Annotated in this window: 57 protein-coding genes (2 of these 57 running past the window's edge); 35 read left to right on the top strand and 22 right to left on the bottom strand. The window is 66.0% G+C overall.

All coding sequences use genetic code 11. The annotated features are described in order from the left end of the window. On the bottom strand, window positions 1–864 hold the 5' portion of the coding sequence (locus A9513_RS17495; RefSeq protein ID WP_024763710.1) for a glycosyltransferase family 4 protein. Its footprint begins 309 nt before the window's first position; the window shows 864 of its 1,173 coding nt (coding positions 1–864); its start codon is at window positions 862–864; its stop codon lies beyond the left edge, outside the window. Between the two features lie 217 nt (window positions 865–1,081). Beyond that, window positions 1,082–1,411: a hypothetical protein gene (locus A9513_RS35635; protein WP_141678451.1), complete on the bottom strand. Its 330-nt coding sequence runs from the start codon at window positions 1,409–1,411 to the stop codon at window positions 1,082–1,084. Between the two features lie 239 nt (window positions 1,412–1,650). Here A9513_RS35635 and A9513_RS36335 point away from each other — a divergent pair, with 239 nt between their 5' ends. The 10 genes from A9513_RS36335 to A9513_RS17445 all read left to right on the top strand — a co-directional run bounded on the left by A9513_RS36335 (window position 1,651) and on the right by A9513_RS17445 (window position 11,415). Further along, window positions 1,651–3,909 carry a methyltransferase domain-containing protein gene (locus tag A9513_RS36335; RefSeq protein ID WP_065327714.1) on the top strand — a complete coding sequence of 753 codons (2,259 nt, stop codon included), beginning with the start codon at window positions 1,651–1,653 and terminating at the stop codon, window positions 3,907–3,909. A 33-nt stretch (window positions 3,910–3,942) separates the two neighbouring features. After that, complete coding sequence (locus A9513_RS17485) at window positions 3,943–4,707, top strand: methyltransferase domain-containing protein (protein ID WP_038803463.1); 765 nt, start codon at window positions 3,943–3,945, stop codon at window positions 4,705–4,707. 66 nt (window positions 4,708–4,773) lie between these two features. After that, a complete protein-coding gene (locus tag A9513_RS17480) occupies window positions 4,774–5,559 on the top strand; it encodes an ABC transporter permease (protein ID WP_037006843.1) in 786 nt (261 codons plus the stop codon). Continuing rightward, a complete protein-coding gene (locus A9513_RS17475; RefSeq protein WP_037006841.1) occupies window positions 5,559–6,788 on the top strand; it encodes an ABC transporter ATP-binding protein in 1,230 nt (409 codons plus the stop codon). Before A9513_RS17480 ends, A9513_RS17475 begins: the two co-directional genes overlap by 1 nt. Continuing rightward, window positions 6,785–7,924 (top strand): glycosyltransferase family 1 protein, encoded by a 1,140-nt coding sequence (locus A9513_RS17470; RefSeq protein WP_065327713.1) that lies wholly within the window; start codon window positions 6,785–6,787, stop codon window positions 7,922–7,924. Before A9513_RS17475 ends, A9513_RS17470 begins: the two co-directional genes overlap by 4 nt. A gap of 150 nt (window positions 7,925–8,074) precedes the next feature. Next, window positions 8,075–8,269: a DUF1127 domain-containing protein gene (locus A9513_RS17465; protein ID WP_024763707.1), complete on the top strand. Its 195-nt coding sequence runs from the start codon at window positions 8,075–8,077 to the stop codon at window positions 8,267–8,269. A 92-nt stretch (window positions 8,270–8,361) separates the two neighbouring features. Continuing rightward, window positions 8,362–8,682 carry a DUF2388 domain-containing protein gene (locus tag A9513_RS17460; protein WP_024763706.1) on the top strand — a complete coding sequence of 107 codons (321 nt, stop codon included), beginning with the start codon at window positions 8,362–8,364 and terminating at the stop codon, window positions 8,680–8,682. Between the two features lie 111 nt (window positions 8,683–8,793). After that, on the top strand, window positions 8,794–9,087 hold the full coding sequence (locus A9513_RS17455) for a DUF2388 domain-containing protein (RefSeq protein WP_024763705.1): 294 nt from the start codon (window positions 8,794–8,796) through the stop codon (window positions 9,085–9,087). Window positions 9,088–9,124: 37 nt separating this feature from the next. Continuing rightward, entirely contained in the window at window positions 9,125–9,460 is a 336-nt protein-coding gene (locus A9513_RS17450; RefSeq protein WP_065327712.1) for a DUF2388 domain-containing protein, read from the top strand. Beyond that, window positions 9,457–11,415, top strand: a complete 1,959-nt coding sequence (locus A9513_RS17445; RefSeq protein ID WP_065327711.1) for a DUF4105 domain-containing protein — start codon at window positions 9,457–9,459, stop codon at window positions 11,413–11,415. Before A9513_RS17450 ends, A9513_RS17445 begins: the two co-directional genes overlap by 4 nt. A gap of 48 nt (window positions 11,416–11,463) precedes the next feature. On the opposite strand, the gene A9513_RS17440 is transcribed toward A9513_RS17445, so the two are convergent. The 5 genes from A9513_RS17440 to A9513_RS17420 form a co-directional block, all read right to left on the bottom strand. Further along, the gene (locus A9513_RS17440) at window positions 11,464–11,865 is read right to left on the bottom strand and encodes a GFA family protein (RefSeq protein WP_024763702.1); all 402 of its coding nucleotides are present in this window, start codon (window positions 11,863–11,865) and stop codon (window positions 11,464–11,466) included. Between the two features lie 15 nt (window positions 11,866–11,880). Continuing rightward, window positions 11,881–12,594, bottom strand: coding sequence for a phytanoyl-CoA dioxygenase family protein (locus A9513_RS17435; RefSeq protein ID WP_065327710.1), 714 nt, complete (start codon window positions 12,592–12,594; stop codon window positions 11,881–11,883). Then, complete coding sequence (locus tag A9513_RS17430) at window positions 12,591–13,517, bottom strand: LysR family transcriptional regulator (RefSeq protein ID WP_037011732.1); 927 nt, start codon at window positions 13,515–13,517, stop codon at window positions 12,591–12,593. Before A9513_RS17430 ends, A9513_RS17435 begins: the two co-directional genes overlap by 4 nt. A gap of 75 nt (window positions 13,518–13,592) precedes the next feature. Continuing rightward, window positions 13,593–14,549 carry an agmatinase gene (gene speB / locus A9513_RS17425; RefSeq protein WP_024763699.1) on the bottom strand — a complete coding sequence of 319 codons (957 nt, stop codon included), beginning with the start codon at window positions 14,547–14,549 and terminating at the stop codon, window positions 13,593–13,595. 27 nt (window positions 14,550–14,576) lie between these two features. Next, window positions 14,577–15,962: a sodium:solute symporter gene (locus tag A9513_RS17420; protein ID WP_065327709.1), complete on the bottom strand. Its 1,386-nt coding sequence runs from the start codon at window positions 15,960–15,962 to the stop codon at window positions 14,577–14,579. 240 nt (window positions 15,963–16,202) lie between these two features. Here A9513_RS17420 and A9513_RS17415 point away from each other — a divergent pair, with 240 nt between their 5' ends. Then, window positions 16,203–16,430, top strand: coding sequence for a CopG family ribbon-helix-helix protein (locus tag A9513_RS17415; protein WP_024763698.1), 228 nt, complete (start codon window positions 16,203–16,205; stop codon window positions 16,428–16,430). Beyond that, window positions 16,427–16,708 carry a type II toxin-antitoxin system RelE/ParE family toxin gene (locus A9513_RS17410; RefSeq protein WP_024763697.1) on the top strand — a complete coding sequence of 94 codons (282 nt, stop codon included), beginning with the start codon at window positions 16,427–16,429 and terminating at the stop codon, window positions 16,706–16,708. The genes A9513_RS17415 and A9513_RS17410 overlap by 4 nt, the downstream gene beginning before the upstream one ends. 243 nt (window positions 16,709–16,951) lie before the next feature. Here the strand turns inward: A9513_RS17410 and A9513_RS17405 are convergent, their stop codons facing one another. Next, complete coding sequence (locus A9513_RS17405) at window positions 16,952–17,239, bottom strand: DUF2218 domain-containing protein (protein ID WP_024763696.1); 288 nt, start codon at window positions 17,237–17,239, stop codon at window positions 16,952–16,954. 97 nt (window positions 17,240–17,336) lie between these two features. On the opposite strand from A9513_RS17405, the gene A9513_RS17400 reads away from it, so the two are divergent. Both A9513_RS17400 and A9513_RS17395 read left to right on the top strand, forming a co-directional pair. Beyond that, window positions 17,337–18,254, top strand: coding sequence for a LysR family transcriptional regulator (locus A9513_RS17400; RefSeq protein ID WP_024763695.1), 918 nt, complete (start codon window positions 17,337–17,339; stop codon window positions 18,252–18,254). 43 nt (window positions 18,255–18,297) lie between these two features. Continuing rightward, complete coding sequence (locus A9513_RS17395) at window positions 18,298–18,753, top strand: GNAT family N-acetyltransferase (RefSeq protein WP_024763694.1); 456 nt, start codon at window positions 18,298–18,300, stop codon at window positions 18,751–18,753. 1 nt (window position 18,754) lies between these two features. On the opposite strand, the gene A9513_RS17390 is transcribed toward A9513_RS17395, so the two are convergent. Both A9513_RS17390 and A9513_RS17385 read right to left on the bottom strand, forming a co-directional pair. Next, complete coding sequence (locus A9513_RS17390) at window positions 18,755–19,783, bottom strand: AraC family transcriptional regulator (RefSeq protein ID WP_065327708.1); 1,029 nt, start codon at window positions 19,781–19,783, stop codon at window positions 18,755–18,757. A 73-nt stretch (window positions 19,784–19,856) separates the two neighbouring features. Beyond that, window positions 19,857–20,807: an alpha/beta fold hydrolase gene (locus A9513_RS17385; protein ID WP_065327707.1), complete on the bottom strand. Its 951-nt coding sequence runs from the start codon at window positions 20,805–20,807 to the stop codon at window positions 19,857–19,859. Between the two features lie 213 nt (window positions 20,808–21,020). Here A9513_RS17385 and A9513_RS17380 point away from each other — a divergent pair, with 213 nt between their 5' ends. Both A9513_RS17380 and A9513_RS17375 read left to right on the top strand, forming a co-directional pair. After that, window positions 21,021–21,947 (top strand): LysR family transcriptional regulator, encoded by a 927-nt coding sequence (locus tag A9513_RS17380; protein ID WP_065327706.1) that lies wholly within the window; start codon window positions 21,021–21,023, stop codon window positions 21,945–21,947. 71 nt (window positions 21,948–22,018) lie between these two features. Then, the gene (locus A9513_RS17375) at window positions 22,019–22,303 is read left to right on the top strand and encodes a hypothetical protein (RefSeq protein WP_065327705.1); all 285 of its coding nucleotides are present in this window, start codon (window positions 22,019–22,021) and stop codon (window positions 22,301–22,303) included. 33 nt (window positions 22,304–22,336) lie between these two features. On the opposite strand, the gene A9513_RS17370 is transcribed toward A9513_RS17375, so the two are convergent. Beyond that, window positions 22,337–23,266, bottom strand: a complete 930-nt coding sequence (locus tag A9513_RS17370; RefSeq protein WP_255302872.1) for a LysR family transcriptional regulator — start codon at window positions 23,264–23,266, stop codon at window positions 22,337–22,339. Window positions 23,267–23,359: 93 nt separating this feature from the next. Here A9513_RS17370 and A9513_RS17365 point away from each other — a divergent pair, with 93 nt between their 5' ends. The 6 genes from A9513_RS17365 (at window position 23,360) to A9513_RS17340 (ending at window position 32,362) form a co-directional block, all read left to right on the top strand. Further along, complete coding sequence (locus A9513_RS17365) at window positions 23,360–24,208, top strand: AraC family transcriptional regulator (protein ID WP_065327703.1); 849 nt, start codon at window positions 23,360–23,362, stop codon at window positions 24,206–24,208. Between the two features lie 84 nt (window positions 24,209–24,292). Continuing rightward, window positions 24,293–26,122, top strand: a complete 1,830-nt coding sequence (locus A9513_RS17360) for a DUF1302 domain-containing protein (RefSeq protein WP_065327702.1) — start codon at window positions 24,293–24,295, stop codon at window positions 26,120–26,122. A gap of 11 nt (window positions 26,123–26,133) precedes the next feature. Further along, on the top strand, window positions 26,134–27,471 hold the full coding sequence (locus tag A9513_RS17355; protein WP_083196156.1) for a DUF1329 domain-containing protein: 1,338 nt from the start codon (window positions 26,134–26,136) through the stop codon (window positions 27,469–27,471). A 456-nt stretch (window positions 27,472–27,927) separates the two neighbouring features. Then, window positions 27,928–30,021, top strand: coding sequence for a 3-hydroxyacyl-CoA dehydrogenase NAD-binding domain-containing protein (locus A9513_RS17350; RefSeq protein WP_065327701.1), 2,094 nt, complete (start codon window positions 27,928–27,930; stop codon window positions 30,019–30,021). A gap of 9 nt (window positions 30,022–30,030) precedes the next feature. Then, window positions 30,031–31,221 (top strand): acyl-CoA dehydrogenase family protein, encoded by a 1,191-nt coding sequence (locus A9513_RS17345; protein WP_065327700.1) that lies wholly within the window; start codon window positions 30,031–30,033, stop codon window positions 31,219–31,221. 10 nt (window positions 31,222–31,231) lie between these two features. Continuing rightward, complete coding sequence (locus A9513_RS17340; protein ID WP_065327699.1) at window positions 31,232–32,362, top strand: acyl-CoA dehydrogenase family protein; 1,131 nt, start codon at window positions 31,232–31,234, stop codon at window positions 32,360–32,362. Between the two features lie 211 nt (window positions 32,363–32,573). On the opposite strand, the gene A9513_RS17335 is transcribed toward A9513_RS17340, so the two are convergent. After that, window positions 32,574–33,359: an IclR family transcriptional regulator gene (locus tag A9513_RS17335; RefSeq protein ID WP_024763684.1), complete on the bottom strand. Its 786-nt coding sequence runs from the start codon at window positions 33,357–33,359 to the stop codon at window positions 32,574–32,576. Between the two features lie 198 nt (window positions 33,360–33,557). Here A9513_RS17335 and A9513_RS17330 point away from each other — a divergent pair, with 198 nt between their 5' ends. The 4 genes from A9513_RS17330 to A9513_RS17315 all read left to right on the top strand — a co-directional run bounded on the left by A9513_RS17330 (window position 33,558) and on the right by A9513_RS17315 (window position 39,677). Then, entirely contained in the window at window positions 33,558–35,189 is a 1,632-nt protein-coding gene (locus tag A9513_RS17330; protein WP_065327698.1) for an AMP-binding protein, read from the top strand. Window positions 35,190–35,236: 47 nt separating this feature from the next. Next, on the top strand, window positions 35,237–36,760 hold the full coding sequence (locus tag A9513_RS17325; protein WP_065327727.1) for a 3-hydroxyacyl-CoA dehydrogenase: 1,524 nt from the start codon (window positions 35,237–35,239) through the stop codon (window positions 36,758–36,760). Between the two features lie 137 nt (window positions 36,761–36,897). Further along, a complete protein-coding gene (locus tag A9513_RS17320) occupies window positions 36,898–38,259 on the top strand; it encodes a DUF1254 domain-containing protein (RefSeq protein ID WP_065327697.1) in 1,362 nt (453 codons plus the stop codon). Window positions 38,260–38,261: 2 nt separating this feature from the next. Then, on the top strand, window positions 38,262–39,677 hold the full coding sequence (locus A9513_RS17315) for a DUF1254 domain-containing protein (RefSeq protein WP_065327696.1): 1,416 nt from the start codon (window positions 38,262–38,264) through the stop codon (window positions 39,675–39,677). 126 nt (window positions 39,678–39,803) lie between these two features. On the opposite strand, the gene A9513_RS17310 is transcribed toward A9513_RS17315, so the two are convergent. Next, window positions 39,804–40,895, bottom strand: a complete 1,092-nt coding sequence (locus A9513_RS17310; RefSeq protein ID WP_065327695.1) for an aminopeptidase — start codon at window positions 40,893–40,895, stop codon at window positions 39,804–39,806. Window positions 40,896–40,960: 65 nt separating this feature from the next. On the opposite strand from A9513_RS17310, the gene A9513_RS17305 reads away from it, so the two are divergent. After that, window positions 40,961–41,377: a hypothetical protein gene (locus A9513_RS17305; RefSeq protein WP_065327694.1), complete on the top strand. Its 417-nt coding sequence runs from the start codon at window positions 40,961–40,963 to the stop codon at window positions 41,375–41,377. A 43-nt stretch (window positions 41,378–41,420) separates the two neighbouring features. Then, window positions 41,421–41,861 carry a hypothetical protein gene (locus tag A9513_RS17300; RefSeq protein WP_037017738.1) on the top strand — a complete coding sequence of 147 codons (441 nt, stop codon included), beginning with the start codon at window positions 41,421–41,423 and terminating at the stop codon, window positions 41,859–41,861. A 92-nt stretch (window positions 41,862–41,953) separates the two neighbouring features. Here A9513_RS17300 and A9513_RS17295 read toward each other — a convergent pair whose 3' ends face one another. From A9513_RS17295 to A9513_RS17275, 5 genes are all read right to left on the bottom strand, one after another. Beyond that, entirely contained in the window at window positions 41,954–42,319 is a 366-nt protein-coding gene (locus A9513_RS17295; protein WP_065327693.1) for a hypothetical protein, read from the bottom strand. Between the two features lie 115 nt (window positions 42,320–42,434). Continuing rightward, complete coding sequence (locus A9513_RS17290; RefSeq protein ID WP_054907539.1) at window positions 42,435–42,671, bottom strand: DUF1161 domain-containing protein; 237 nt, start codon at window positions 42,669–42,671, stop codon at window positions 42,435–42,437. 91 nt (window positions 42,672–42,762) lie between these two features. Next, window positions 42,763–43,185: an OsmC family protein gene (locus A9513_RS17285; protein ID WP_065327692.1), complete on the bottom strand. Its 423-nt coding sequence runs from the start codon at window positions 43,183–43,185 to the stop codon at window positions 42,763–42,765. A gap of 161 nt (window positions 43,186–43,346) precedes the next feature. Further along, window positions 43,347–43,568, bottom strand: a complete 222-nt coding sequence (locus tag A9513_RS17280) for a DUF1161 domain-containing protein (protein WP_024763675.1) — start codon at window positions 43,566–43,568, stop codon at window positions 43,347–43,349. 134 nt (window positions 43,569–43,702) lie between these two features. Then, window positions 43,703–43,918, bottom strand: coding sequence for a dodecin (locus A9513_RS17275; RefSeq protein ID WP_017518905.1), 216 nt, complete (start codon window positions 43,916–43,918; stop codon window positions 43,703–43,705). 166 nt (window positions 43,919–44,084) lie between these two features. On the opposite strand from A9513_RS17275, the gene A9513_RS17270 reads away from it, so the two are divergent. The 3 genes from A9513_RS17270 (at window position 44,085) to A9513_RS17260 (ending at window position 48,038) form a co-directional block, all read left to right on the top strand. After that, the gene (locus tag A9513_RS17270) at window positions 44,085–44,591 is read left to right on the top strand and encodes a sigma-70 family RNA polymerase sigma factor (RefSeq protein WP_255302871.1); all 507 of its coding nucleotides are present in this window, start codon (window positions 44,085–44,087) and stop codon (window positions 44,589–44,591) included. Continuing rightward, window positions 44,588–45,538, top strand: coding sequence for a FecR family protein (locus A9513_RS17265; protein ID WP_065327690.1), 951 nt, complete (start codon window positions 44,588–44,590; stop codon window positions 45,536–45,538). Before A9513_RS17270 ends, A9513_RS17265 begins: the two co-directional genes overlap by 4 nt. Window positions 45,539–45,635: 97 nt before the next feature. Beyond that, window positions 45,636–48,038 carry a TonB-dependent siderophore receptor gene (locus tag A9513_RS17260; protein WP_065327689.1) on the top strand — a complete coding sequence of 801 codons (2,403 nt, stop codon included), beginning with the start codon at window positions 45,636–45,638 and terminating at the stop codon, window positions 48,036–48,038. A 7-nt stretch (window positions 48,039–48,045) separates the two neighbouring features. On the opposite strand, the gene A9513_RS17255 is transcribed toward A9513_RS17260, so the two are convergent. Beyond that, complete coding sequence (locus A9513_RS17255; protein ID WP_065327688.1) at window positions 48,046–48,933, bottom strand: LysR family transcriptional regulator; 888 nt, start codon at window positions 48,931–48,933, stop codon at window positions 48,046–48,048. A 158-nt stretch (window positions 48,934–49,091) separates the two neighbouring features. Here A9513_RS17255 and trpB point away from each other — a divergent pair, with 158 nt between their 5' ends. Together trpB and trpA are read left to right on the top strand one after the other, a co-directional pair. Beyond that, window positions 49,092–50,300 (top strand): tryptophan synthase subunit beta, encoded by a 1,209-nt coding sequence (gene trpB, locus A9513_RS17250; RefSeq protein WP_065327687.1) that lies wholly within the window; start codon window positions 49,092–49,094, stop codon window positions 50,298–50,300. Beyond that, window positions 50,297–51,103, top strand: coding sequence for a tryptophan synthase subunit alpha (gene trpA / locus A9513_RS17245; RefSeq protein ID WP_024763672.1), 807 nt, complete (start codon window positions 50,297–50,299; stop codon window positions 51,101–51,103). Before trpB ends, trpA begins: the two co-directional genes overlap by 4 nt. 67 nt (window positions 51,104–51,170) lie before the next feature. On the opposite strand, the gene A9513_RS17240 is transcribed toward trpA, so the two are convergent. Beyond that, window positions 51,171–52,679 (bottom strand): YdgA family protein, encoded by a 1,509-nt coding sequence (locus A9513_RS17240; protein ID WP_065327686.1) that lies wholly within the window; start codon window positions 52,677–52,679, stop codon window positions 51,171–51,173. A 191-nt stretch (window positions 52,680–52,870) separates the two neighbouring features. Between A9513_RS17240 and A9513_RS17235 the strand changes: the two genes are divergently transcribed. Next, on the top strand, window positions 52,871–53,257 hold the full coding sequence (locus A9513_RS17235; RefSeq protein WP_065327685.1) for a VOC family protein: 387 nt from the start codon (window positions 52,871–52,873) through the stop codon (window positions 53,255–53,257). 116 nt (window positions 53,258–53,373) lie between these two features. On the opposite strand, the gene A9513_RS17230 is transcribed toward A9513_RS17235, so the two are convergent. Beyond that, complete coding sequence (locus tag A9513_RS17230) at window positions 53,374–54,315, bottom strand: AraC family transcriptional regulator (protein ID WP_024763669.1); 942 nt, start codon at window positions 54,313–54,315, stop codon at window positions 53,374–53,376. A gap of 311 nt (window positions 54,316–54,626) precedes the next feature. On the opposite strand from A9513_RS17230, the gene A9513_RS17225 reads away from it, so the two are divergent. Then, window positions 54,627–54,944, top strand: coding sequence for a putative quinol monooxygenase (locus tag A9513_RS17225; RefSeq protein WP_054907546.1), 318 nt, complete (start codon window positions 54,627–54,629; stop codon window positions 54,942–54,944). Between the two features lie 31 nt (window positions 54,945–54,975). On the opposite strand, the gene A9513_RS17220 is transcribed toward A9513_RS17225, so the two are convergent. Continuing rightward, window positions 54,976–55,630: the 3' end of a TonB-dependent receptor gene (locus tag A9513_RS17220; RefSeq protein ID WP_065327684.1), read on the bottom strand. Its footprint extends 1,730 nt past the window's final position; 655 of the gene's 2,385 nt are visible here — the last part of the coding sequence; the start codon falls outside the window, past its right edge; its stop codon occupies window positions 54,976–54,978.

The following is a 55,630-nucleotide window of genomic DNA, read 5'->3' as shown; positions in this document are numbered from 1 at the left end:
GGCGCCCTCGAGCAGGGAAATGCCGAAGGCTTCGGAGCGAAGATGGGAGGGAAAAACGACGCCGTAGCAGAGTTCGAGCAGCGCGATCTTGTCGTCTTCTTCCACGCGGCCGAGGAACACAAGGTTCTGATCGACACACAAGGCTTCCGCCTGTCGGCGCAACTCCCGCTCCAACGGTCCGGCACCAACGATCACGACTTTCAGCGATGTCCCCTGCAATGCTTTCAGAAGAATATGCAGACCTTTGTAATACCGCATAACCCCTATGAAGAGGAAGAAGCGTTCGTCGCCCAGTCGTTCGGTCCAGCGGCTCAACGTTTCCTTGTTTGCACCCGGATACGAAGCCCGGTCCAGCCCGATCGGGATCACCGAAACCTTATCCTTGAAATCGCCAAGTATCGAGCTTGTAGCGAAGTAATTCGGCGAGGTGACAATTATCCGATTCGTCTGCCCCAGGAATCGGCGCATGAGCGGACGATATACGCGCAACAGGTGCTTTTGCCGAATGATATCCGAATGGTAGGTAACGACATTCGGCTTGCGAATACCTGCCAGATAATGCGCCACATCCATGAACGGCCAAGGAAAGTGATAGTGGATCACATCGGCCTGCTCAGCGAGCTCGCGCAGCTTGCCGATGGCCTGCCAGGACACTCCCGTGGAGGCGAGACTGAAATTGCGACGCACCTGGTGTACAAGGTGCCCACCCACGCGCTGCGGCTGCTCGACGGTACTTGAGGACAAGGCCAGCACCTCGCCCTCGACACCAAACCGCCCGCTACTTTCGCACAGCTGATAGATGACCTGCTCCACACCGCCGACCGACTCGGGCAGATATACCTTGAAGAAGTGCAGAACCTTCAGTCTGGCAGGCATGATTTCCATGGCAGTGATAGTTTCAGAAGTTGGCCTTTTCCCTGGAGCCGGCAACTTCCTTACAGCAATTTCATCCGCATCCTGAGCACTCATATTATTATAAGCCCTACATGCTGCTTGGCCGTCGCCCCTATATTACGAGACGCACCGGAATATATACGACAAGGACAACATCCATTTTCAACAGCGTAATCCCCGACCTATCCTATTCCAGATACCCAGGCAAACTTCCTGACAATAAAACTTGCACCGCGAAGCGAACTCCAGCGGGACGCTCCAGCGCCACCGAGGCAACTGTCGACTGGAACGACATCGCGGCATGTTCATCGGAGGCAGGCCACAGCAACGCCACCACTTCGCCACCACCCACCGTCAAATCGGGTTTCTCAGACGCCTGGCGCGACCAGGCCACCACAGGCGGATTGCGAAGATGGGCAGCGTGAGCAGCGGTAACCTCAAGGCGACGACTGTTCCCCGAAACACGAAAGGAACAAGGTGATTGGCATGCACAAGGCATGGCGGCATGCGCCGTCATGACTACCTCCTGAGCTCGCAGATCCGTGTCCACGAATATTGTTATGTGCCGTCCTCTGCAAATTTTCTTTGCGGCGGTGCGTTTGGATCAGGTAAAAACTATCTCAGAAAAAAGCTATTTTCTAGCGGAAGATGGAGAAATAGCTCGGGCCGGCACAGTGACCGACCAGTCATTCAGATGGAATACCGAATACCCTTCGGTAAGTGCCTAATAACAAATAATAAGCAGGACCGTCTTAGATGCTTTTCCTGATCTACTCTGCGACCGACTCCAGCAGTATCGAGAGCAGCCTTGGCCTTCCCGAATACAGCTACTATTTCGTCCTGAAGGAATTCCGCCCGATGCTCGAGAAGCTCGGCCGGGTGCAGGTCGTCAAATCGCCGGAGACAGAGGTCGACGCGATCTACGACAGCTGCCTCGCCAGCGGCGAGGATTGCGTCTTTCTCTCCTTCTCTCCCCCCAACAAGACTCTGACCACCCTGCGCTGCCCCACCATTCCGGTGTTCGCCTGGGAGTTCGACACGCTGCCGGACGAGGCTTGGGATAACGATCCCAACAACGATTGGACCCATGTACTAGCTCGCTTGGGTAAGGCGATCACCCACTCGGAGCACACCGCCGCGACCATTCGCAAGGCAATGGGTGACGACTTCCCGGTCATTTCGCTTCCATCCCCACTCTGGGATCGCTTTGAAAAGCTGCGAGTAAAGTACCCACCGACCGCCATCCGCAATCCGGTGACCCTGAGCGTGCGGGGGAGCATTCTCGATAGCGCCCAACTGTCCCTGGCTGCGCCAGCCAGCCCGGATACAGAGCTACCAGTTTTTCGAAAGTCCATGCGCTATCGCCTCGGGGCAACCAAGCGCCATGCCATCGAATGGTATCGCGATGCTGTTCGCGATCTGCTTCCTGGGCGCGTGGCCAATCTGCTCTCGCAGTTTCTGCGTCAGGCCAACTGGCGCCGCCAGCAACGGGCCCAGGCCCGTTTAGACGCCCAGGCGCCGCAAGTGCAATCGATCACACTGGATGGCGTCATTTACACCACAGTGCTGAACCCCTGCGATGGCCGCAAGAACTGGGGTGACATGGTGACAGCCTTCTGTGAGGCATTTGCCGAGGTGCCCGAGGCAACCCTGGTTTTCAAATTCACCTACCTGAACAGCGATTGGGCCTTCTCGATGCTCAGCGATGCCTTGCGTCGCGTCCCTTCGTTCAAATGTCGAGTCGTAGGCATCCATGGCTACCTCGAGGACGACTCCTACGAGCAGTTGATCGCCACTTCGACCTACACCGTAAACAGCTCGGTAGGCGAAGGGCAATGCCTGCCTCTGATGGAATTCATGTCCTGCGGAAAACCCGCTATTGCTCCGCGGCACACTGCGATGATTGATTACATCGACGAACAGGTTGCCTTCCTGGTCAACTCCAGCGAAGAGCCGTCCTGTTGGCCACATGACCCGCGCATCATCTTCCGCGCCCATAAGCATCGAGTCGACTGGGCCTCGCTGCGCGATGCATTCCTGTCCAGCTACAAGGTCGCGACGGAGCAACCGCAGCGCTATATAGAAATGGCGAACAATTCGATCGCCCGCCTGTTCCTGCATGCATCCCATGCCAGCGCAACGCAGAACCTCGGTGAGTTCCTCGGACTCCGCCAAAGCATGGTCCCCGCCGCTCCCCGCCAGGAAATGGTCGAGCTTCCTGACCTTTCTCGCCTGACCGGCCTCCACGATGCAAACCTAAGCGGCTGGTTCAATTCGGAGACGGGGGAACTGGTCCCCGGATTCGCCATCGCCCCTGATGATGTAGTGATTGATGTCGGTTGCGGGACGGGCGGTGCCAGCCTGTTCTGCGCACGGCAGGGCGCAACCGTGCACTTCCTAGATCTCGATGCGGAAAAGGTCGCTGAAGCCGAGGAGCGGCTATCGCAGGTCGGCAGCGGCAGTTGCATCGGCATAGTCAGCGACTGCGCACCGCTGCCGCTCGAGGATGGCTTGGCCAGCAAGGTTATCGCCATGGAGATGCTCGAACACGTACAAGATCCCGCTGGCGTGATGAAAGAACTAGTTCGGGTGGGGCGACCAGGCGCCCTCTACCTCATCAGTGTGCCGGATGCGAAAGGAGAACTGCTGCAGAAGAAATTCGCCGATCCTGCGCACTTCGAAGAGCCGAACCATGTCCGAATCTTCACCAGTTCCGAATTGGAACAATTAGTTGTGGAGGCAGGCCTGGTCGTCGAGGGCCGGCAGACGACTGGCTTCTACTGGGTCATCTGGATGTGCTTCTTCTGGGTTTGCCAAAAGGCAAGCGGGGAACCTTACGACGGTGCAACGCTCGACAAGATCACGCCGCCCTATCCGCCGGTATTGAATAGTTGGGCCGATACCTGGCTGAAGTTCCTGCAGCTGCCGGATGCAGTCCCCATCAAGCAAGAGCTTGATAGCTTCCTACCGAAATCCCGCATCATCGTGGCGCGCAAACCGACAGAGCAGGCGTAGCCCCTTCTTTCTATGTGAACAAGCGATCGGACAATGACGACACAGAATAATTACAAGTACAACGCCAACGATGACGCCATCAGCTTGTGGCAGAAGAACTTCACAAGTCGAATCGGTGATGGCTCGGGCGACCCAGAGGAAGAGTTTCTGACGCACGTCAAGCTGGTCGCTCAGTTGAAGCCGACAACCCCATGGTTGGAAATCGGCTGTGGCCTGGGACGGATGATCGAACTGCTGGACACCGAGCGCAACGCGATAATCGGACTAGAGCCGGACCAGGATCGTTTTTCTGACTGCAAGAAGCGATATCGGGGCAAGGGCAACATCGAGATCTTCAACATCACCAGCAGAGAGTTGCGGAAAACTCAACCTGCTGCTCGATTCGACCTGATTCTGAACTCCATGGTGCTACAGCACGTCTCTACCGGCATTTGCGATGAAATTCTCCAGGACATTCGCGAACTGCTATCTCCTGACGGCGTCGCTCTCGTCTCAACGACTCAGAATTGCAAGGAGCTGTTCACCTTCCAGAGCAGCCCCAAACACCAGACACGCCAGGAGTTCGACGACTATGCCGCCAACCCAGGCCAACAGTCCTTCGGTATTCCCGTGCGCAAATTCAGCAAGGATTCTTTCCTCTCCGCCCTCGACTCCAATGGACTGGCCGTACTCCACTGGGGACAGTTCAGCTACATCCGCCCAGAGAAAGTCGATTGGTTTGCCAATCAGTATCAGGTGAGCAGCAGCGACATCAGGGACGTTGGCGACAGCCAGTACGCCCTGCTCAGGCGAAAGTGAGTACGCGAGATCAGCTCGCCTCGATCCAATCCGCACACCCGCTATTTCCACACTTCGGGGATTCAGATGCTAGGCAGTCTCTGGGCCTTTCGAGGCTTCGTCATCAGCAGCATCCGCCGCGAGTTCCAGGCGCGCTACCGCAACTCCCTGCTGGGGGCGCTGTGGACCGTGCTCAACCCGCTGGCGATGATCCTGGTCTACACGCTGGTGTTCTCGCAGCTGATGCGCTCGCGCCTGCCAGGCGTGGACAATCACCTGGCCTACGGCTTCTACCTGTGCGCCGGTTTCCTGGTATGGGGCCTGTTCACCGAGATCACCGGGCGCAGCCAGTCGATGTTTCTCGACAACGCCAATCTGATCAAGAAGCTGAGCTTCCCGCGGATCTGCCTGCCAACCGTGGTCATCGGTACCGCGCTGGTCAACTTCGCCATCACCTTCGTCCTGTTCCTGCTGATCATCAGCGCAGCCGGGGCTTTCCCCGGACCCGCGCTGCTCGCTCTGCTACCCCTGCTGGCGATCATGCTCGCCTTCGCGGCAGGCCTGGGCATGCTGCTGGGGGTGCTGAACGTGTTCTTCCGCGATGTCGGCCAGCTGTTTGGCATCGTGGTGCAGTTCTGGTTCTGGCTGACCCCTATCGTCTACCCGATCGCGATCCTGCCCTCCTACATCCGGCCGCTGGTGGAAATCAACCCGATGACACCGCTGGTGGGGGCGTTCCAGACGGTGCTGGTGTACCAGCGCTGGCCGGACTGGGCCTCCCTGTGGTCACCGCTGCTGATTTCGATCCTGCTCTGCGGGGTGGGCCTGCTGCTGTTCCGCGCTCGCTCGGGTGAAATGGTGGACGAACTCTGATGGGCACGATCGTCGTAGAGAAACTGGGCAAGGCCTACCGCCAGTATCCCAGCAAGTGGGCACGACTGGCCGAGTGGATCACTCCCGGCCGGCAGCTCCGCCATCAGTTGCACTGGGTCCTTCGAGACGTGAGTTTCCGCATCGAACCCGGCGAAGCGGTGGGCATAATCGGCGTCAATGGCGCCGGCAAGAGCACCCTGCTGAAGATGATCACCGGCACTAGCCAGCCCAGCGAAGGGAACATCCACATGCAGGGCCGGGTCGCCGCCCTGCTGGAACTGGGCATGGGCTTCCACCCGGATTTCAGTGGCCGGCAGAACGTCTACATGGCAGGTCAGCTACTGGGCATGAGCATCGGCGAGATAGACCGGCTCATGCCCGAGATCGAAGCCTTCGCCGAAATCGGCGAGGCCATCGAACAACCGGTGCGCACTTACTCCAGCGGCATGCAGATGCGCCTGGCGTTCAGCGTCGCCACGGCCCAGCGCCCTGACATCCTGATCGTCGACGAAGCCCTGTCGGTCGGCGACGCCTACTTCCAGCACAAGAGCTTCGAGCGCATACGCCAGTTCCGCAAAGCGGGCACCACGCTGCTGCTGGTCTCCCACGACCGCCATGCCATTCAGTCGATCTGCGACCGCGCGCTGTTGCTGGAGGCCGGGCGGCTTGCGCTGGAAGGAAAGCCCGAAACGGTATTCGACTACTACAACGCGGCACTGGCGAACCGCGAGGAAGCCCTGATCCGGCAGGAGACACTGGCCGACGGCCGCGTACAGACCTCATCGGGCACGGGCGAGGCTCGAATTGTCTCGGTGATGTTGCGCGACACCAAAGGCAGCGCCGTGGAAGCAATCGCCATTGGCCAGGCCGTGACCCTTGAAGTGGAAGTCTCGGTGGAGAAGGCAATTCCTCGGCTGATCCTCGGCTTCATGATCAAGGACCAGCATGGCCAGCCCATCTACGGCATCAACACGCACCGCCTCGACATGGCGCTGGAGGACCTCCAGGCCGGTGAGCGGGCGCGCTTCCGCTTTGCCTTCGAAGCCACGCTGGGCAAGGGCCACTACTCCGTGGCCATCGCCCTCTCCGCCTACGACTCGCACCTGGACAAGAATTATGAATGGCGCGATCACAGCCTCATTTTCCACGTCCTCAACCAGGGCAAGGAAGACTTCGTCGGCTCGACCTGGCTGGGCGCCCGAGCGCAAGTAGAGAAGGTCGGTGCATGAGGTCCGTGCCGCGGGTCGTGCTCAATGCCAGCATCCTGCTTGCCCCGCAAGCCGGCATCGGCCGGTATGTCGGTGAGCTGAGCCGCGCCCTGCAGCAGCGAACCGACGTTCACCTCTCGTTCACCTACGGTCTGCGCCATGGTCCGCAGTTGCCTGCCCAGGGGCTGAGCCACTACTCGCTGCTGCGCGATCTGGCGAAACGCCTGCTGCCGTCGCCTTACCAGGCCAAGCGCTGGGTGGAGCGCCGCACCCTCAGGCGCGCCCTTGACGAGCAGAATGCCGACCTGTACCACGAGCCTTCGCTGTGGCCGCAGCGTGTCGATCGCCCGATGGTGTTCACCCTGCATGACCTGACCCACGTTCATTATCCGCAGACACAGCCAGCGGATCGCCTGCGCGCCATCGAAAAAAGCCTGGACCACGCCCTGGGCAATGCGCGCAGAATTCTCTGCGTCTCCGAGTCCACTGCCCAGCAAGCCATGCAGCACTACAGCCTGAACCGTGAGCGCCTGTGTGTCACACCCCTGGGCGTCTCAGCGCATTTCCGGCCATGCAGCGCGGATCAATCCTTGCCGACACTGCAGCCCCTCGGCCTGCGCCATCGTAAATTCCTGCTCTGCGTTGGCACCCTCGAACCACGCAAGAACCTCGAACTGGTGTTCCAGGCCGTTCAGCACCTGCCCTCCTCCTTCCTCGAGCACTGCCCGCTGGTGCTTGCCGGCGCTCGCGGCTGGGGAGAAATCCCACTCTCACTGGCGCAACTGGAGCGCAAAGGACACCTGATCCGCACCGGCTATCTGGAGCGCGAGCCATTGCATCTGCTGATGGGCTCGGCACGCACGCTGCTGTTCCCTTCCCTGTATGAGGGTTTCGGCCTGCCCATTCTCGAGGCGATGGCCAGCGGTACCCCGGTGATCACCTCCAACTGTTCCTCCATGCCGGAGGTCGGCGGAGAAGCCGCGGTATATATCGATCCGACACAGCCGGAACAGCTGGCCGAGGCAATCCTGCGGCTTCATGAAGACGACGCCTTGTGGGCAACCTTGCAGCTGGCGGGACTCAAGCGCGCAGGCGAATTCTCCTGGGAGCGAACCGCGGAACTGACGATGAGCGCCTACCGCGCAGCGCTGAGCTAGCCCGCAGCAGAACAATCGTGCGTCCTTCGCAGCGATACAGTTGCCGGCAGACCTGGACTGCTCTAATACAATTTCGCCTCCCTGTGCCTGCCCGCGCGCCCTCACCGAGCCCATCCTAATTCCACAGGAACGGACCGGGAGGAACCCGCCATGCAAAGTTTCGTCTCCACTGCTCATCCCAAACCCGACACACCGCGTCCGGGCTTGCGCCACCTGCTGCGCCAATGGCACCAGAACGCCCGCACCCGCCGCCAGCTCGCCGAGCTGAGCAGCCTGCAACTGGCCGACCTGGGCATCAGCCCCAGCGAGCGCGTGAGAGAAATCTCGAAACCGTTCTGGCGCTGAATGCTGGTGACGCCGATCAGTCTTGGCTAGTCTGACCACAGTTAGAGTGGCCGCCCCGGCCACCTCTGTTTGGTCTTATCCGGAGCCACTCCATGAAGAACAGCCTTCGCCTGATTGCCGCCGCCGCCCTGATCGGTTGCACCACCGGCGCCTTCGCCACCAGTTTCGTCTACACCACCGACCTGTCGGTACGTGCCACTGGCGCCACTTCCGACGGCACCTCGGATATCAGCAACTCCTTCAAGGACGACAAGATCGTCCTGGAAGCCCGTGACGACGCCGCCACCTTCGTCGCCAGCCAGGGGCAGATTCGCGGTGCGCACCTGGAAGCCGCCCTCGCCCACATCCGCAGCAAGCTGCCGACCCTGGCCGCCAACGACCAGCAGCTGGCCCAGGCCATCCTGACCATCTGATCCACCGCTCGCCCCCTGCCGCGCCGGGCGCTCCGCCCGGCGCTCTGCGCTGGCTCTCCACAGCGCATTCCGTTAGCCTTGTCGGCCGTGCTTTTCCGATCGTCCGAGCCCATGCGTACCCTGTTCTTCCTGCTGCCGCTGCTTGCCTGTTCCCTGCCTGCCCAGGCATTCGACCAGACGACCCAGTTTCCGGTGGGGACCAGTTACGCCACCAGCCAGGTCACCAGCGCGCCCTTCGACAACAAGCTGCTGCGCGGCGCCCGCGATGACGCGGCGCTGTTCGTTGCCTCCGACGGCGCCCTGCGCGGTGCGCGCCTGGAAGCGGCCCTGCACTGGCTGCGACGGGAACACCCCGGGCTGGCGGCGAATGATCGGGAACTGGCCGAAGCCATTCTTGCCAAATAAGTTGTGAGCAGCCCTCGCTGCCCTTTCGGAGACATCCATGCGCCTCAGTTCGCTGTCCAAGAGCCCTCTGATCCTCGGTCTGCTGTTCGCCGCCTGCGCGTCCACCGCCCAGGCCCAGTCGGTGATCCGCGTGTTCAACATCACCACCAACGCCTTCGCCCGCAGCATCGATTTCACCTCGGACACCACCACGTCCGTGCGCGACATGAAGGTCGTCCGCGAAGCCCGCGACGATGCCGCCAGCTATGTCGGCAGCGATGGCGCGATCCGTGGCGCCCAGCTCGAAGCCGCCTTCAAGGTTCTGCGCGAGCAGGTGCCGCAGGCGCGCGAAGCCTCCGACCAGGACCTGGCTGAAGCCATCCTCGCTCTGTGAGACTCCGGGCTGGCCGCTGGCTGGCGGCCCTGGCACTCACCGTCGCCGCCAGCAGCCACGCCGCGCTCCGCCTGGAGCTGGATGAGGAAGGCCTGAACGCTGCGCAGCGCCAGGCCAGCCAGCAGCTGCTCGACGAGGCCCTGCACACCCTGCCGGACAGCTTCGTCGCACGCCTGGATCGCAAGGTCCAGGTGCAGTGGCGCGACGACCTGCCCAGCAACGGCATGGGTCGCACCTTGCGCCCCGGCGCCATCGCCCTGAATACCCGCTACCTTGGCCCGCTCACCGACGGCACCGCCGCCACCGAGCAGACCGGCCGCACCCATGGCACCCTGCGCCGGGAACTGCTGGCCACGCTGCTCCATGAGCTGACCCACCTCTACGACCGCGCCCGCCTCTGGGAAACCGACGAAGGCCGGGTGATCCGCCGCTGCACGATGCGCGACAAGAGCCTCGGCCGCGTTGGCGCGCCGGATGAATGCCGTGGCCAGACCGGCCGCCGCTTCACCCTCTCAGACGACCCGCGCCTGCTCGACCTTGCCGGTTGGCCGCAGTACGCCGGCAAACATGGCGAGCGCGAACAGCACAATCGCTTCCTGCTGCGCAGCCCGGACAAATACGAGCTGACCAACCCGCGCGAGTACGTCGCGGTGAACATGGAGTACTTCCTCCTCGACCGCAGCTTCGCCTGCCGCCGCCCGACGCTCTATCGTTACTACGCAGAGCGCTTCGGCGAGCGCCCGCATGACGAGTGCTCGACCCAGTACGCCTACCTGAACGCCGGCCGCGACTTCGGCCGCCAGCCGCTGGGCTATCTCGACCCGGAACGGGTCTACGAGGTCGACTACCTGATCGCCGAGGCCAACAACGAGATTGCCAGCCGCTGGGGCCACACCATGCTGCGCCTGGTGGTCTGTGCGCCGGGCCGCCCGCGCGGCCCGGCGTGCCGCCTGGACCTGGACCAGCACCTGGTGCTGTCCTACCGGGCCTTCGTCGGCGACCTGCAGCTGTCCAGCTGGGACGGCCTGACCGGCGCCTACCCCTCGCGCCTGTTCGTGTTGCCACTGTCGCAAGTGATCGAGGAGTACACCAAGGTCGAGCTGCGCAGCCTCGCCTCGATCCCGCTCAGGCTCAGCCGCGACGAGGTCAACAGCCTGGTGGAGCGCTCCGCGCAGAGCCACTGGAGCTACGACGGCAACTATTACTTCCTGTCCAACAACTGCGCGGTGGAGACGCTGAAGCTATTGCGCAGCGGCATCCAGCGCCAGAGCCTGCAGACCATGGACAGCATCACGCCCTATGGCGTCCTCGGCCTGCTGGAGAACAAGGGCATCGCCGACGCCAGCGTGCTGGACAACCCCAAGGAAGCGCTGCGCCTGGGCTATCGCTTCGACTCCTTCCGCGATCGCTACCAGGCCATGTTCGATGTGCTGAAGACGCGCATGAAGGTGCCACAGGACAAGGTCGAAGACTGGCTCGCCCTCCCCGCTGTCGAGCGCCGCCCGTGGTTCGACAAAGCCGACTTGCGCTCCAGCGCCGCCCTGCTGCTGCTCGAACAGGCGTCACTGCGCCGCCAGCTGCTGCTGGCCCAGGACGAGTTGAAGCGCTTGTACCTGAGCAACCCGGAGGCCATGAAGAGCAAGCCCGACCTCGCCGCCGCCGGCAAGACGCTGCAGCAGATCCTCGACGACAGCGGCTTCCTCAGCCGCCCTGCCGAACTCCTCGACGGCGGCTACGGCCTGCCCCAGGCGCCGGAAACGGCGACCCTGGAGAAGCAGACCCAGCAGCGCCAGCAACGCCTGCGCCAGCTCAGCGACAACCTCGATCGCGAAGTGCGCGCCCTGCTCACCCCGGAGCGCCGCGACGAGCTCGCGGCGCTGGAAGCCAACGCCAAGCAGATCGGCGCGCACCTGCGCGAACTGCACAAGGCAGCGGGCGGGCTGGAGTTGCCCTGAGACTCCGCCCATCCTACGAAGGCTTCACCTTGACGCCATCTCCGAGCACTAAAGCTTCTCCTCCCACTCCTCCTCCAGCTGCTCGTCCAGATGAATCCACGGCAGCCGGCTGTTCACCCAGATATGTCGATCCGGCACCACGGTGGCAACCTCCTCCAGCGTCGCCGTGGTGATATCCAGCGTATCCGGCGCCTGGTCGGTGAACAGGGCCAGCTGGGCACCACAGTTGCGGCAGAAGTAGCGCACGCACGGCGGCGAAGAGCGGTATTCGGCAGGCTTGCCGTGGGTCCAGCGAAAGCTCTTCAACGGCACCGTGACCCAGGTGGTGACGATGCCGCCGGTGGTGCGCCGGCAGATCGAGCAATGGCAGTGAGCGACGTCCTTCAGCTCGGCGTCGCACTCGTAGCGCAGCTGGCCGCAATGGCAGCCGCCGGCATGTACAGCACTCATCGTTGATCCTCCCAGTCAGTCGTACTCGGCCGCGTCGTGGTCGCCCAGCAGCCGGCGTTGCCGCGGTGTGCAGGCGGCGAGCACCTCAGGGTTGAAGGTCCAGTCCAGGTAGGGCGAGAACTTCTGCGCGACCATGCGCCGGCCGTAGTGCACCTGCAAAAGGTAGCGCGTGCGCTGACTCGTGTTGCGGCTGCCGGCGTGCCACAGGTCGCTGCGAAGCAGCAGGCAGTCACCGGCGCGGCACAGCACCGGTTCGGCGGCCCTGCCCTGCCACGCGCGCTCGTCCGGGCCCGGCGCGCGGCCGGTACGGTGGCTGCCGGGAATCACCCAGGTCGGGCACAGCACCTCGTCGATGTCGTCGAGGTAGATCTGCGCGGTACAGATGAACATCGGCACGTCGAAGGCGGGCAGCGCGACAGGCAGGTAATCCTGGTGCATTTCCGCACCGATGAACCCCGGATGGCAACGCCAGGCGGTCTGGCCGATGACATGGCAGTCACCGCCCAGCGCCGCCTCGGCCAGCTCGATCAGCCCGGGCGGATCGAGGTACGGCAGCCAGCGCGGCGACCGGTTGAACACACACTTGTAGTGGTCCACCAGCCCTTCGTAATCCCAGTGCAGCGGCCGCAGGCCGTCGATCAGCGTGCGCACCTCGGCGACCTGTGCCGCGTCCAGCAGGCCGCGCAACAGGACGAAGCCGTCCTCGTGCAGGGCACGCAGCGCGTTCACACCGGCGCCACGCCGCTGCCCAGCCGCGCCTGGGCACGCTCCAGCGCATCAAGGAAGGCCGCCAGCGATTCGCCGGGCTCCGCGCCCTGACGCGTGACGCAGTGGAATTCCGAGACGTAGGCCAGCTGCGCCGGACGGATCGCGCGCAACCGGCCATCGGCCACCCACTCGCCGGCATAGTGGCTCGGCAGGTAGCCGATGAAGGTGCCGCTGAACACCAGGTTGGCGATGGCCTCCATGCTGTAGGCGTTGGTCGCGCGGCTGAACACCAGGCCGTGGGGCCGCCGGCTCTCGGCCATGTAGCCGCGCCCGACATACTCGGCAGCGCAGATCTGCTCCAGCGTCGGCTCGTCGTCCTGGCGGGCGAAGAATGGATGTTCGCGGGCGCAGTAGAGGTTCTGCTCCTCGCGGAACAGGGGCTGATAGCGCAGGCCGGACAAGCGATGGTGAAAAGCGCCAATGGCCAGTTGCAGGCGCTCTTCCAGAACCGCGTTCTCCAGCTCGTCCGGGCGCTGCGTATGCAGGTTCAGGCGCACTCGCGGGTTGTCCCGGCGGAACAGCTGGATCGCCAGCGGCAGCGGCCAGCAGTGCTGGCCAAGCACGCCATCCACGCAACCCAATTGAAGGATCTCGCGGTTGCGCCCACCCAGGCCGGTGACCTGCTCACGGAAGCGCTCGATGTCGGTGAACAGGCCGAGCGCCGCGTCGTAGAGCTCCTGGCCCTCATCGGTGAGCTGGAAGCCGCTGCTGCCGCGCCGGCAGAGCGAATAGCCCAGACGCAGCTCCAGATCCCGCACCAGCACGCTCAGGCGCGACAGGCTGGTATTCAGGCGCACCTGGGCGGAGGTGAAGCCGCCTGCCTCGACAATGGTGCAGAAGGTGCGCAGCAGACGCAGGTCGATATCGGAAAGATTGCCCAGCATGGGAGTTCTCGCGGCGGCGGGCGCAGGCCTTTCGTTATAGCGCCGAGGACGCCGCCGCGTGAACCCCCACGACGCTCAGCGGCGAGCGGCCAGTGAATCGGCGAGCACGCAGAGCAGCTCGAACATCATGGTCGCGCCCACGAGCGCGGTCGCCCCGCCCTGGTCGAACGGTGGCGACACCTCCACCACGTCCGCGCCGATCAGGTTCAGGCCCTGCAGGCCGCGGATCAGGTGCTGCGCCTGCAGCGTGGTCATGCCGCCGATCTCCGGCGTGCCGGTGCCGGGCGCGAAGGCCGGGTCGAGCACATCGACGTCGAAGGTCACGTAGGTCGGCTCCTGCCCCACCACGCGACGCACCTCCGCCAGCGTCGCCTCGACGCCGAGGTCGGCGAACTCTTCCATGTGGATCACCCGGATGCCGCACTCCTGGGCAAAGGCTTCATCGTCTGCGTCGTAGATCGAGCCGCGGATACCGATCTGTACCGTACGCTTCGGATCGAGCAGCCCTTCTTCGATGGCGCGGCGGAACGGCGTGCCATGGGTGTACGGGTTGTCGCCAAAGTAACGGTCGTTGGTGTCGGAATGGGCGTCGAAGTGGACCATGCCGACGGGCCGCTCCGCGGCCAGCGCGCGGAAGATAGGCAACGTCACCAGGTGGTCGCCGCCCACCGACAACGGGATGGCGCCAGCGGCGTGAATGCGCCGGTAGAAGCCCTCGATGCGCTTGAGCGAATCGAGCAGGTCGATGGGGTTCACCGGCGCATCGCCGATGTCACCGACGCGCACCAGATCGTAGGGGGCGATGTGGCTGACGTGGTGCACCTTGCGCATCAGGCTGGACTGGTTGCGCACCTCGCGCGGGCCGTGGCGGGCGCCGGCGCGGTTGGTGGTGCCGCCGTCCCAGGGCACGCCGAGCAGCGCGATGTCCACCTGCGCCGGGTCTTCGAAGATGGGCAGGCGCATGAAACTGGGAATGCCGGCGAAGCGGGGAATTTCGGCGGCGTCCAACGGTTGGGGGAAGTCGTGGGTCACGGTTCGTCTCCTGGCTGCGAAAGGGATTCAGTCGGCCTGCGGCTGCAGGCCGATGGCAGGCTTGCCGGCGAGGCTGACCACCACGAAGGTGACCAGGCTGGCGAGCAGGCCGTAGGCGATGGGGGTATTGGCGAGGATGCCGTCGATGGCTATGAACAGGACCACCACCAGGCTGCCGACGACGATGCTGGCGATCGCCCCGCGGGCCGATGCGCGGCGCCACAGCAGCGCGCCGAGGATCGGCACCAGCAGGCCGCCCACCAGCAGGTTGTAGGCAATGCTCAGGGCGCCGATGACGTCGTTTACCAGGCATGCCAGGACCAGCATCACCACGCCCATCAGCAGGGTGAACAGGCGACTCTCGCGCAGGCCGTTGGGCGCACCGGGGCGCAGGAAGCGCGCATAGACATCCTCCTGCAGCACAGTGGCGGCGGCGAGCAGGCAGCCGGAGGCGGTGGACATGATGGCCGACAGCGCTGCCGCTACCACCAGCCCGCGCACGCCCGGCTCCAGTACCTGCCGGGTAAGCTCGGCGTAGGCGTTCTCCGGCACCGCCAGGTTGGGGATCAACACGTGGGCGGCGGCGCCGATCAGCGCGCAGGCCAGGCCGTAGAGCATGCAGTAGATACCGGCGCCGAGGCCGGCGTAGCGCACCACCTTCTCGCTGCGCGCGGTGAACACACGCTGCCAGATGTCCTGGCCGATCAGCGCGCCGAAGAAGTACAGCAGGAAGTAGGTGAGGATGGTGTCGAGGCCGATGTGGCCAAGGTCGAAGAAGCCCGCCGGCAGCACCTCCTGCATCCGCGACAGGCCGCCCGCCTCGTGGATCGACATGGGCAGCAGCACGGCGAAGATGCCGAGGGTCTTGATCACGAACTGGATGATATCGGTGAGGGTCAGCGACCACATGCCGCCGATCACCGAATAGAAGATGACGATGCCGCCGCCGCAGAGGATCGCCGGGATGCGCGGCACATCGAAGACCACCTCGGTCACCGAGCCGATGGCGATGGTCGCGGTGACCGCCACCATCAGGTCGTAGGCGACCATCACGATGCCGCCGATCAGCCGCGACGACGCCTGATAGCGCTGCTCGAGGATCTGCGTGACGGTGTAGACCTTGAGCCTGGCGATCTGCCGCGAGAACACCAGGCTGAGGACGATGATCCCCAGGCCCAGCATGAACACCAGCCACAGGCCGGACAGCCCGTAGAGATAGCCGAGCTTCACCGTACCAATGGTGGACGCGCCGCCAAGCACCACGGCAGCCATGGTGCCCAGGTACAGGCCCGGGCCGAGCCGGCGCCCGGCGACGAGGAAGTCGTTCTGGTTGCGCGCCTTGCGCATTCCGTACCAGCCCAGGGCAAGCATGCCCAGGGCGTAGACCAGCATGATCAGGTAATCGAGCAGCATCGCGGGGCTCCTGTTGTTGTTGTGTGGGCCGCCCGGCAAGCCTGATGCGCCCCGCCTCGCCAACAAATCCCCAATGCCGGAAGCCAACTTTCGCCGGCGCGAAAGTGGCGGCCTGTCCCGCGCCTGGCGCGCCCTGGCCGCGTCTGCCGAAGAAAAACCTGCTCAAGCCAAGTGCTTGATTCGTATACGTATGTTATCGTTGTAAACACTGTATACAGCGTAAACGGAGCTGTTCAAAAAGTGACCACCGTTGTTTCGTTCCGCGCCGATGACAGCCTCGTGGCGGCGCTGGACCAACTGGCCCGCGCCACCCACCGGGACCGGCCGTATCACCTGCGCCAGGCCCTGGCGCAGTACCTGGAGCGCCAGAGCTGGCACGTGGCGGCCATCGATGAAGGCGTGGCGGACGCCGATGCCGGCCACCTGCTGGAGCACGCCGCCATCGAAGGCAAGTGGGGGCTGGCATGAGCCTGCAGTGGACGCACAAGGCCGCAGCCGACCTGGACGCCATCTATGACCACTACGTCGTGCTGATCGGCCCGGAGAAGGCATTAAGGGCGATCCAGGACATCGTCGAGCAGGTCAGCCCGCTGGCGAACCTGGACCTGAGCAGCAGCGGCGTGCCGAGCGAAGTCCCCGGCGTGCGCGAACTGAGTGTCGAGCGCTGGCCGTACCAGGCCGCTTTCCGGGTAAAGGGCCGTTCTGTACAGATTTTGCGCATCGACCGTGTGGATAACCCGGGGTAAAAGTGGCCACACGGTTACAAGATGTTTCAAGGCATTGACTTTTCTTATTGATCATAAATCGATCAATAGAGCAAAGGCGTATTACTTGGTCAATCAGCAGCATTCAGGGATAAGAACGAATATTTTGTGACCAATCGGTAGTGTTCAGTCAAAATTCCTGAGCGACGTCTGGCGTTTTCCAGGCAACAAAAAACCCGGCCTTGGCCGGGTTTTTCAGTTTTTGCGCTTTTCCGCCGGGTGATTTCAGGCGGCTTGCCAGTTCACCGGCAGTTGGCCTTCTTTCCAGGCGAAACGGTCGAGGTGGCTGACTACCACGTTCTGCAGGCGCTCAAGGCCTTCGGCATCAGCGGACTCGGCTTCCATCAGCAGGGCTTGCGCGGTGGCGTGCAGGCGGCAGGTGCCGAAATCGAAGGTCAGGACGCCCCGGTCTTCGGTCAGTTCGACCGGCAGCTTGTGGGCGAAGTGGTTGCACAGGCGCTTGAGGTAGCGCGCGGCATCGGGGGTAGGGACGGTGGCACGGCTCGAAGGCATCGTTTCTCTTCTCCATTTTGGGAGATGACATCCTAGGCGCCGGCAATCAAGGGAAAAACCCGCTATTTTGCCTTTCACTCTTTAGCGGAGCTTCACAATGGACAATCTTCGCGGCATGGCGGTGTTCGCCACCGTGGTTTCGCGCGGCTCCATGGCCGCCGCGGCCGAGGCCCTCGGCATGACGCCCTCGGCGGTCAGCCAGCAGATTCGCAAGCTCGAAGCCCACGCCCAGGTCACGCTGCTGCACCGCACCACCCGCAAGCTGACGCTGACCGAAGCCGGCGAGGCCTTCTACCGCAGCTGCGCGCAGATGCTGGCGATTGCCGAGGAAGCCGAGCAGCGCCTGGGCGAGTGGCGTGAAGCGCCGGTGGGCGAGCTGCGGCTGGCGGCACCGGTGGGCTTTTCCGGCAAGTTGATCACCGAAGCGCTGCGACCGCTGCTGGAGAACCACCGGCAACTGCGCTTGCAGCTGTTCTTCCATGACGAGCAGATCGACCTGATCGAACAGCGCATCGACCTCGCCATCCGTGTCGGCAGCCTCTCCGATTCCAGCCTGGTGGCGCGCCATCTGGCGGAATGGAACAACGTCATCTGCGCAGCACCCACCTACCTTCGGCGCATCGCCGCCATCGACCATCCCCAGCAATTGCAGAACGTGGACTGGCTGGCGCTGAACACCGTGGCGCACCAGGCCTACCTGACCTTCAGCGGGCCGGGCGGAGAAACCTGCAAGCTGCGCCTGGAGGCGCGCGTCGCCGCCAACAGCATGATCGCCCTGCGCCAGTTCACCCTCGATGGCCTCGGCGTGTCCTGCCAACCGGAACCCGAAGTGCGCGAGGCACTGGAGGAGGGCAGGCTAGTGCGCCTGCTGCCGGAGTGGTCATTGCCGCCGTTCGGCATCTACGCCGTCACTCCGCGCCGCGACGCCCAGCCGGCCAAGGTCAAGGTCGCCATCGAAGCGCTGCGCCGGCACCTGGGCGGGTCCGCGACACTGCGCTTCCACGCGCCGGTGTGAGCCGCGTTACCATGGCCTTCTCGATGACCGGAGTGAACAGAACATGGCCCTGAACTGGACCTGCAAGCACCACCGCGACCTGACCAAGGAAGAGCTCTACGCCATCCTGCAACTGCGCACCGAAGTCTTCGTGGTGGAGCAGAAATGCCCGTACCAGGAAGTCGACGGCCTCGATCTGGTCGGCGACACCTGCCACCTGATGGTGGAGCAGGATGGCCAACTGATCGGCTACCTGCGCCTGCTCGATCCGCAACGCCATGACGGCGACGTGGTGATCGGGCGCGTGGTGATTGCGCCGGCCGGGCGCGGCAGCGGTCTTGGCCACCAGCTGATGGAGCAGGCGCTGCAAGCCATTGCCCAGCGCTGGGCCGGCCTGCCGATCTACCTCTCGGCCCAGGCGCACTTGCAGGGCTACTACGGTCGCTACGGCTTCGCGCCGGTGACCGAGGTCTATCTGGAAGACGACATCCCGCACATCGGCATGCGCCGCACCGCCTGACTCAGCGGGGCAGGCCGTCGCGCCAGGCACCGGGGCTGGTGCCGTACCAACGGCTGAAGGCGCGGGAAAAGCTCTGCAAGTCACCGTAGCCGAGTTGGTCGGTGATCTGTGCCAGAGACAGCTGCGGATCCTCCAGCAAGTCCAGCGCGCGGAAGCGCCGTTGCTCGTCCAGCAGTTCGCTGTAGCGCCAGCCGTGGCTGAGCAATCGCCGCGCGGCGGTGCGCTCGGTCAGATGGCGGAGCTCGCAGAATGCCTGGAAGCTCGCGCCCTGGGGCAGTTCGCGGGCAATGTAGTCGGCGGCCTCGTCCAGCAGGGTACGCTGGGTCTGGCTGCGCGCCTGGTCGAGCAGGCCGACCAGGGTGGCCTCCAGCTCGGCGTTGGGCGGCGACAGAGGGCGGCGGTACAGCTCCGGCCACAGGTGCAGCACCACCGCCTCCGAGCGCCAGCGCAGAGGCACGCGCAGCGCCTGCTGGTAGACATGCGGACTGGCCGGTTCGACGCCGGGCAAGTCGATGGCCAGCAGGGGATCGAGTGGAATGCCGCTGGCCGACAGCTTGCGCCGCAACAGGCTGCAGATACCCACCACGGTGTATTCGCTGCTCTGCCGCCCCGACAGCAGCGCACCCTGTTCGCTGAGTACCAGGGCGATCTGCCCGCGGTCCTCGCGCAACTCGGCGCGCAACGAACCGTTGAAATACGGGAAGTACTCGCAGAAGTAGGCGCAGGCCGACTCCAGGGTCGGCGCCACGTCGAACAGGTAGGTCAGGCCGTTGGTCAGGGTCGAGGCGAAGCGCTTGCCCGCCAGCAGGCCGATGGCCGATTCGCCGCTGGCCGCTTCGGCCTGGTCCCAGAAGCGCCGCGAGAGGAACAGCGGCACCCGCACCAGCGGCGTGCGCAGCTCCAGCAGCGTGCGGCGGAAGCTCGCTTCCAGCTCATCGCCCGGCACACCGCGCGCCAACAGCTCCTCGATGGCCGGCAGCAGGGTCGGCGCGTAGAAGGCGTTGGACAGGTCGGCGGGACGGGGGCTCATGGGCTCGGCAGCTCGGGATGGCGGCGCGACCGACCTTACGCATTGCGCCCGATGCCCACAAGCGCCAACGAATTCAGGCCGGGTAATGGCGCGTAAAGAAGTCCAGCAGGTAGGCATTCACCTTTTGCGGCTGCTGGTTCTGGATCCAGTGCCCGCAGTCCCCCAGCACATGCTGCTCGAGGTTCGGCACATGCTCGGGCATGCGCTGCAGGGTGTACGCCTCGAAGCGCCCGACCGGGTCGCGGTCGCCGATCAGGAACAGCGTCGGCTGCTGTACCTGGCGCCCGACCAGCGACTCGGTGCGCTGCCAGCTGCGCTCGAAGTTGCGGTACCAGTTCAACGCGCCGTGGAAGCCGCGGCCCTGGAAGGTTCGCACGTAGTACTGGAAGTCCTCGGCGCTGCACCAGCTCGGGTGCTGCGGCGGGGTCGGCAGGCCGTCGAACAGGCGGCCATCGGGGGACTGGTCGGGCGCCAGGCGCACGTTGTCACCGAGGAAGTGCCGCAGGCTGATGGCGACGTCCGCGTCCAGCTCGGCCTCGGCGCACCCCGGCTGCTGGAAGTAGAGGATGTAGAAGAATTTGCCGGCGAACACCTCGCGCATGATCTCCACGGCGGGGCGCTTGGCGCGGCCGGCGAAGGGAACCGACAGCGTGGCCAGCACCTCGACGCGCTGCGGCTCCAGCAGCGCCAGGTGCCAGGCCACCGGGGCGCCCCAGTCGTGGCCGACCATCGCTACGCGCTCGTGGCCCAGGGCATCCATCGCTCCCTGGATATCCGCGCACAGGGTCAGCACGTCATAGGCATCCACCGCGTCGGGCGCGCTAGTCTGGCCGTAGCCGCGCATCTCCGGCACGAACACGCGGTAGCCGGCGGCAGCGAGCGCGTGCATCTGGTGCTGCCAGGAATGCCAGCACTCGGGGAAGCCGTGCAGCAGCCAGACCGGCTTGCCACTCGGCGGGCCGCAGCTGTAGAGGCTGAGCTGGATGCCGTTGACCGCCAGCAGCTGGTGATCAAACTCGTTCATGGCCGGGGCTCCCGCGAAAGGTGATGACACAGGGAGAACCACTATGCCAAGTCCCGCGCACATCGCCGAAGCGCATTCATCAGCCGAATGCCGGCACCGCGTTCATCGGCGCAGCACACGGATGATCGGAAATTGTCCTGTAGCGCTGGCGGCGCGGGGCAGGGCGCTCACTAGCATCCACCGCTCGCTTTCGCGCCCAACGCGGTACCCGCCATGCTCGACCTACGCCAACTGGACCTCAACCTGCTGCTGGCCTTCGACGCCATCTACCACCAGCGCAGCATCACCCGCGCCGCCGAGGTGATGAGCCTCACCCAGCCGGCGATGAGCAACGCGCTGCGCCGCCTGCGCCTGCTCTGCGCGGACCCGCTGTTCGTCAAGACGCACCTGGGCGTGGCGCCGACGCTGGTGGCGCACCGGCTCTCCGGGCACGTCCGCGACGCCCTCGACAGCCTGCGTGACGCCCTGCACCACACACCCGCAGCACTGGCCACGACGCCCACGCGCAGCCTGCGCCTGAGCTGCCCGGACACTTTCCAGCCGCTGCTGCTCGATGCGCTGTGCGAGCAGCCGGAGCAGCACTGGCAGGTGCGCTACTACCAGAGCCGCCGCCGCGAAGCGTTGCACGAGTTGGCCACCGGCAAACTCGACCTGCTGATCGACGTCGACCAGCCGATTTCCCAGCAGAGCGGCCTGCGCAAGCTGCCTCTGCTCAGCGACCACTATGTGTTCGCCCATGGCGCGGCCTTGCAGCAGGCGCCGCGTACGCTGGAGGAATACCTGCGGGTACCGCAGATCCAGGTGTCGCAGCGCCGCGATGGGCTTGCGCCGGTGGACCTGGAGCTGGGCCTGCGTGGCCAGCGCCGGAGCATCGCGGTGAGCGTGCAGAGCGCACTGGCCGCACGCCTGATCGCCGACCGCCAGCCCTTCGGCCTGACCCTGCCCAGCCGCGTCGCCGAGCTGTTGGGGCTGCAGCAGAGCCCGCTGCCGCTGGAGCAGCCGCTGTGCCTGGAGTTGTGTCTCTATGTGGAAAGCCGCTACCGCTTCGAGCACGCGATGCAGCGGGCCCTGACCGGTATCCAGCAGGCGTTCGCCGGCCTGCGGAAACCGCCACGGCAACGCATCGCCCTGGAGCGCTAGGCGAGCGTTCCCAGGCATGCGACCGGTGGCTAAGCTTGTGGCCAACGGATGCCATCGACAGCGGGAACCCCATGAAGCGAATCCCTACCGCCAGCCTGTGCCCCGAACTCGACGCGATCCTTCGCGCGGAGCTGAGTGCCGGCAACCAATTGGGCGAAGGGCCGGTGCGCACCGACTGGCCGCAGCCCGGTTCGATCTACGCCGCATTGCGCGACAGCCTCCGCGTTCCACTGGGCGAGTTGACCGGCCCGGTGAAGCATTCGATCTGCCACGATCCACATTACGGCTGGCATGACGAGTGTTTCTGCGAGCAGCATGGCGACCTGCTGGTGGCCGGCAGCACGCAACATCCCTGAGGTTTCAGCAGAGGCCGGCGCCGCTGCGCCCCATCAACCCGCATGACTTCCGCGCGGCAAGCGCCGATCGGCCGCGAAGATCGCCTCGATCATCGCCTGCGCCGCCGGCGACAAGCCGTAGCCCGCGCGGCTGACGATGCCGTAGTGCAGGCGCAGCTCGGGGCGGTCCTGGGGCACGTCGACGATCTGCAGGATCGCCACCTCGCCGCGCTGCACCGGATCGTGCAGGGCCTCCACCGCGGCGAGGCCCACCGCATCGGAACGCGCGACGATATGCAGGATCGCGGCGAACTGCGCGCACTCGACGTTCATGTGGAAGTCACGCTCGCCGAGCACCTCGGCCAACACCTTGCGCAGCGGCGGCGGGATACGCGTACCGACGCGCGGGTAATCGAGCAGGGCGGCCAGGCGCAGCGTGCCCTGCCCGGTCAGCGGGTGCCCCGGCCGGCAGAAGAAGCGCCCCGGGCGCAGGTCCATCCAGCGCACCTGGTAGTCGGGGTCGCCGGCGAAATTGCGCGCATCGCCGATGAAGAATTCCACCTGCTCTTCCTTGAGCAACTGGGCCATCTGCTCCCAGTCGCCCATCAGGAAGCCGACATCGATGGCCGGGTGTGCGCGGATGAAATCCGCCATCGCCTCCGGCACCAGCAACTGGGCGGGGTAGGGACCGCAGCCGAAGCGCAGTTCGCCGGCATTGAGGCCGTTGTACTGCTCCAGTTCGTTGCGCAGCGAACGGGTGCCACTGAGCAGGCGACGGGCGTGCTGCAGCACCAGCTGACCCTGGCCGGTGAGGCGGAAGTCGCGACTCTGGCGGTCCACCAGCTCGCAGTCGAGATCACGCTCCAGGGTCTGGATGCTGCGGCTCAGCGCCGACTGGCTGAGGCCGATGGCATCGGCGGCGCGCTGGAAGTTCTGGAAGTCGGCGAGGGCGGCCAGGTGGCGAAGCTGTCGGAGTTCCATCATGCATCCTGCGCATCAAAGTGTTGAGTCGAATGAATTTGATGGATAACAGAGCGAGCTGATCTAGTAAACCGGTCGCTGAACCGGTAACCCGCCATGTCGCCCCTGCTCTTCGCTTCCAGTGCCTTCGCCAGCACCATCCTGCTGCACGCCGCCCGCCTCGGGCTCAGCGCCGTCGACCTGCGTCTGCGCGCCGGCATCGCCGAGGCGCTGCTGGAGGATCACCGCGGGCGCATTCCAGCGCTGCAGGTGGAACAGCTGTGGCGCGAGTGCGAGCGCGCCAGCGGCAATCCGCACTTCGGCTGCGAGCTGGTCAACGGCATGGCGACCCATTGCCTGCAGGGGCTGAATATCCTGCTGGATTCCGCGCCGGACCTGGGCACCAGCCTGCGCGCGTTCTGCGAGCACGTGCCGTCGGTGACCAATTGCGTGGACGCACGGTTGGAGTTCGATGGCGAGAACACTCGCCTGGTCCTCGATCCGGTCACCCAGAACCTGCACCACTTCGGCCTCGACGCCGCCGTGCTCACCTTGATCCGCAATATCTCGCGGCGGATCGGCCGCTCGCCACAGGGCGTGTTCAACGCCGTGGGGATCGGCCCGCGGCAGCGCTGCGAGGAAATGCTGACGCTCTGGAATGTGCCGTGGCAGGTCACGCCGACGCCATTCCTGCAACTGCCCACTGCGCTGCTGGACACGCCGCTGCCGGGCGCCAACGAGTTCCTCTACCAGAGCCTGCGCCGCCAATGGTGCGGCACCGCGCAGACCGGGGAGGGCGATGGCCTGAGCCTGGCGCGCATTTGGCTGCGTTCGTCCGACCAGCCCATCGAACGCATCGCCGAACGCATCGGCTACCGCCAGAGCGGCAACTTCATCCGCGCCTTCCGCAAGCGCTTCGGCATCACGCCCAAGCAGTTCCGTCTGGGCCAGTCGATCGGCGCATGATCGAAATTTGTCGCTCCCGGCTTGTGGCGGAAAGGGCCGCCGCCGTCATGGTGCTCCCGCGGTACCTCATACCCGGAGCCCATAATGACAAGAATCCATCCGGCCGCCGTTCCCCCCGTCTGCCGGGGGCGGCGCCCACGCAGCTTTGCCCAACCTCTCCTGCTGAGCCTCGCGGTGACCGGCGCCAGCCACGCGCAGGCCACCACCTTCGAGCTGAACGACGACTGGAGCCTGTCCACCAAGACCACCCTGAGCCTGGGCGCCAGCTGGTCGGCGCAGGCCCCGGACCGGCACCTGATGACCCACGCCAACGCGGTGCAGGCGCAGCACATCAATAACGCCGACGGCACCAGCGTCAGCGCCGACGACAACCGCCTGAACTTCAAGAAGGGCGACCCGATCTCGCAGATGTTCAAGGGCCTCACCGACTTCAGCCTGGATGGCCAGGGGCAGGGCGCGTTCATCCGCTTCAAGTACTGGTACGACAACGCCTACGAAACCGGCGACGGGCGCTTCAAGGACTTCGACGACAGCGGCTGGCCGACCCTGGCGCGCTACCACGGCTTCGATACCCTCGATGCCTACGTGTGGAAGGACTTCGACGTCGACGAGCATCCGCTGAACCTCAAGCTCGGCAAGCAGGTGCTGTCCTGGGGCGAGGCGATCCTGATCCAGAACGGCATCAACGTGATCAACCCGCTGGACTACAGCGCCTTCAACAAGCCCGGCGTGGACATCAAGGAAGGCCAGCTGCCGGTGGAGATGCTCTCGTTCAACCTCGGCCTGACCGACAAGGTCAACCTAGAAGGCTTCTACCAGTACAACTGGCGACCCAGCGTGCTGGACGGTTGCGGCACCTTCTTCGCCACCAGCGACGCCATCCAGCCCGGCTGCGGGCCGCTGTACCTGAGCCAGACGCAGACCGACGCGCAGATGCAGGCCGCCGGCCTGTACGCCGCCCACGGCGACGACCAGGACCCTTCCGACCAGGGCCAGTGGGGTGTCGCGCTGCGCACGCTGATCAGCTCACTGAACGACGCCGAGGCAGCCTTCTACTACGTCAACTACCACGCCCGCCTGCCGTACCTGGAACTGACCGCACGCGACGCCAGCAAGCCCGGCAACTTCCCCATCGGCCGCGTGCAGGGCCCGGTGTACGCCGCTGCGTTCCCGGAGAACATCCATCTCTATGGCCTGAGCATCAACGGCGCGCTGCCCGGCTGGGGCACCTCGCTGGGCGCGGAACTGAGCTATCGGCCGAACATGCCGGTGGCCATGAACGGCCCGGACATGAACGTGGCGATGATCACCGGGCCATCCGGCAGTTCGGCCATCGAAGGTATTCCGGCCAGCGCCACCACCACCGGCCAGAGCCTGGACGGCTGGGTGCGCAAGCCGGTGTGGCAGATGACGGCCTCGGCCACCCAGATCATCGACAACGTGCTCGGCGCCACGCGCCTGACCCTGCTGGGCGAGGCCGGCGTGGTGCATGTCGGCGACCTGGGCGACGAACGCCTGGGGCGCAACGCCGCCTTCGGCCGCAGCGCGCGCCTGGACGGCGCCGCCTGCAACGCGCCGAGCACCGGCGTGACCAACCGCTACTGCACCGACGACGGCTTCACCACGCCCTGGTCCTGGGGCTATCGCCTGCGCGCCGGCCTGGAATACAGCGATGTGCTGCCGGGCGTGAACATGCTGCCCAGCCTGAACTTCCGCCATGACGTGGAGGGCTACTCCTACGATCCGGGCGGCCCGTTCCAGGAAGGGCAGATGGCGGCCGGCCTCTCCCTGGCCTTCAACTACCTCAACGATTACAGCCTGGAGTTCGGCTACAACGCCTTCTTCGGCAACAACCAGTACAGCACGCTCGACGACCGCGACTTCTACAGCGTCAGCGCCAAGGTCGACTTCTGAGGAACCTGCCGATGCAACTCATGCGAATCACCGCCCTGGCGCTGGCCATGGGCCTGGCCGTTGGCGCCCACGCCGACACCGTTGCCGACCTGGGCGGCAAACTCACCCCGGTGGGCGCCGAGAAGGCCGCCAACGCCGACGGCAGCATCCCCGCCTGGGACGGCGGCCTGGCGCCCAACGCCGGGCAGGTCGACGCCAAGGGCGGCTACGCCAACCCCTACGCTGCCGAGAAGCCGCTGTTCACCATCACTCCGGCCAACGCCGCGCAGTACAGCCAGTGGCTCAGCCCCGGCGAGCAGGCGATGCTCAAGCGCTACCCCAACACCTACAGGATCAACGTCTACCCGAGCCACCGCAGCGCCCGGCTGCCTGACGAGATCAACGCCGAAACCCGCAGGAACGCCGAGCAGAGCAAGCTCGCCGATGGCGGCAACGGCGTGCTGAATTACCACCGGGGCGTCCCGTTCCCGCTGCCCAGGGAGGGCGTCGAGGCGATCTGGAACCACATCACCCGCTACCGCGGCGGCAGCATCGAGCGCACCTTCAGCTCGGCCAACGTGAAGGAGAACGGCGTCTACAGCCTGGTGCGCTCGCAGACCGAGATGAACTACGCCCAGACGATTTCCGACCTGCCGGCCGACGCCAACATCCTCTACCTGTTCAAGACCCGCGTGCTGGAACCGGCGCGGTTGTCCGGCGAAGCCGTGCTGTCCCACGAGCCGATGGACCAGGTCGCCGAACCGCGCGCCGCCTGGCAGTACATTCCCGGCCAGCGCCGCGTGCGTCGCGCCCCGCTGATCGCCTACGACAACAGCGCGCGCTACAGCGACGGCATGATCACCGCCGACAGCCTCGACGGCTTCAACGGCGCACCGGATCGCTACGACTGGAAGCTGGTGGGCAAGCAGGAACTGTTCGTGCCCTACAACAGCTTCCGCCTGTACGACCGCTCGGTGAAGTACGCCGACATCCTCAAGACCAACCACCTCAACCCGGACCTGGCGCGCTTCGAGAAACACCGTGTGTGGGTCGTCGAAGCCACCCTCAAGCCCGGCGCGCGGCACATCTACAGCAAGCGCCGCTATTACCTCGACGAGGACAGCTGGAACATCGTCCTCGGCGAGTTCTACGACAGCCGTGGCGAGCTGTGGCGCAACTACCAGTCCCATGCCATGCCGTACTACGACCAGCAGTTCACCTACGAGGCGCTGGCGGGAGCCTTCGACCTGATCAGCGGGCGCTACTTCGTCAATGGCCTGATGAACGAGGAGAACAGCGGGCTGAAGACCGGGCAGACGGCGAAGATGAGCGACTACACGCCGTCCGACCTGAGGCGCTGGGCGAAGTAAGAATTCCGCTCCTTTGTCCCGGCTGGGCGTAGCCGGGGCGGTTGCGCCCTCTCCGTATTACGGAGAGGGCGTTTTTGCTTTTCGGCGGGATGCTGCTGGGCTGCCCGGCGCAAGTGCATTCCCTCACCCTAACCCTCTCCCAGGGGAGAGGGGACTGTCCTGCGCAAGCTGGAAGTCCCGCGCTCGCCGGCTGACTCAGCAACATCCCCAAAGCGCCGAACGGCCCCCTCTCCCGGGGGAGAGGGCTGGGGTGAGGGCGCTTCTGGCCTTCCTACAGCACCAACCCGAAGCGAACCTCACTGGGCACCCTTGGCACAGGCAGTTCGCGAGCAAGCGCCAGGCGCCCTCGCTCCTACAAGCGAACCGGACTCCCTCCCTATCGACAAGTAAAAATCAGCATCGTATTCTGCACAGCGAAACATGATTCCGTAAAACAAAAGAAAGACGGAGCACAGCATGTCAGAAGCGGTACAGCTCGAACGCCGGGGTGACATCGCCCTGGTGACGGTCGACAACCCACCGGTGAACGCCCTCGGACACGCCGTCCGCGCCGGGCTGCTCGCCGCCTTCCAGCAGGCCGAGGCCGATCCGCAGGTGCGCGCGGTGGTGCTGGTCTGTTCCGGGCGCACCTTCATGGCCGGCGCCGATATCCGCGAGTTCGGCAAACCGCCGCAGGCGCCTTCGCTGCCGGAAGTGGTCGAGGTCATCGAAGGCTCGACCAAGCCCAGCGTCGCCGTGATCCACGGCACAGCCCTGGGCGGCGGCCTGGAAGTGGCGCTGTCCTGCCATTACCGCATCGCCCGCCGCGATGCCCAGGTCGGCCTGCCGGAAGTGAAGCTCGGCCTGCTCCCCGGCGCCGGCGGCACCCAGCGCCTGCCGCGCCTGGCCGGCGTGGAAAAGGCCCTCGACATGATCGTCAGCGGCGCGCCGATCCGCGCGCCGGAAGCCCTCGAATTCAACGTCGTCGACGAACTGTTCGACGCTGACCTGAGCGAAGCCGGCCTCGTCTTCGCCCAGCGCCTGCTGGCGGACGGCAAGGGCCCGCGCCGCACCGGCGAGCGCAACGAGCGCGTGCAGGAAAGCGGCCTCGCCGAGCTGATCGCCCACAAGCGCGGCGAGGTGCAGAAGCGCCTGCCCGGCCAGTTTTCCCCGCAGCGCTGCATCGACGCCGTCGAAGCCGCCACCCAATTACCGCTGCGCGAAGGTCTCGCCCGCGAGCGCGCGCTGTTCCAGCAATGCATGGAGTCGCCACAGCGCGCCGCGCAGATCCATGCCTTCTTCGCCGAGCGCGAAGCGGCCAAGGTCGAGGGCCTGGGCGCCGACGTCCAGCCGCGCGAGGTGCGCCGCGCCGCCGTGATCGGCGGCGGCACCATGGGCGTGGGCATCGTCCTGTGCTTCGCCAACGCCGGCATCCCGGTGCAGCTGCTGGAAGTGAACGACGTAGCCCTGCAACGCGGCCTCGACCGCGCCCGCAGCCTGTACGCCGCCAGCGTGGCGCGCGGCAGCCTGGGCGCCGAGGAGATGGAGCGGCGCATGGGCCTGATCAGTGGCGTACTCGATTACGCCGCGCTGGGTGACGTGGACCTGGTGGTCGAAGCCGTGTTCGAAAGCCTGGACGTGAAGCGCCAGGTCTTCGAGCAACTGGACACCGTGTGCAAACCCGGCGCGATCCTCGCCAGCAATACCTCCTCGCTGGACCTCGACGAAATCGCCGCCTTCACCAAGCGGCCGCAGGACGTGGTCGGCCTGCACTTCTTCAGCCCGGCCAACGTCATGCGCCTGCTCGAAGTGGTACGCGGCAAGGCGACGTCGGACGCCGTGCTGGCCACCGCCATGCAGCTGGGCAAGCGCCTGAAGAAGGTCTCGGTGGTGGTCGGCGTGTGCGACGGCTTCGTCGGCAACCGCATGATCTTCCAGTACGGCCGCCAGGCCGAGTTCCTGCTGGAGGAGGGCGCCACACCCGCGCAGGTGGACCGTGCGCTGCGCACCTTCGGCATGGCCATGGGGCCGCTGGCGGTGCGCGATCTGTCCGGCCTGGACATCAGCCATGCGATCCGCTCGCGCCAGCGACCGAACCTGAAACCCGGCCAGACCCTGCCCACCGTACTCGACCACCTGATCGCCGCCGGCATGCTCGGGCAGAAGACCGGCACCGGCTTCTACCAGTACGGCGAGGGCGGCCGCCCCCCACAGGACAACCCGGCGTTGCCGGCCATGCTGGAGCAGGCCGCGGCCGACCGTGGCATCAGCCGTGGGCCGGTGAGCGACGAGGAAATCGTCGAGCGCTGCCTCTACGCGCTGATCAACGAGGCGGCGAACATCCTCGACGAAGGCATCGCCCAGCGCGCCAGCGACGTCGACGTGATCTTCCTCAACGGCTACGGCTTCCCCGCCTGGCGTGGCGGCCCGCTGTTCCATGCCGACAGCGTCGGCCTTGCCCACGTGCTCGAACGAATCCGCGAGTTCCACCAGCGCCTTGGCGCCTGGTGGCAACCCGCGCCGCTACTCGAACGCCTGGTGGCCGAAGGCCGCCGCTTCGCCGATCTCTGAGGACCCGCCATGGACATCCATTTCACCCCCGACGAACTGGCCTTCCGCGACGAAGTCCGCGCCTTCCTCGAAACCAAATTGCCCCAGGACATCGCCACCAAGGTGCGCCTGGGCAAGCACCTGAACAAGGGCGACCACCAGCGCTGGCAGCGCGTGCTGACCGAGCAGGGCTGGTACGCCACGCACTGGCCCGAGGAGTACGGCGGCACCGGCTGGAACGCCGTGCAGAAGCACATCTTCGAAGAAGAATGCGCCGCGTTCGGCGCACCGCGCACCGTGCCGTTCGGCGTCAACATGGTCGCCCCGGTGATCATCAGGTTCGGCACGCCCGAGCAGCAGGCGCACTACCTGCCGCGCATCCTCGACGGCACCGACTGGTGGTGCCAGGGCTACTCCGAACCGGGCGCCGGCTCCGACCTCGCCTCGCTGAAGACCCGCGCGGTGCGCGACGGCGATCACTACGTGGTGAACGGCCAGAAGACCTGGACCACCCTCGGCCAGCACGCCGACTGGATCTTCTGCCTGGTGCGCACCGACCCGGAGGCGCAGCAGCAGCGCGGCATCAGCTTCCTGCTGATCGACATGCAGACACCGGGCATCACCGTGCGGCCGATCATCACCCTGGACGGCGAGCACGAGGTCAACGAGGTCTTCTTCGACAACGTGCGCGTGCCGGTGGAAAACCTCGTCGGTCGCGAGAACGAAGGCTGGACCTGCGCCAAGTACCTGCTCACCTACGAGCGCACCGGGCTCGCCGGTATCGGCGCGTCCAAGGCGGTGCTCGCACACCTCAAGCGCGTGGCCAGCCGCGAGCTGTGCGACGGCAAGCCGATGCTCGAAGACCCGCTGTTCCGCGCCCAGGTGGCGGAGGTGGAAATGCAGCTGATGGCCATCGAGATGAGCACCCTGCGCATCCTCGCCGCCGCCCGCGAAGGCGGCGTACCGGGGGCGGAAAGCTCGATCCTGAAAGTGAAGGGCACCGAGATCCGCCAGGCGATCAGCCACCTGCTGCGCAAGGTGCTCGGCCCCTACGCGCTGCCCTTCATCGAAGACGAATTCGAGCTGGGCGCAGAGCCGCTGCACGCGGACTATTCGGCCGCGCCCGCCAGCCAGTACTTCAACCTGCGCAAGCTGTCGATCTTCGGCGGCTCCAACGAAATCCAGAAGAACATCGTCTCCAAGATGATTCTCGAACTGTGAGGCACCGAGCATGGACTTCAAACTGAGCGAAGAGCAGCAGATGCTGCAGGACACCGCGGCGCGCCTGGTGCGCGACGCCTATCCGTTCGACAAGCGCGAGGGTTTCAGCCGGAGCGAGCGGGGCTACAGCGTCGAGTTCTGGCGCCAGCTCGGCGAGCTGGGGCTGACCTCGGTGTCGCTGCCGGAAAGCCACGGCGGCTTCGGCGGCGGTGTGGGGAGCATGCTGGTGCTCACCGAACTGGGGCGCGGCCTGTGCCTGGAGCCGTACCTGCAATCGGTGGTGCATGCCGGCGGCCTGATCGCCCAGTTGGGCAATGACGCGCAGAAGGACCATTGGTTGCCGCGCATCGCCAGCGCAGAGGCGCAATTGGCCGTCGCGCTGGAAGAGCCGCAAAGCCATTACCAGCTGCACGACGTGCAGACCCGCGCGGAACAGGCCGACGATAGCTGGAAACTGAGCGGCCGCAAGGCGGTGGTGGTCGGCGGGCAGAGCGCCACGGCGATCCTCGTGTCGGCGCGGGTGTCCGGCAATGCGCGGGACGAGGCGGGCATCGGCCTGTTCCTGGTCGACCCGCAGCAGGCCGGCGTCAGCCGCCGCGAGTACCCAACCGTGGATGGCCAGCGCGCCTGCGAGCTGTTCCTCGATGGCGCCCTCGGCGAAGCCCTCGGCACGCCGGGTGACGCGCTAGCGGCGCTGCGTTACCAGCAGGGCCGCGCCATCGCCGGGCAATGCGCCGAAGCCCTCGGCAGCCTGCAGGAAGCCTGCGCGCTGACCCTGGACTACCTGAAGACGCGCAAGCAGTTCGGCATCCCCATCGGCAAGTTCCAAGTGCTGCAGCACCGCATGGTGGACATGCGCAGCGAGCTGGAACAGGCCACCAGCATGGCCATCCTCGCCGCCTGCGTGGCCGATCAACCCGACAGCGCCGAGCGCAGCCGCACCCTGGCGGCGGCCAAGTTCATCGTCACCCGCGCCGCGCGCTACGTCGCCGAGCAGGCGATCCAGCTGCACGGTGGCATCGGCATGACCTGGGAATACGTCCTCGCGCACCACGCCAAGCGGCTGGTGATGCTCAGCCACCAGTTGGGTGACGATGATCATCACCTGAAGGTGTATGCGGGGTTGATGGAGGTGGCGTGAGAATATGGGGTGATCCGATCCGGCTTCGGCACGGGGATTACCCCTCACCCTAACCCTCTCCCAAAGGGAGAGGGGACAGGCCGGAGCACGCGGAAAGTCAGGCGCTCGCCGGCAGGCTCCATTGCTTCCACCGGCACCGGACGTCTCCCTCTCCTCGGGGAGAGGGCTGGGGTGAGGGGACGGAATGGCAGAGGAACTGAACGGAAGAGAATCAGGCCCCGAGGCTCTCGATATCCCGCGCCAGAATCTCCAGCTCATGGGCCAGCGACCCGCGCAGCGTCTCCTCGCTGAGCTGGAACGACGGCGCCCCGCAGGTCAGCGCCATCAGCCCGCCGTCGGCCAGGCGCAGCGGTACGCCGGCAGCGCGCACGTTGCGGTCCCAGTCGCCCAGCGAGAGGCAGAAGCCATGCTCGTAATACTCCTCGAAGGACGCATCGAGCGAGGCCCGCATCACCGACCAGTCGCCTTCGTGGCGCTCCTGCAGCGCCGACAGCAGATGCTCGCGCTCCTGCTGCGGCGTGGCGGCGAGGTAGGCGCGGCCGGCGGCGGTGGTGGCCAGCGGCAGGCGCACGCCGGCGTCCATGCGCAGGGACGTCGCTTCCGGCGGGCGGCAGTTTTCCACGTAGATCATCGACAGCCAGTCACGGCAGGTCAGGCCCACCGTGGTGTTGGTGCGGCGGGCGAAGGCGTCCATGTACGGCTTGGCCAACTGGCGCACGCGCAGGTTGGAGACGTAGGCGTAACCCAGCGCCAGCACGCCTGAATCGAGCTGGTACTTCTCGTGCTGCTGCGAGTAGCAGAGGTAGCCCAGCTGGGTCAGGGTGTAGGTCATGCGCGACACCGTGGCCTTGGGCAGGCCGGTGATTCGCGAGATTTCCTGGTTGCCGAGCACCACCGAGCCGTGGGTGAAGGCGCGCAGCACGTCCAGTCCGCGGGCGAGCGCCTCGACGTACTTGCGATCCTTGGGGTTGCTGCTGTCTTCGACGTCGTCGCTCATGGGGCCTCGGCGGGGTATTCGGGTGGACGAGCGCCGCGCGCGGCGCGGGCGAACGATAGCAGATCGGCCCCATTCCCCGCAGCGGTCCGGGCCTGCTCGTTGCGCCAGGCAAGCCTATCGCATACCATAAATTTCGACACGCTGTTTCACTGTGCAGAACAACAATTCGAAGCTCAGAGAAAAAGTACGGAGAAGTCGATGCCTGCCATTGCGACCGGATACGTGGCCAGCGAGATCGCCCGCCACGGTTACCAGAACCTGTACGACCTGCTGCAACGCGCCTCCCGCGAGTTCCCCGAACGCCACGCGTTCTCCTGCGGCGACAGCCATCTCACCTTCGCCGAACTGGACCGCCAGGCCGACGCCTTCGCCCGCTACCTGCGCCACCACGCCGGCCTGCAACCCGGCGACCGCCTGGCGCTGATGCTGCCCAACTCCCTGCAGTACCCCATCGCCACCTTCGGCGCGCTGAAGGCTGGCGTGGTGCTGGTGAACACCAACCCGCAATACACCGCCAGCGAGTTGCGCCACCAGCTGGCCGACTCCGGCGCCAACGCCGTATTGCTGCTCGACCGCCTGCTGCCATTGCTGCGCAGCGTGCAGGCGCACAGCGAGGTGCGGCACATCCTGCTGACCTCGATCGACGACATGGAGAGCCCCCGGCTCGACAGCGACGAAGCCGACTGCACGCGCTTCCAGCAGGCCATGAGCCTGGGCGCCGAGGCGCCGCCGGTGCCCATCGAGCCGGGGCTGGATCGCCTCGCGCTGCTGCAATACACCGGCGGCACCACGGGTGTCTCCAAGGGCGCGATGCTCAGCCACCGCAGCCTGGTCGCCAACGTCGTGCAGACCCTGGAACTGTTCCTGCGCCCCGGCCTGCTGGACCCCGCCACCGACGTGCGCATCGCGCCGCTGCCGCTGTACCACATCATGGCGTTCTCGACGAACCTGCTGAGCTCGGTGGGCATGGGCCTGCACACGGTGTTCATCCGCGACGGCCGCAATCTCGACGAGATCATCGGCGCCATGCGCCGCTATCCCTTCACCCTGATGAGCGGGATCAACACCCTGTTCGTCGGCCTGATGAACCACCCGGATTTCCCCGCCGTCGACTTCAGCCACCTGAAGTGGGTGACCTCCGGCGGGGCACCGCTGAACCGCGAAGTGGGCCGGCGCTGGGAGGCCGCCACCGGCGCTCCGGTGCGCGAAGGCTTCGGGCTCACCGAGGCGTCGCCCGTGGTCTCGACCGGCACGCTGCACAGCCCGTATCGCGAGGGCTACGTCGGCCAGGCGCTGGTGGATACCGAGCTGCGCACCGTGGACGAGGAGGGCAACGACACCGGCCCCGACCAGCCCGGCGAGCTGTGGCTGCGTGGCCCGCAGGTGATGCAGGGCTACTGGCAGCGCCTGGAGGAAAGCGCCCAGGTGCTGACCGCGGACGGTTGGCTGAAGACCGGCGACATCGCCGAACTGGACGCCAACGGCATGCTGAAGATCGTCGACCGCAAGAAGGACATGATCCTGGTCTCCGGCTTCAACGTGTTCCCCAACGAGGTGGAAGACGCCGTGATGCGCCACCCCGGCGTGCGCGAGTGCGTGGCCATCGGCGTGCCGGACGAACGCAAGGGCGAGTCGGTGAAGCTGTTCGTCAGCCTCAAGGATGAGTCGCTGGCGCCGGCGCAGATCATCGCCCACTGCCGCGAGCACCTCACCGGCTACAAGGTGCCGAGCTTCGTCGAGGTGCTCGACGAGCTGCCCAAGACCAGCGTCGGCAAGTTGCTGCGCCGTCAGTTGCGCGACCTGGAGCTGGCGAAAAGGACCACCGCGTGAGCGCAGCGTCTATGGTTGAAGCAGGTTCGCACGACGAGACCCGCCGCATGACCGAGTCCTTCCACCGTATCGGCGTCATCGGCGCCGGCGCCATGGGCCGAGGCATCGCCCAGCTGTTCGCCAGCGCCGGCCTGCCGGTGCGCCTGTACGACAGCAACCCGCAGACCGTGGAGCAGGCGCTGGCCTTCAATCGCGAGCTGCTGGAACGCGCGGTGGCCAAGGGCAAGCTCAGCCCGGAAGCGCTGGCGGCGACGATGCAGCGCCTGTTGCCAACCCACAGCCTCGACGAGCTGGCCGACTGCGACCTGCTGATCGAGGCGATCATCGAGGACCTCGGCGCCAAGCAGGCGTTGCTCGCCGAGCTGGAAAAACGCTTGGCGCCGGACGCCGTGCTCGCCAGCAACACCTCGTCGCTGTCGGTCACCCGCATCGCCGCGCGCTGCCGGCACCCGGAGCGGGTCGCGGGCTTCCATTTCTTCAACCCGGTGACGCTGATGCGCATCGTCGAAGTGGTGCGCGGCCAGCGCACCGACGCGTCGGTAGTGCGCCGCCTGAGTCGGCTGGCGGAGCAGGCCGGGCACTTCCCGGCGGTGTCGCCGGACAGCCCCGGCTTCATCGTCAATCACGCCGGCCGCGCCTTCAGCACCGAAGCGTTGCGCATCCTCGGCGAAGGCATCGCCAGCCCGGCGCAGATCGACCGCATCCTGCGCGACGGCGTGGGCTTCCGCATGGGGCCGTTCGAACTGCTCGACCTGACCGGCCTGGACGTCTCCCACGCAGTCATGGAATCGCTCTACCAGCAGTTCTATCAGGACCCGCGCTACACCCCGTCGCCGCTGGCCGCGCAACGTGTCGCCGGCGGCCTGCTCGGGCGCAAGAGCGGCGAAGGCTTCTATCGCTACCGCGACGGCCAGCCCGTGCGTGAAGCCGAAGAACAGCACGACAGCGTACTGCTCAATCGCCCGTACTGGCTCGACAGCCAGGACCCCGAACTGCGCCACCGGGTCGCCGCGATCCTCACCCTCGGCGGCGTGGTGCTGGAGACCGGCGAGGGGCCGTCGTCCCGCGCCATCTGCCTGGTCACGCCACTGGGCGTGGATGCCAGCACCCGCATCGACGCCCTCGGCCTGCCGCCTGATCGCAGCCTGGCGCTGGAAACCTTCACCGAACTGGACCGCCGCCGCGTGCTGATGCGCCAGCCGGCGCTCGACCCGGCGCTGGAGGCTCAGGCCCGCCAGGCCCTGGGCAGCGACGGCGTGCCGGTGGAAGTGATCAACGACTCGCCCGGCTTCATCTGCCAGCGGGTGATCGCCGGCATCGTCAACCTCGGCTGCGAGATCGCCCAGCGCGGCATCGCCACGCCGGTGACGCTGGACCGCGCAGTGCAATTGGCGCTGGGTTATCCGTTCGGCCCGCTGGCCTTCGGCGAACACTATGGCGCGGCACGTATCCTCACCATCCTCCAGGGCCTGCAGGCCTGCTACGGCGAGGCGCGCTACCGGCCCAGCCCCTGGCTGCGCCGCCGCGTGCAACTAGACTTGCCGCTGCACAGCCCGGATCGGGCGGAGTAGTTCCACCGCCAGCGATGATCGTTTTCTGTCCGCTGGCGCTTACGGCCGGCGGCTCGGCGTGGCGCACTCTGCGGCGATGCCTGGCGCCGGCGCGCGCGGCGGGGCCGGGCGAGAACAATAACAACGAGGAACACGTCATGCGCCAATGGCTGCCCGCACTCGCCGCCCTTCTGCCCCTGCTCGCCGGCCACGCCTGGGCCGCCGGGCCAACGCCACCGGAGGCCCGCGAACTGGCCTCGCAGGCCTATCTGTTCGCCTTCGCCACCGCCGAGCACGGCAAGACCCTGCAGGCCATCGCCGCCAAGCTGCCGGTCAATTACCTGTACAACAAGACCGCGCTGCTCGGCCCGGAAGACCGCACCGTGGTCTCGCCGAACAACGACACGCTCTACTCCTATGCACTGCTCGACCTGCGCGAGCACCCGGTGGTCCTCGACGTGCCGGCCGTGCCGCAGCGCTACTACAGCTTCCAGCTGATCGACATGCGCACCAACAACCTCGACTACATCGGCACCCGCGCCACCGGGCGCGCGGCGGGCAGTTTCCTGATCGCCGGCCCCGACTGGGATGGCCAGGCGCCCGAGGACTTCAAGGGCCAGGTGATCCGCTCACCCAGCCGCATCGTCTTCCTGCTCGGCCGCACCGCGGTCGATGGCGAAGCCGACCTCGACGCCGCCAAGGCCGTGATGGACGGCTACAAGCTGCGCAGCACCAAGCCGACGCTGCTGCCGCACAAGATGGACGTGCCGGAATACCTGCCGACCAAGGAAGGCCCGGCGGAAAACGCCTTCATCGACTTCAACGGCCTGTCGGCCTGGCACGCCTGGACGCCGGAAGAACAGGCGCGGCTGAAACAGTTCGCGCCGATCGGCGTAGGCACCGGCAAGCCCTTCGACGCCAAGCAGCTACCGGCAGACATCGCCCAGGCGGTGGAGCAGGGCGCCGAGGACGGCCGCGAGAAGATCCGTGCCGCCACCGAGCGCTTCGCCGCGCCGGTGAACGGCTGGCAGAATTCGCCGATCAATATCGGCCACTACGGCAACGACGACCTGACACGCGCGGCGGTCGCCTGGAAGTACATCTACGCCAACGACCCGGCCGAGGCGATGTACCCGCTCACCCGCGTCGACGCTGCCGGGCAGGCACTGGACGGCAGCCGCGCCTACACCCTGCACTTCGCCCCTGGCCAGCTGCCGCCGGTGGATGCCTTCTGGTCCGTCACGCTCTACGACGGCAAGACCCAGATGCTCGCGGCGAACCCGCTCAACCGCTACGCCATCAACAGCGCCAGCGACCTGAAGAAGGACGCCGATGGCGGCCTGACCCTGACCATCCAGCATGCCCGGCCGGCCGGCACCGACAACTGGCTGCCGGCGCCGCCGGGGCCGTTCAACCTGATCCTGCGCATGTACCTGCCGCAGGCAAAGGCGCTCAAGGGCGAATACCTGCCGCCAGCCGTCCAGCCCATCACCAGCAACGCGATCACCAGCAAGGAGTAGCCATGAACCCGATCCTGACCCGCCGCCGTCTCATCGGCGCCAGCGGTGCGCTCGGCTTCGGCCTGGCGCTTCCCGACTGGCTGCTCGCGGCCTCTTCCCAGACGAGTGATCCGGCCATGCCCGAGACATCCACTGACCAGGAAACCGTCCGCCAGGCGTGGCTCTATGCCTACCCGATGCTGATGCACTACCAGACGATGCAGAAGCAGGCGCTCGATGCGAAATCGCCGGAGTACGTCGGCGGCTTCGGCGTGTTCCGCCACTACAGCGAACTGTTCACGCCGAACAACCGCGACATCGTCACGCCGAACAACGACACGCCCTACTCCTGGGCCTGGCTCGACCTGCGCGCCGAGCCCTGGGTGCTCAGCGTGCCGGCGGTGGCCGAGGACCGCTACTACGTGCACCAGCTGGTGGACCAGTACACCTTCAACTTCGGCTATGTGGGCGTGCTCAGCACCGGCCGCGAAGCCGGTGACTACCTGATCGCCGGGCCGGACTGGAAAGGCGAGACGCCCAGCGGCATCCGCCAGGTGCTGCGCAGCGAAACGCAGATCGCCATGGTCCTGGGCCGCACCGGCCTGCGCGATGCCAACGACTTGCCGGCCGTGCGCGCATTGCAGCAGCAGTACCGTCTGCGACCGCTGCACGAGTTTGCCGGCAGCGCGGCGCCAGCGACCCCTCCGGCGGTGAACTGGCTGCCGTGGGAATTTCCCCGCGACCTGGGGCCGGGCTTCATCCCGCACCTGAACCAGATCCTCGCCTTCTGCCCGGTGGACCCGAGCGAAGTCGAACTGCGCAAGCGCTTTGCCCAGGTCGGCATCGGCGCCGGGCTGGCCTTCAATCCAGCCGACCTCTCGCCCGCGCAGCGCACGGCGCTGGGCGCCGGCATCCAGCAGGGCGTGGCGGAACTGAAGGCGAAGGTGGCGACGCTGCGTTCCTCCGCTGGTCTGTTCGGCACCCGCTCGGCGATGCACAACGACTACCTCAGCCGCGCCGCCGCGGCGGCCAGCGGCATCTACGGCAACAGCGTGGAAGAGGCGATCTACTTCGGCACGCGCAGCGACAGCAGCCAGCAACCGCTGGTGGGCGGCCAGCGCTACCGGCTGCACTTCCCGGTCGACGCGCTGCCGCCGGCGAAGGAGTTCTGGTCGATCACCCTCTACGACCTGCCGGACCGGCAACTGGTAGCCAACCCGATCCAGCGCTACTGCCTGAGCAGCCGCGATCACCTCGTGCGCGACGCGGACGGCGGAGTGACGCTGTATCTCCAGGCGGATTCGCCCGGCCATGCCCTGGAGGCGAACTGGTTGCCGTCGACCCGGCAGGGGCCGTTCAACGTCATCCTGCGCATCTACGGGCCGGAGCCGGCCGTTGTGGGCGGGGAGTGGAAGATGCCGGGGGTGGAGCGGGTATGACGCAAGCCGCCAGCGTCCTGCATTGGTTCGCGAGCAAGGACTGGGCGTCCTCCTCGCTCCTACAGGTTGAATCGGCGCTTTGCCTGTAGGAGCGAGCTTGCTCGCGAACCCGTCCCACGCCAGAGCTCAACGAAAGGTGACGCGCTCCCCGGCAGCGAGGCGTTCGAGCGCCGCCTTGCGTTGATCCGCCGGCAGCGCCCCGAGCTTCTCCACCCGCGCATAGAACGCCGGCCAGTTGCCGCCCACCTGCCTGAACAACGCGGCAAACGCCGGCACCCACTGGTCATACAGCCCGAAGGGCAGCAGCTTGGCATTGTTCATCGGGCCGTTGACCCAGGCATCGAACGGCGCCTTGCCGCCCCAGTCGCGATCGCGCAGCTGTGCGTAGTCGTGGCGCAGGCGCTCGAACTCGGCGGCCTTGCCGGCGCGCTTTTCCGCGTCGCTGCGCGGGCTGGCGTACAGCGCCTGCAAGCGCTCGCGGGTATCGAGCACCAGCTGCGTGAAGCGCTTGCGCTGCTCGTCCAGCAGGGGCGATTCATCCGCCAGGTTGCGCGCGGCGCGCCAGCGGCGGCCGCCTTCTTCCTCGACGAAGGAGGCGTAGGACTCGTTGAAGGCGGTGTCACCGGGCAGATAGAACTTCTGGTGCGCCAGCTCGTGGAAGATGGTTTCCGCCAGGCGCTGGTCGCCCCAGCGCAGCATGCTGCTGAGGATCGGGTCGTTGAACCAGCCCAGGGTCGAATAGGCCTCTACGCCGCCGACATAGACGTCCAGCCCCTCGCCCTTCAGGCGCTTTGCCTCGGCCTGTGCGCCCTCGGCGCCGTAGTAGCCGCGATAGGCCACACAACCGGCGATGGGGAAGCAGTGGGTCAGCGGCTGCAGCGACAGCTCGGGCGTGGCGAAGACGTTCCACACCACATTGGGCCGGTGGATGTCGGCGTAGAGGCGATAGCTCTGGTTGTCCGGCAACCCCAGCTCGGCGCTGGCGAAGGCGCGCGCCTCCTGGGACAGCTCCAGGCGCTGGCGCAGCGCGGGGTCACGGCTCGGGTCGGCGACCACCTCGGCCACCGGCTCACGGGCGGCGAGCAGGCGCAACTGGCCGTCCGCCAACTGGCCGTAGTAGCTCACCGTGGAACAACCGCTCAGCGCCCAGATCGCCAGGCAGGGAACCCAGCGGCACAGGCGGCGGTCGAGTGTCGGGATAAGAAGGCGGAAGGGCATGCGCGGAACATAGCACAGCGCCTGGTCCGCTCGCTGCCGCCCCTTTCTGACCAGGAGCCACCCCGATGCGCACCCTCCTCATTCCCGCCGGACTGCTCGCCCTGAGCGGCTGTTCGATGCTGATGCCCCAGCCGGACCCGAACCGCGCCTGGGTCGACCTGGACACCAACAGCCAGAGCGACCTGGCCGCCATGGAGGTGGACAGAAAGGAGTGGTCCAGCACGCGTTACTTCGAGGTCGACCCCGGCTCCCACGAGTTGCGCGTGCGCTTCCAGTTCCAGGTCGAGCCGGTGGATATCGGCCCGGTCGCCGAATCACTGTGGCGCGATTGCGAGATGACGGTGCAATACAAGGACTTCAGCGCCGGCCAGCGCTACCGCCTGGAGACCGGCAGCATCGGCTTCCGCCCCTGGGCCAAGCTCTACGACGCCCAGGGCGGCGAGATCGCCCGTGGTCGCGAACGGGGCTGCGCGAAGGCCTGAGCGGGGTATGCTGTGGACTGACTACAGCCCACGGTAACTCTCCATGCGCCCGCGCTTCCTGCCTGCCTTCGTCCCGCTGAGCCTCGCCCTGCTCGCCGGCTGCGCCAGCCCGCTGCCCGCCCACGACCCGCAGCTGGCCTGGATCGATCTCTACACCGCGGCCGGCAGGACCCTGATGGCCGAGCGCCTGGACGGCAAGTCGGTGAACGACGGGCGCTACTACCAGGTGACGCCGGGCCGCCACGAACTGCTGGTGCGCTTCCAGTACGAAATCCCCAGCGGTGGCGGCATGGGCGCGATGAGCGACCCTTCGGAGCTGACCTGCCGGGTCAAGGTGACCTACGACGACTTCGCCGCCGGCCAGCGCTACCGACTGGAGCTGCGCCCGCAATTGCGCAGCGCCCTGGCATTGCTGACCGATGCCAGTGGGCAATTGGTGGCGAAAACGGATTTCCAGGGGCCGGTGAGTTGCGGGCCGTTCTGAGTCATACGCTCAAGAGAGGCCATCGCAGCAGATCGCAGAATGGAGAGAGCCGGCATTTAACATGCAGGTATAGGCGATGTGGGACTGAAACCCTACTGCATGGCTTGCTGCTTGGCGCACCGGGTCATGTAGTACATGGAGAACTCCTGGGCACGATGCAATCTGGCCTCTTCACTTTCTTCGACCGGTGCGTTGTAGGCTTCCATGATCATGTCGGAAACCAGTTTTCCCGCGACGAACGGATAACGACTCGCGTCGTCGCTGATGGTCTGCTGGATGGATTGGCCGGATTGCCGGGCGAGCATGATTTGCCCAGCACGGAAAGCGAAACTGGTACAAGCGGGACCCGCTATCAAGGTTTCCTTGGGAGCAGGCTGGAGAGCAGTCGCAGTATCAGATTTCGAGTCGGCACAACCGGCAATAACTATCACTGCAACAAAAAGCAGGTGTGAACGCATTTCCACTCCATGGAGATCAGGTCGAACCGAGGGGACTCTACCAGCACGGCGCAAACCTACCGCGTCCCGGCAGCCACGGCCCCGGTACCAATTTCGGACGTTGGCATCGAGACGCTCAGCCGTCGTTCTTCTGATAGATGATCCGTCGTTTACCGTTGTCGCAGGTGCCGACCACCATGTTCGGGTCCTTCACCTCGGCCTTGTCCACGATCTCCAGGGTGTAGGAAGTCACCCCGGCGGCCTGGATCTTGGTCTCGATCTCGGCCTTGAGTTCCTCGCAGGGCTTCACTGCCGCCCAGCTCGTGCCGCTCGCCAGCAGCAGCGCCGCACCGGTCGCCACGGCCCACTTCATCGTCGTCATCACATTCCCTCGTCAAAGCCCCACGGCGGGGCACCCTATCCTAACGGTGGACCGCCACCGCCGGACAGAGTGCCCGGCAGGCTCATTCGAGGCTGGCGTCGAGGGTGATGCGCGCGTTGAGCACCCGCGAGACCGGGCAACCGGCCTTGGCCTTGTCGGCGATGGCCTGGAAGGTCTTCGCATCGGTACCCGGCACTTTCGCCTTCAGGGTCAGGTGTACGGCGGTGATGGTGAAGCCATCGGTAAGTTTCTCCAGGCTGACTTCGGCCCGGGTGTCGATGCTTTCGGCGGTCAGGCCTTCCTCGCCCAGCATCATCGACAGCGCCATGGAGAAGCAGCCGGCGTGAGCCGCGCCGATCAGCTCCTCGGGGTTGGTGCCCGGCTTGTCCTCGAAGCGCGTGTTGAAGCCGTACGGCTGTTCCTTCAGCGCGCCACTCTGCGTGGAAATCGTGCCCTTGCCGTCCTTCAGGCCGCCCTGCCAGTGAGCCGATGCCGATTTTTTCATGTCGCTTCCTCCGTTCGGGTTGCAGTCAGGACGTTCGAGGCCGGCGCGAGGGCAGGGGTTCAGCTTTTCTAAAAGGCTCTTCGCAGGATCGAGGGGAACGCCGGTGCACGAAAAAGGCCGGGCCCCTCGCGGGTGCCCGGCCTGCCGGCGTTCGCCGGGAATCACTTCGAATAGACGATTTCCTTGGTGCCGCCTTCACAGGAGCCGACGACTTGCTTGCCGCCCGCGCTGCCCTTGTCGACGACCTCCAGGTTGAACGAGGCGACGCCTTTGGCCTTGATCTTCGCCTCGATCTCCGATTTCAGCTCTTCGCACGGCTTGCCGGCAGCCATCGCATGGCCCGCCAGGGCGAAGATCCCCACAGCCAACAGGAACTTCTTCATCGGTAACGCTCCCTCGTCGTTCACAGGAAAAGGCCCGAGCGGGCCGGAAAACCGGGATACCCCGGTGCGCACATCCACGCGCCGCGCCAGCATGGCCCAGGCGCGTGACAAAAAAGCCGCGTGACAAAAAAGACCTAGCTGTTGGCAATCCTGAAACCGACCTTGATCGTCACCTGGTAGTGACCGACCGCGCCGTTCTCGATATGCCCACGGGTATCCACCACCTCGAACCACTCCAGGAAGTCGATGCTCTTGGCCGCTTCCGCCAGGGCATTGTTGATCGCGTCCTCGATGCTGGTGCGCGAGGAGCCGACCAGCTCGATCTTCTTGTAGGTGTGGTGATTCGACATCGCGTGCTCCCTGGCGCGCTCGGCGGCGCGCGGTGAGTGAGTGTCCCTGTTGGACCCTAGTCGATGGCTACAAGTGCAGCAAATTGCCGGTAGCGGCGAATTGCCGTCTCTTTGCGGAAATGTATAATGCGAAGCATTCTTATTTAATTTTCCAGGGATGGTCCGCGTGGCCGGCTCACTCTCCAGCAAGCTGGGGTTCTTCTTCAGCGACCACCACCGCTGGCTGCTGCAGCACGTGCAGCGCTACCTGGATAACCGCGCCGACAGTGAAGACACGGCAGCCGAGACCTTCTGCCAGATCCTCAGCGCCAGGGTCGATCCGCAGACCATCGAGCAACCTCGGGCCTACCTCTCCACCATCGCCCGCCGACTGATCTACGACCGCCACCGGCGCCGCCGGCTGGAGCGCGCCTACCTGGATTACCTCGCCCTACAGCCCGAAGCGCTGGAGCCTTCGCCGGAAGACCGCGCGCTGCTGCTCGAAGCATTGCTGCTGGTGGACCGCACCCTGGACGGCCTGCCCCAGGCGGTCCGCCGCGCCTTCCTGTTCAGCCAGCTCGACGGCCTGGGCTACGCCGAGATAGGACGCCGCCTGGGCGTCAGCGAACGCACCGTGGGCCGCTACATGAAACAGGCGCTGCGGCAGATCTACCTCAACGAGCTGGTGCCATGAGCGAAGTACAGCTGGATACAGCCGGCGAGCAGGCCATCGACTGGATGGTGCGGCTGCGCTCAGGCCACGCCGATCTGCGGATGCAGCGCCAGCTGCAGGCCTGGCTGAACAGCGACCCGGCCCACGCCGACGCCTGGGCCCGCCTGCAACGCGGCCTGGGTGCGCCCTATGACGATCTCCGACGCATGCCCGGCGCCGCCGACCTGCTGCTGCACCAGCACGGTTCGCGTCGCCAGTTGTTGCGCGGGCTGGCCGGGCTCGGCCTGCTCGGTGGCGGGCTCTGGCTGACCGCCAGCAGCACGCCGGTGCGTGACCTGATCGCCGACCTGCGAACCGGCACCGGCGAACGACGCAGCTTCACCCTCGAAGACGGCAGTCGTCTCAGCCTGAACGCCGGCAGTTCGGTGGACCTGGCCTTCGACTCGAACCAGCGTCTGATCCTGCTGCGCCACGGCGAACTGGTGATCCAGGTGGCACCCGATGCGCAACGCCCGCTGATCGTCCGGACGGCCCAGGGTGAAGCCCGGGCGCTGGGCACGCGCTTCCTGGTCAGCCAGGAGGCTCACGCCACCCGTCTGGTGGTGCTGGAGCACCGCGTCCGCGCCAGCCTCGCCGGGCAGGCCCAGTGGCGTGAGCTGGGCGAAGGCGAAGCGGCGCTGCTGGCCGCCGACGGCATCCATCCGCTCAGCCAGCAGGCCTACCGCGCGGACTGGCTGAGCGGCCGGCTCAGCGTCAGCGACGAGCCTCTGGAAGCCGTGATCGACTCCCTGCGGCCTTACCTGCCGGGGTTTGTCCGCGTCGACCCGCGCGCACGGCGACTGCGTGTGCAGGGTGTATTCCCGCTGGACGAGCCCACCCGCGCGCTCGTAGCGCTGGGCGAAACCCTGCCGCTGGAAATCCGCCGCTTCGGCCCCTGGCTGACCCTGATCAGCCTGCGAGAGCCTTGATGGCGCTGCCCTGGAAAAATATTTCGGCAACGCCTGTCCGGATTTTCCGTCTCGGCGCACCTAGCTCCTGAATACGAATAATTCTCAGGAGATTACTGTGTCCTCACCCTGGCCCCGCGCCCTTGCCACCGCCTTCGTGCTGGTGGCCAACGCTCCCTGCCTGCTCGCCGCCGAACCCGCCCGGCTGCACTTCGAGCTGCCCGCCGCGAGTCTCGCCACCACGCTGAACGCCATCGCCCGGCAAAGCGGTGAGGTGATCTCGCTGGACCCTGCGCTCGTGCGCGACCAGCATGCACCCGCCGTCCAGGGCGAACTGAGCGTGGAACAGGCGCTGGAAAAGGCCCTGTCCGGCAGCAACCTGCGCCTGAAGGTCACCGCCAGCGGCGCTTTCAGCGTGGAAGCAGCCCCGACCGACGGCGCCCTGGAACTGGACAGCACCACGGTGACCGGCCAGGGCCTGGACGCCACTACCGAAGGCAGCGGCTCATACGCCGCGCGTGCCACCACCATCGGCAAAGGTGAGCACAAGCTCAAGGACATCCCGCAGTCCGTCAGCGTAATCACCCGCAAGCAGCTCGACGACCAGGACATCACCGACCTGCGCGATGCGGTCAACCACAGCACAGGGCTGGTCGGCGCCACCGGCATCGGCCCAGGCATGGTGATTTCCTCGCGCGGTTTCCAGATCGACGACTGGCAGTACGACGGCGTGCCGGTCCCGCGCAATACCTATGTGCTGGGCAACTGGGCGAACCAGGACCTGGTGTTCTTCGACCGCGTGGAAATCCTCCGCGGCGCCTCCGGCCTACTGCAGGGCGCGGGCAGCCCCGGCGGCGCCATCAACCTGGTGCGCAAGCGCGGGCAGAACACGCCCATCGCCACCTTCACCGGCAAGGCCGGTTCGTGGGACCACTACGGCCTGCAGGCCGACGTCGGCGGCCCGTTGAACGACAGCGGCACGCTTCGCGGGCGCATGGTGGCCGACCAGGACGACACGCACTCCTTCACCGACTACGTGTGGAGCAAGACCACCTCGCTGTATGGCGCGCTGGACTTCGACCTGAGCCCGGACACCACGGTCGGCATCGGCTTCAGCGACTCCGACCTCGACTCGCGTCCGATGATGCGCGGCCTTCCACGCTACCCCGACGGCAGCGACATCGGCTTTTCGCGCTCCACCTACAGCGGCGCGACCTGGAACAGCAACGACATCGAGCAGACCACCATCTACGCCGACCTGACCCACCGCTTCGATGACAATTGGAAATTCAAAGCCGCCGCCGTGCGCATGCGCGAGCACAACGACTCGATCCACCAGCGCATGCACGGAGACGTGCAGCCCGACGGCAGCGGCCTCAACTTCGCCGACTGGATCACCAACTTCGAGTCCACCCGGATCGGCCTGGACATGTACCTCGACGGCAAATTCGAGGCGTTCTCGCTGGAGCAGGAACTGATCCTGGGCGGCAACTACACCAAGTACACCACGGACGACTTCTACGCGCGGCGCTTCGTCCCCGGCGGCAACATCTTCGATATCGACCACCACCGCCCCAAACCGAGCCTCGACGACATTCTCTCCTCGCCGGGCGGACGCTCCACCAGCGCCGACTACGACATCCGCCAGAAGGGCCTGTACAGCAGCTGGAGGGTGAAGCTCGCCGAGCCGCTGACTGCTGTGGTCGGCGGCCGGGTGAGCTGGTACGACTACGCCTACAACCTGCCGGACGACGACTACACCGACAGCATGACCGAGACCGGCGAAGTCACGCCGTACTTCGGCCTGGTCTACGCCCTGACACCGGAATGGTCGGCCTACGCCAGCTACACCGACGTGTTCGAACCGCAGAGCGCGCGCGACGCGCAGCAGAAGATGCTCGAGCCGGTGATCGGCAGCAACTACGAGGTGGGCCTGAAGGGCGAGCTGCTCGACGGCCGGGTGAATACCTCGCTGGCGCTGTTCCGCTACGACCAGAAGAACCGCGCCGTGCTCGACGAATCCTCCGGCTACGCCTGCGACGGCTGGTACTGCTCCACCGCCTCCGGCAAGGTGCGCAGCCAGGGCATCGAGGCCGAGGTGAGCGGCGAGGTGCTGCGCGACCTGCAACTCTTCGCCGGCTACACCTACAACACCACCAAGTTCCTCGACGACCCGGAGAACAAGGGCCGCGTGTTCAGCCAGTGGACGCCCAAGCACATGCTGCGGATGTGGGCCGACTACCAGTTGCCGGGCGACTGGAACCGCGTGAGCACCGGCCTGGGCTTCGTCACCCAGAGCCACACCGTGAGCTTCGACCGTGAGTTCGACATCCCCGGTTTCACCGTCTGGAGCGCGCGTCTGGGCTACCGCCTGAGCCGCGAAATCGACCTCGCGGTGAACGCGAACAACCTGTTCGACAAGCGCTATTACCTGCCCGGTTACGCCGCGGCCGATGGCGCCAACAACTTCGGCGACCCGCGCAACCTGATGTTCAGCGTGAAGTACACGCCGGAGTTCTGAGGCACGCTCAACCCAGTTCCTGGCGCAGCCACCGCGCCAGGCGCTCGGCACGCGGATCGGCGCGCCGCTGCGGGACCCACAGTGCCAGCCGCGCGGAGGTCTCTACGAAGCCCCAGGGCGCAGCCAGGCGGCCGGCAGCGAGGTCGTCGGCCACCAGCTGTTGCGGCGCAATGGCCACGCCCAGCCCGGCCACCGCGGCTTCCAGCAGGTAGTAGAGGTGTTCGAAGCCCTGGCCGAGCTTCAGCCGCGCCGGCTCCAGGCCATGGCGCGCGGCCCATTCCGGCCAGGCTTGCGGGCGCGAGACGGTGTGCAGTAGCGATTCGCCCAGCAACGCCTCGGCAGGCGCCGCGCTCAACTGCTCGAAGCGCGGTGAACGCGGACTGAGCACCGGGCCGATGCTTTCCACCGCCAGTTCCAGCACGCGCATGTCCGCCGGCCACGGCGGCGCGGCGAAGCACAGGGTGGCGTCGAGGCCGCCACGGCGCGGATCGAGGTCGCCATCGCTGGCCGATAGTTGCAGGCGCAGATCCGGCAGGTCGCGGTTCAGGCGATCCAGGCGCGGGATGAACCAGCGGGCAAGCAGGCTGCCGGGACAGCCGAGAACGAACGGCGCATCACCGCCAGCCTGACGGCGCAGTTCGGCGCAAACGCTGCGCAGGCGCTCGAACGAATCGCTGGCCACTTCACTCAGGCGCACGCCGGCATCGGTGAGTTTTACGCCGCGCCCTTCCTTGACGAACAGCGCAACGCCCAGTTCTTCCTCCAGCAGGCGGATCTGCCGGCTGATCGCCCCATGGGTGACACTCAGCTCATCCGCCGCCGCGCTCACGCCGCGCAGGCGGGCAGCGGCTTCGAAGGCGCGCAGGGCATTGAGGGGCGGAAGGTCGCGGCTCATGGCATTCAACCTGTGAGTTTTTCTGACATGTCATGGCGATCTTATCGCTTTTCCCCGTCCTCCCACAGCCGTATCCTGAGCACCATTCGTAGGAGCGGACTCTGTCCGCGATAGCGCCCGGCGGGCACCCTACTTCACGACCCCAGAGGAGCCTTCCCATGTCCACACTGCGCACCGGTCCAGACGCCAAGGGCCTGTTCGGCAGCTTCGGCGGCCAGTACGTCGCCGAGACCCTGATGCCGCTGATCCACGACCTGGCCCGCGAGTACGAGAAGGCCAAGGACGATCCGGAATTCCTCAAGGAACTGGCCTACTTCCAGCGCGACTACGTCGGCCGTCCGAGCCCGCTGTACTTCGCCGAGCGCCTGACCGAGCACTGCGGCGGCGCGAAGATCTACTTGAAGCGCGAAGAGCTGAACCACACGGGCGCGCACAAGATCAACAACTGCATCGGTCAGATCCTCCTGGCCAAGCGCATGGGCAAGCAGCGCATCATCGCCGAGACCGGCGCCGGCATGCACGGCGTGGCCACCGCCACCGTGGCCGCGCGTTTCGGCCTGCAATGCGTGATCTACATGGGCACCACCGACATCGATCGCCAGCAGGCCAACGTGTTCCGCATGAAGCTGCTGGGCGCCGAGGTGATCCCGGTCACCGCCGGCACCGGCACCCTGAAGGATGCGATGAACGAAGCGCTGCGCGACTGGGTGACCAACGTCGACAGCACCTTCTACCTGATCGGCACCGTGGCCGGCCCGCACCCGTACCCGGCGATGGTCCGCGACTTCCAGGCGGTGATCGGCAAGGAAACCCGCGAGCAACTGGCCGAGAAGGAAGGGCGTCTGCCCGATTCGCTGGTCGCCTGCATCGGCGGCGGCTCCAACGCCATGGGCCTGTTCCATCCGTTCCTCGATGACAGCAGCGTCAAGATCATCGGCGTGGAAGCAGCCGGCCACGGCATCGAGACCGGCAAGCACGCGGCCAGCCTGAACGGCGGCGTACCCGGTGTGCTGCACGGCAACCGGACCTTCCTGCTGCAGGACGAGGATGGCCAGATCATCGACGCGCACTCCATTTCCGCCGGCCTGGACTACCCCGGCATCGGCCCGGAACACGCCTGGCTGCACGACATCGGCCGTGTCGAGTACACCTCGATCACCGATCACGAAGCCCTCGACGCATTCCACCAGTGCTGCCGCCTGGAAGGCATCATCCCCGCGCTGGAGTCCTCCCACGCGCTGGCCGAAGTGTTCAAGCGCGCGCCGAACCTGCCCAAGGAGCACATCATGGTGGTGAACCTGTCCGGTCGTGGCGACAAGGACATGCAGACCGTCATGCACCACATGCAACAGGAGCCGCAAGCATGAGCCGCCTGCAGACCCGCTTCGCCGAACTGAAACAGCAGAACCGCGCTGCCCTGGTGACCTTCATCACCGCCGGCGACCCGGGCTACTCGACCTCGCTGGACATCCTCAAGGGCCTGCCCGAAGCCGGTGCCGATGTCATCGAACTGGGCATGCCGTTCACCGACCCGATGGCCGATGGCCCGGCGATCCAGCTGGCGAACATCCGCGCCCTGGGCAATGGCCAGAACCTGGCCAAGACGCTGAAGATGGTCCGCGAATTTCGCGCCGGCAACGACACCACCCCGCTGGTGCTGATGGGTTACTTCAACCCGATCCACTACTACGGCGTGGACAAGTTCATCGCCGACGCGAAGGAAGCCGGCGTCGACGGCCTGATCGTCGTGGACCTGCCACCGGAGCACAACGAAGACCTGTGCCACCCGGCGCAAGCGGCGGGCATCGACTTCATCCGCCTGACCACTCCGACCACCGACGACAAGCGCCTGCCCACCGTGCTCGAGGGCAGCTCCGGCTTCGTCTATTACGTCTCGGTGGCCGGCGTGACCGGCGCCGGCGCGGCGACCCTGGAACATGTCGAGGAAGCCGTGGCGCGCCTGCGCCGCCACACCGATCTGCCGGTCTCCATCGGCTTCGGCATCCGCACCGCCGAACACGCCGCGAGCATCGCGCGCCTGGCCGACGGTGTGGTGGTGGGTTCGGCGCTGATCGACAAGATCGCCGAGGCGAGCAGTTCCGCTGACGCGGTGCAGGGCGTGCTCGGCCTGTGCCGGCAACTGGCCGAAGGCGTGCGCAACGCTCGCTGAGGATTGCTCTTTTGTAGGAGCATGAAAAAGCCCGGCGCGTGCCGGGCTTTTTCGTTTCAGGCGCGGGTTATTCCACGCTTTCTGCCTGCGGCTCTTCTTCCCCGCCGGCAGCGCCGCCGCCCAGGCCAAGACCCTGCGCGGAGCCCATGGCGAAGGCCATGAACTCCGGCACGCTCATGTCCTTGCCGTTGAACTTTACCTGGTCGTTGGCGTAGGCCAGCGAGCTGGACAGGGCGTTGCCGTCGAGCACGGCCCACTGCGAGTTCAGGGCCATGCCGCTGAACAGGTCGGTCATGGCGTCGGATTGCTGCTTGAGCGCAACCGGATCGACGCTGCCGGCAGCCTCGCCACCCAGCGAGCCCTGCAGCGCGACGATGTCGCCGATCACCGCCTTGTCCACCTTCAGGTCAGCCTTGAGCGCGGCGAGGATGCTGCGCGCCATCTCGTCCGGCGTAGCGGCGGCAGCGTTGGGCTTGCGCAGGTCGACCGACAGCGAAGCCTTGGCTACGCCGTGGCTGGTCTGCAGGGAAAGTTCGTCCAGCGACAGCACCGGCGAGCCTTCCAGCAGGGCCAGGCCCAGGCGCTTGAGTTCCTCTTCCTGCGCCGGGGTCAGCTCGGTGCTTTCCAGGCTGTCCAGAGCCATCTTGTTGTAGGACTCCTTGAAGGTCTTGAGCACGCCCTCGTCGAGGTTGCGCAGGCTCAGGTCCAGCTTCACGCCGCCGATTTCCTGGCCCTGCACCACGACCTTGCCGACGCGGTAGGAAACGCTCTGGTCGAGGCCCTTACCGCCCTGCTTGAGGGTCTCTTCGACCACGGCGTCGCGCAACTCGACTTCCGGCGCGCCCGGCGACTTGATGTTCAGGCTCTTGATGGTGGCGGAGCTGGGGCCGAGGGCAAAGCCGTTGGCATTTTCCTTCTTGTCACCCTGCATGCCCAGGTCGCGCAGCTGTACGCGCGCCGGCTGGCCGCTGTTCTCGTCGGTGAAGTCCAGGTCGACCTCGGCGAGGTTGCCCACGGCGCTGACGTCCTTCTTGTCGCCGGAGACGTTGAAGGTGATCTTGGCCGGGGACAGGCGCAGCTTGTCGCTGTTCTTGGCGAATTCCAGGGCAGCGGTCTCGACGGCGCCTTCCTGCTTCTGGTCGTAATGGATGGTCAGCTCGCCGAACAGCGGAGCCTTGCCGCCAGCGGCGGTGAACAGCGGAGCGGTGAGTTCGTTCTGCTCCAGGGCGAAATGGCTCTGCGCCATGACCGGCGCCAGCTTGCCGGCCGCCAGGCGCGAGGCCGGGAAGGGGCCATGTTCCAGACGATCGGTGAACACCAGGATCTGCGGCGCTTCGCCCTCCTTGCCGGTGAAGGACAGGTTGTAGCGCGCGGTGCTGGAGAACAGGCCGCGCTGGATGTCCACCAGGGTCAGGTGGGCGCCCAGGCCAGGGGCTTCCTGCTCGAACAGTTGGTTGGCTTCGGTGATGCCGCGGTTCACTTCCTGCTCGACACGGCTGCCGGTGTACCAGGCGCCGGCAACGGCAGCGCCGACGATGGCAACGGGGATGGCGATGGCCAGGGCGGTCTTCTTCATGCTGATTCCTTTCAAGTGCGGCCGTACGGGGGACGTCCTGTCGACCGTGATTTTGGGGGTGGCGGCGGGATGCTAGCAGGCGCACTGCCATCACTCCAGCGCCGTTGGCGACCGACTTCACAGCGCCAGCATTGACCCGCAGGGGACGGCTGTCAGGATAGAGCGCTCAGACCGTCCGGGAAGCCCACGCCATGACCCTGCTGCACAGCCTCCACCACGTTGCCCTGATCTGCTCGGACTACCCGCGCTCAAAGCACTTCTACACCCAGGTGCTGGGCCTGAAGGTGGTCGCCGAGACCTACCGCACGGCGCGTGACTCCTGGAAGCTCGACCTGGAGCTGGGCGATGCGCGGCTGGAGCTGTTCTCCTTCCCCGGCGCACCAGCGCGGCCGTCCTACCCCGAGGCGCAGGGGCTGCGCCACCTGGCGTTCGCCGTGGATGACCTGGAGGGCGCGGTGGCCCATCTGCAGAGCCACGGCGTGGCCTGCGAGCCGATCCGCGAGGACGAGCTGACCGGCAAGCGCTTCACCTTCTTCACCGATCCGGATGACTTGCCGCTGGAGCTTTACGAGCGCTGATGCCTCCGGCCAACGCCTTTGTAGGATGGCGTGGAGCGATACCCATCAATTCGGTTCGCCTACAGCATGGGTATCGCTGCGCTCCACCCATCCTACGAAAGTGCCCCTGAATCGGCTCAGGCCGGCACGGCCTCGCTGTCCAACGCCCCGCGCAGGCTCGCCAGGTCGCGCAGCGGCGGCGCGCCGAACAGGCGGCTGTATTCGCGGCTGAACTGCGACGGGCTCTCGTAGCCGACGCGATGCCCGGCCACTGCCACTTCCAGCCCTTCCGACAACAACAGCCGCCGCGCTTCCTGCAAGCGCAGCTGCTTCTGGTACTGCAACGGGCTCAGGGCGGTCACTTCCTTGAAGCGGTGGTGCAGGGTGGACACGCTGAGGTTCACCTCGCGGGCCAGGTCCTCGATACGCAGGGACTTGTCGTAGTTGCGGTTGAGCCACTCTATGGCGCGGGTGACGCGGTGGGTCTGGCTGTCGGTCATCGCCAGGTCGTGCAGCAGGTGGCCCTGCGGGCCCCGCAGCAGGCGGTAGAGGATTTCGCGGACGAACAGCGGCGCCAGCATCTCGATGTCGCGCGGGGTATCCAGCAGGCGCATCAGGCGCAGCAGCGCGTCAAGCACGGTGCAGTCCAGGCGTTGCAGGTAGATGCCCCGGCTGGCCGGGCGCGGCGCACTGCCGGCAAGGCCGGCCTCGGCGATCAGCCGGGTCAGCTCGCCGGGGTCGATGTCCAGGCGGATCGACAGGTAGGGCTTCTCCGGCGAGGCCTCGATCACCTGGCCGGAAACTGGCAGCGTCACCGATACCACCAGCAGGTTGAGTTCGTCGTAGCGATACACCTCGCTGCCCAGGCGCACTTCCTTGCAGCCCTGGGCGATCACGCACAGGGCGGGGCGATAGAGGGTCGGCATGCGGCCCTCGTGGGGGCAGTCGCTGCGGCCGACCAGCAGGGAATCGATGGCGGTCTCGAAGACGCCTTCACCCTGGCAATGGCGCTGGATGATGTCGGCCAGCTCCTGGCGGCCGGCGGCAATGGGATCGTAGGCGGGAACGGACTGGGACATGCACAGGACCTCCAGTGGCGGCGCTCGAAGCTTACGCCCGCGCCGCGTGCGCGAGTGTGACAGTAAGGCAGCCGCTGGAGGATCAGGCAAGCAATCGGCAGGAATGGACAAGCCGCAGCGCCATTCACGCACGCACCGCGGCGGTGCATGGCCCGGAAACGACCGGTTACAGAGGTTGGCAAACCTGCCGCAGGATCAGGCAAGAAGCCGACAGCATCCGGATAACGCGCGGGGCTGGCGGGGCCGTACTCTTGCTGTCAGTCGTCCGAGGAGCCACTTCGGACTTCTTCCTGTAACGCGGAGGACAGGACATGCACTGGCAAACCCCCATCGAACACGAATTGCAGATCCACCCCCGGGCGGGACACGAAGCGGAACTCGGCGCCCTGATCGACAACCTGGTCGACGGCGCCCGCCGCGCACCGGGGTGCCTGCGCTGCCAGTTGGTCGCCCGTGAGAGCGGCGAGCCGTGGCTGCTGCAAGGCAGCTGGAAAAACGAAGACGCCCTACTGGACTACTTCGCCACACCCTCATTGCAGCTGCTCGGCGAGGTGCTCTTGTGCCACTGCCGAAGTCTCAGCGGCGGCATAGTGGAAACCCTCGATCAGGCCACTGGAAAGGTGGCCTGAGTCTTTTTAGGTAGAGAGCTTTCAGGCCCTTTTAGTACTCCAGGCTCCACCCCAGGGTGAACGTGCGGCCACGGCCCTGGTAGTCATAGAGATAGGCCGGCCCGTAGGTCGGCGAATAGAACAGTGCGGCGCGCTGGCCCCAGACGGTGCTGTACTGCTTGTCCAGCAGGTTCTGGATACCGGCGCTGAAGGTGCCGAAGCCGGTCTTCTGCTCGCCCATCAGGTCGAAGGTGGTGTAGCCGTCGATCTCGTGGTCCGCATCGTCCTTCAGGTTGAACGCGTGCTGGGCCTGCAGGCGGGCACTGCGCTCACCATCGCCCCAGCCGACGAACGCGGTGGACTTGGACAGCGACGCGTAGCGCGCATCACGCTTGATCCAGTCGCCATCGGCATCCTCTTCTTCCGAACGCACCAGGTGCAGCGTGGTACCACCCTGCCAACCGTTGTCGAAGTAACGGGTGACCGCGCCCTCGAAGCCGAAGTCGCGGCTCTTCTGGTCTTCCACGTCGATGGTCAGGGTCGCCGCGTCGGTGGTGATGATCTTGTCCGACCAGATGTAGTAGACCGCCGCCTGGGCCTGCCACTGCATGTCGCTGTAGCGCCAGCCGGTCTCGACCTGGCGGCTCTTGATGCCAGCCAGTGGGTTGTCGTCCACCGACAGACCGGCCTTGCCGTAGTACTTGGCC

The organism is Pseudomonas sp. AU12215, assembly GCF_001675465.2.
GTDB classification, from domain to species: Bacteria; Pseudomonadota; Gammaproteobacteria; order Pseudomonadales; family Pseudomonadaceae; genus Pseudomonas; species Pseudomonas nitroreducens.
The sequence above is the reverse complement of the archived record's forward strand: the minus strand, read 5'-3'. Positions and strand labels throughout refer to the sequence as shown.

Coding starts and splice junctions, on each gene's coding strand:
- A9513_RS17280 (WP_024763675.1), bottom strand. CDS start 43,568: ATGAAGAAGTTCCTGTTGGCTGTGGGGATCTTCGCCCTGGCGGGCCAT.
- A9513_RS17480 (WP_037006843.1), top strand. CDS start 4,774: ATGCTAGGCAGTCTCTGGGCCTTTCGAGGCTTCGTCATCAGCAGCATC.
- trpB (WP_065327687.1), top strand. CDS start 49,092: ATGTCCACACTGCGCACCGGTCCAGACGCCAAGGGCCTGTTCGGCAGC.
- A9513_RS17375 (WP_065327705.1), top strand. CDS start 22,019: ATGAAGCGAATCCCTACCGCCAGCCTGTGCCCCGAACTCGACGCGATC.
- A9513_RS17440 (WP_024763702.1), bottom strand. CDS start 11,865: ATGAGTGCTGTACATGCCGGCGGCTGCCATTGCGGCCAGCTGCGCTAC.
- A9513_RS17330 (WP_065327698.1), top strand. CDS start 33,558: ATGCCTGCCATTGCGACCGGATACGTGGCCAGCGAGATCGCCCGCCAC.
- A9513_RS17325 (WP_065327727.1), top strand. CDS start 35,237: ATGACCGAGTCCTTCCACCGTATCGGCGTCATCGGCGCCGGCGCCATG.
- A9513_RS17430 (WP_037011732.1), bottom strand. CDS start 13,517: ATGCTGGGCAATCTTTCCGATATCGACCTGCGTCTGCTGCGCACCTTC.
- A9513_RS17240 (WP_065327686.1), bottom strand. CDS start 52,679: ATGAAGAAGACCGCCCTGGCCATCGCCATCCCCGTTGCCATCGTCGGC.
- trpA (WP_024763672.1), top strand. CDS start 50,297: ATGAGCCGCCTGCAGACCCGCTTCGCCGAACTGAAACAGCAGAACCGC.
- A9513_RS17455 (WP_024763705.1), top strand. CDS start 8,794: ATGCGTACCCTGTTCTTCCTGCTGCCGCTGCTTGCCTGTTCCCTGCCT.
- A9513_RS17310 (WP_065327695.1), bottom strand. CDS start 40,895: ATGCCCTTCCGCCTTCTTATCCCGACACTCGACCGCCGCCTGTGCCGC.
- A9513_RS17320 (WP_065327697.1), top strand. CDS start 36,898: ATGCGCCAATGGCTGCCCGCACTCGCCGCCCTTCTGCCCCTGCTCGCC.
- A9513_RS17335 (WP_024763684.1), bottom strand. CDS start 33,359: ATGAGCGACGACGTCGAAGACAGCAGCAACCCCAAGGATCGCAAGTAC.
- A9513_RS17305 (WP_065327694.1), top strand. CDS start 40,961: ATGCGCACCCTCCTCATTCCCGCCGGACTGCTCGCCCTGAGCGGCTGT.
- A9513_RS17290 (WP_054907539.1), bottom strand. CDS start 42,671: ATGAAGTGGGCCGTGGCGACCGGTGCGGCGCTGCTGCTGGCGAGCGGC.
- A9513_RS17340 (WP_065327699.1), top strand. CDS start 31,232: ATGGACTTCAAACTGAGCGAAGAGCAGCAGATGCTGCAGGACACCGCG.
- A9513_RS17315 (WP_065327696.1), top strand. CDS start 38,262: ATGAACCCGATCCTGACCCGCCGCCGTCTCATCGGCGCCAGCGGTGCG.
- A9513_RS17475 (WP_037006841.1), top strand. CDS start 5,559: ATGGGCACGATCGTCGTAGAGAAACTGGGCAAGGCCTACCGCCAGTAT.
- A9513_RS17370 (WP_255302872.1), bottom strand. CDS start 23,266: ATGATGGAACTCCGACAGCTTCGCCACCTGGCCGCCCTCGCCGACTTC.
- A9513_RS17465 (WP_024763707.1), top strand. CDS start 8,075: ATGCAAAGTTTCGTCTCCACTGCTCATCCCAAACCCGACACACCGCGT.
- A9513_RS35635 (WP_141678451.1), bottom strand. CDS start 1,411: ATGACGGCGCATGCCGCCATGCCTTGTGCATGCCAATCACCTTGTTCC.
- A9513_RS17420 (WP_065327709.1), bottom strand. CDS start 15,962: ATGCTGCTCGATTACCTGATCATGCTGGTCTACGCCCTGGGCATGCTT.
- A9513_RS17300 (WP_037017738.1), top strand. CDS start 41,421: ATGCGCCCGCGCTTCCTGCCTGCCTTCGTCCCGCTGAGCCTCGCCCTG.
- A9513_RS17390 (WP_065327708.1), bottom strand. CDS start 19,783: ATGAGCCCCCGTCCCGCCGACCTGTCCAACGCCTTCTACGCGCCGACC.
- A9513_RS17235 (WP_065327685.1), top strand. CDS start 52,871: ATGACCCTGCTGCACAGCCTCCACCACGTTGCCCTGATCTGCTCGGAC.
- A9513_RS17405 (WP_024763696.1), bottom strand. CDS start 17,239: ATGCCTTCGAGCCGTGCCACCGTCCCTACCCCCGATGCCGCGCGCTAC.
- A9513_RS17265 (WP_065327690.1), top strand. CDS start 44,588: ATGAGCGAAGTACAGCTGGATACAGCCGGCGAGCAGGCCATCGACTGG.
- A9513_RS17380 (WP_065327706.1), top strand. CDS start 21,021: ATGCTCGACCTACGCCAACTGGACCTCAACCTGCTGCTGGCCTTCGAC.
- A9513_RS17285 (WP_065327692.1), bottom strand. CDS start 43,185: ATGAAAAAATCGGCATCGGCTCACTGGCAGGGCGGCCTGAAGGACGGC.
- A9513_RS17345 (WP_065327700.1), top strand. CDS start 30,031: ATGGACATCCATTTCACCCCCGACGAACTGGCCTTCCGCGACGAAGTC.
- A9513_RS17255 (WP_065327688.1), bottom strand. CDS start 48,933: ATGAGCCGCGACCTTCCGCCCCTCAATGCCCTGCGCGCCTTCGAAGCC.
- A9513_RS17460 (WP_024763706.1), top strand. CDS start 8,362: ATGAAGAACAGCCTTCGCCTGATTGCCGCCGCCGCCCTGATCGGTTGC.
- A9513_RS17395 (WP_024763694.1), top strand. CDS start 18,298: ATGGCCCTGAACTGGACCTGCAAGCACCACCGCGACCTGACCAAGGAA.
- A9513_RS17410 (WP_024763697.1), top strand. CDS start 16,427: ATGAGCCTGCAGTGGACGCACAAGGCCGCAGCCGACCTGGACGCCATC.
- A9513_RS17230 (WP_024763669.1), bottom strand. CDS start 54,315: ATGTCCCAGTCCGTTCCCGCCTACGATCCCATTGCCGCCGGCCGCCAG.
- A9513_RS17225 (WP_054907546.1), top strand. CDS start 54,627: ATGCACTGGCAAACCCCCATCGAACACGAATTGCAGATCCACCCCCGG.
- A9513_RS17400 (WP_024763695.1), top strand. CDS start 17,337: ATGGACAATCTTCGCGGCATGGCGGTGTTCGCCACCGTGGTTTCGCGC.
- A9513_RS36335 (WP_065327714.1), top strand. CDS start 1,651: ATGCTTTTCCTGATCTACTCTGCGACCGACTCCAGCAGTATCGAGAGC.
- A9513_RS17365 (WP_065327703.1), top strand. CDS start 23,360: ATGTCGCCCCTGCTCTTCGCTTCCAGTGCCTTCGCCAGCACCATCCTG.
- A9513_RS17470 (WP_065327713.1), top strand. CDS start 6,785: ATGAGGTCCGTGCCGCGGGTCGTGCTCAATGCCAGCATCCTGCTTGCC.
- A9513_RS17350 (WP_065327701.1), top strand. CDS start 27,928: ATGTCAGAAGCGGTACAGCTCGAACGCCGGGGTGACATCGCCCTGGTG.
- A9513_RS17295 (WP_065327693.1), bottom strand. CDS start 42,319: ATGCGTTCACACCTGCTTTTTGTTGCAGTGATAGTTATTGCCGGTTGT.
- A9513_RS17360 (WP_065327702.1), top strand. CDS start 24,293: ATGACAAGAATCCATCCGGCCGCCGTTCCCCCCGTCTGCCGGGGGCGG.
- A9513_RS17355 (WP_083196156.1), top strand. CDS start 26,134: ATGCAACTCATGCGAATCACCGCCCTGGCGCTGGCCATGGGCCTGGCC.
- A9513_RS17450 (WP_065327712.1), top strand. CDS start 9,125: ATGCGCCTCAGTTCGCTGTCCAAGAGCCCTCTGATCCTCGGTCTGCTG.
- A9513_RS17275 (WP_017518905.1), bottom strand. CDS start 43,918: ATGTCGAATCACCACACCTACAAGAAGATCGAGCTGGTCGGCTCCTCG.
- A9513_RS17485 (WP_038803463.1), top strand. CDS start 3,943: ATGACGACACAGAATAATTACAAGTACAACGCCAACGATGACGCCATC.
- A9513_RS17385 (WP_065327707.1), bottom strand. CDS start 20,807: ATGAACGAGTTTGATCACCAGCTGCTGGCGGTCAACGGCATCCAGCTC.